The 57,671-nt window shown below is 50.8% G+C and carries 47 protein-coding genes and 1 pseudogene (1 of these 48 running past the window's edge); 34 read left to right on the top strand and 14 right to left on the bottom strand.

Going from position 1 to position 57,671, the window contains the following annotated elements; translation table 11 throughout:
- The 3 genes and pseudogenes from yidC to rhuM all read left to right on the top strand — a co-directional run.
- On the top strand, positions 1-960 hold the 3' portion of the coding sequence (gene yidC / locus QWY20_RS14645; RefSeq protein WP_330129745.1) for a membrane protein insertase YidC. 696 nt of this gene lie to the left of the window's left edge; the window shows 960 of its 1,656 coding nt (coding positions 697-1,656); its start codon lies beyond the left edge, outside the window; its stop codon occupies positions 958-960.
- 69 nt (positions 961-1,029) lie between these two features.
- Positions 1,030-2,394 carry a tRNA uridine-5-carboxymethylaminomethyl(34) synthesis GTPase MnmE gene (gene mnmE, locus QWY20_RS14640; RefSeq protein ID WP_330129744.1) on the top strand — a complete coding sequence of 455 codons (1,365 nt, stop codon included), beginning with the start codon at positions 1,030-1,032 and terminating at the stop codon, positions 2,392-2,394.
- A gap of 82 nt (positions 2,395-2,476) precedes the next feature.
- Positions 2,477-2,937: pseudogene (gene rhuM, locus QWY20_RS14635) on the top strand (RhuM family protein).
- Between the two features lie 118 nt (positions 2,938-3,055).
- Here rhuM and corA read toward each other — a convergent pair.
- Both corA and QWY20_RS14625 read right to left on the bottom strand, forming a co-directional pair.
- A complete protein-coding gene (gene corA / locus QWY20_RS14630; RefSeq protein WP_330129743.1) occupies positions 3,056-4,117 on the bottom strand; it encodes a magnesium/cobalt transporter CorA in 1,062 nt (353 codons plus the stop codon).
- A gap of 95 nt (positions 4,118-4,212) precedes the next feature.
- A complete protein-coding gene (locus QWY20_RS14625; protein ID WP_330129742.1) occupies positions 4,213-5,424 on the bottom strand; it encodes a hypothetical protein in 1,212 nt (403 codons plus the stop codon).
- Positions 5,425-5,552: 128 nt separating this feature from the next.
- On the opposite strand from QWY20_RS14625, the gene QWY20_RS14620 reads away from it, so the two are divergent.
- On the top strand, positions 5,553-6,863 hold the full coding sequence (locus QWY20_RS14620; RefSeq protein ID WP_330129741.1) for a DASH family cryptochrome: 1,311 nt from the start codon (positions 5,553-5,555) through the stop codon (positions 6,861-6,863).
- A gap of 141 nt (positions 6,864-7,004) precedes the next feature.
- On the top strand, positions 7,005-10,184 hold the full coding sequence (locus tag QWY20_RS14615; protein WP_330129740.1) for a DEAD/DEAH box helicase: 3,180 nt from the start codon (positions 7,005-7,007) through the stop codon (positions 10,182-10,184).
- Here QWY20_RS14615 and trxC read toward each other — a convergent pair.
- Complete coding sequence (gene trxC, locus QWY20_RS14610) at positions 10,181-10,606, bottom strand: thioredoxin TrxC (RefSeq protein ID WP_330129739.1); 426 nt, start codon at positions 10,604-10,606, stop codon at positions 10,181-10,183. The genes QWY20_RS14615 and trxC overlap by 4 nt on opposite strands.
- A 106-nt stretch (positions 10,607-10,712) precedes the next feature.
- The gene (locus tag QWY20_RS14605) at positions 10,713-12,476 is read right to left on the bottom strand and encodes a DEAD/DEAH box helicase (protein WP_330129738.1); all 1,764 of its coding nucleotides are present in this window, start codon (positions 12,474-12,476) and stop codon (positions 10,713-10,715) included.
- A 295-nt stretch (positions 12,477-12,771) separates the two neighbouring features.
- On the opposite strand from QWY20_RS14605, the gene mioC reads away from it, so the two are divergent.
- The 19 genes from mioC (at position 12,772) to glmU (ending at position 32,393) form a co-directional block, all read left to right on the top strand.
- Positions 12,772-13,209: an FMN-binding protein MioC gene (gene mioC, locus QWY20_RS14600; RefSeq protein WP_330129737.1), complete on the top strand. Its 438-nt coding sequence runs from the start codon at positions 12,772-12,774 to the stop codon at positions 13,207-13,209.
- Between the two features lie 444 nt (positions 13,210-13,653).
- Positions 13,654-15,543 (top strand): tRNA uridine-5-carboxymethylaminomethyl(34) synthesis enzyme MnmG, encoded by a 1,890-nt coding sequence (mnmG, locus tag QWY20_RS14595; RefSeq protein ID WP_330129736.1) that lies wholly within the window; start codon positions 13,654-13,656, stop codon positions 15,541-15,543.
- Entirely contained in the window at positions 15,543-16,178 is a 636-nt protein-coding gene (rsmG, locus tag QWY20_RS14590) for a 16S rRNA (guanine(527)-N(7))-methyltransferase RsmG (protein ID WP_330129735.1), read from the top strand. Before mnmG ends, rsmG begins: the two co-directional genes overlap by 1 nt.
- Before the next feature lie 23 nt (positions 16,179-16,201).
- Positions 16,202-17,008 (top strand): ParA family protein, encoded by an 807-nt coding sequence (locus tag QWY20_RS14585; protein WP_330129734.1) that lies wholly within the window; start codon positions 16,202-16,204, stop codon positions 17,006-17,008.
- 14 nt (positions 17,009-17,022) lie between these two features.
- Positions 17,023-17,901, top strand: a complete 879-nt coding sequence (locus QWY20_RS14580; protein WP_330129733.1) for a ParB/RepB/Spo0J family partition protein — start codon at positions 17,023-17,025, stop codon at positions 17,899-17,901.
- Positions 17,902-18,027: 126 nt separating this feature from the next.
- A complete protein-coding gene (locus tag QWY20_RS14575) occupies positions 18,028-18,405 on the top strand; it encodes an ATP synthase subunit I (RefSeq protein ID WP_330129732.1) in 378 nt (125 codons plus the stop codon).
- A gap of 15 nt (positions 18,406-18,420) precedes the next feature.
- Positions 18,421-19,263, top strand: coding sequence for a F0F1 ATP synthase subunit A (atpB, locus tag QWY20_RS14570; RefSeq protein ID WP_330129731.1), 843 nt, complete (start codon positions 18,421-18,423; stop codon positions 19,261-19,263).
- 58 nt (positions 19,264-19,321) lie between these two features.
- On the top strand, positions 19,322-19,561 hold the full coding sequence (gene atpE, locus QWY20_RS14565; RefSeq protein ID WP_091342752.1) for a F0F1 ATP synthase subunit C: 240 nt from the start codon (positions 19,322-19,324) through the stop codon (positions 19,559-19,561).
- Between the two features lie 37 nt (positions 19,562-19,598).
- Positions 19,599-20,069, top strand: coding sequence for a F0F1 ATP synthase subunit B (gene atpF, locus QWY20_RS14560; protein WP_330087755.1), 471 nt, complete (start codon positions 19,599-19,601; stop codon positions 20,067-20,069).
- A 12-nt stretch (positions 20,070-20,081) separates the two neighbouring features.
- Positions 20,082-20,615 (top strand): F0F1 ATP synthase subunit delta, encoded by a 534-nt coding sequence (gene atpH / locus QWY20_RS14555; RefSeq protein ID WP_330087754.1) that lies wholly within the window; start codon positions 20,082-20,084, stop codon positions 20,613-20,615.
- 14 nt (positions 20,616-20,629) lie between these two features.
- A complete protein-coding gene (atpA, locus tag QWY20_RS14550) occupies positions 20,630-22,171 on the top strand; it encodes a F0F1 ATP synthase subunit alpha (RefSeq protein WP_330129730.1) in 1,542 nt (513 codons plus the stop codon).
- Positions 22,172-22,227: 56 nt separating this feature from the next.
- On the top strand, positions 22,228-23,091 hold the full coding sequence (gene atpG, locus QWY20_RS14545) for a F0F1 ATP synthase subunit gamma (protein ID WP_330129729.1): 864 nt from the start codon (positions 22,228-22,230) through the stop codon (positions 23,089-23,091).
- 32 nt (positions 23,092-23,123) lie between these two features.
- Complete coding sequence (gene atpD, locus QWY20_RS14540; RefSeq protein WP_330087751.1) at positions 23,124-24,512, top strand: F0F1 ATP synthase subunit beta; 1,389 nt, start codon at positions 23,124-23,126, stop codon at positions 24,510-24,512.
- Between the two features lie 17 nt (positions 24,513-24,529).
- Positions 24,530-24,949, top strand: a complete 420-nt coding sequence (locus QWY20_RS14535) for a F0F1 ATP synthase subunit epsilon (protein WP_330129728.1) — start codon at positions 24,530-24,532, stop codon at positions 24,947-24,949.
- A gap of 177 nt (positions 24,950-25,126) precedes the next feature.
- Positions 25,127-27,247, top strand: coding sequence for a winged helix-turn-helix domain-containing protein (locus tag QWY20_RS14530; RefSeq protein ID WP_330129727.1), 2,121 nt, complete (start codon positions 25,127-25,129; stop codon positions 27,245-27,247).
- A 190-nt stretch (positions 27,248-27,437) separates the two neighbouring features.
- On the top strand, positions 27,438-29,417 hold the full coding sequence (locus QWY20_RS14525; RefSeq protein ID WP_330129726.1) for an alpha/beta hydrolase family protein: 1,980 nt from the start codon (positions 27,438-27,440) through the stop codon (positions 29,415-29,417).
- 311 nt (positions 29,418-29,728) lie between these two features.
- Complete coding sequence (locus QWY20_RS14520; RefSeq protein WP_330129725.1) at positions 29,729-29,959, top strand: hypothetical protein; 231 nt, start codon at positions 29,729-29,731, stop codon at positions 29,957-29,959.
- 175 nt (positions 29,960-30,134) lie between these two features.
- Positions 30,135-30,926 carry a CPBP family intramembrane glutamic endopeptidase gene (locus tag QWY20_RS14515; RefSeq protein ID WP_330129724.1) on the top strand — a complete coding sequence of 264 codons (792 nt, stop codon included), beginning with the start codon at positions 30,135-30,137 and terminating at the stop codon, positions 30,924-30,926.
- Positions 30,927-31,028: 102 nt separating this feature from the next.
- The gene (gene glmU / locus QWY20_RS14510) at positions 31,029-32,393 is read left to right on the top strand and encodes a bifunctional UDP-N-acetylglucosamine diphosphorylase/glucosamine-1-phosphate N-acetyltransferase GlmU (RefSeq protein WP_330129723.1); all 1,365 of its coding nucleotides are present in this window, start codon (positions 31,029-31,031) and stop codon (positions 32,391-32,393) included.
- 67 nt (positions 32,394-32,460) lie between these two features.
- Here the strand turns inward: glmU and QWY20_RS14505 are convergent, their stop codons facing one another.
- The 8 genes from QWY20_RS14505 to QWY20_RS14470 all read right to left on the bottom strand — a co-directional run bounded on the left by QWY20_RS14505 (position 32,461) and on the right by QWY20_RS14470 (position 38,401).
- Positions 32,461-33,615, bottom strand: a complete 1,155-nt coding sequence (locus QWY20_RS14505) for a dicarboxylate/amino acid:cation symporter (protein WP_330129722.1) — start codon at positions 33,613-33,615, stop codon at positions 32,461-32,463.
- 121 nt (positions 33,616-33,736) lie between these two features.
- Positions 33,737-34,189: a hypothetical protein gene (locus tag QWY20_RS14500; RefSeq protein WP_330129721.1), complete on the bottom strand. Its 453-nt coding sequence runs from the start codon at positions 34,187-34,189 to the stop codon at positions 33,737-33,739.
- Entirely contained in the window at positions 34,176-34,562 is a 387-nt protein-coding gene (locus tag QWY20_RS14495) for a GntR family transcriptional regulator (RefSeq protein WP_330129720.1), read from the bottom strand. The genes QWY20_RS14500 and QWY20_RS14495 overlap by 14 nt, the downstream gene beginning before the upstream one ends.
- A 1,256-nt stretch (positions 34,563-35,818) precedes the next feature.
- On the bottom strand, positions 35,819-36,724 hold the full coding sequence (locus QWY20_RS14490) for an ABC transporter ATP-binding protein (protein WP_330129719.1): 906 nt from the start codon (positions 36,722-36,724) through the stop codon (positions 35,819-35,821).
- Positions 36,725-36,824: 100 nt separating this feature from the next.
- Positions 36,825-37,466 (bottom strand): hypothetical protein, encoded by a 642-nt coding sequence (locus QWY20_RS14485; protein ID WP_330129718.1) that lies wholly within the window; start codon positions 37,464-37,466, stop codon positions 36,825-36,827.
- The gene (locus tag QWY20_RS14480; protein ID WP_330129717.1) at positions 37,456-37,698 is read right to left on the bottom strand and encodes a helix-turn-helix domain-containing protein; all 243 of its coding nucleotides are present in this window, start codon (positions 37,696-37,698) and stop codon (positions 37,456-37,458) included. Before QWY20_RS14480 ends, QWY20_RS14485 begins: the two co-directional genes overlap by 11 nt.
- An 8-nt stretch (positions 37,699-37,706) precedes the next feature.
- Positions 37,707-38,180 carry a hypothetical protein gene (locus QWY20_RS14475; RefSeq protein ID WP_330129716.1) on the bottom strand — a complete coding sequence of 158 codons (474 nt, stop codon included), beginning with the start codon at positions 38,178-38,180 and terminating at the stop codon, positions 37,707-37,709.
- A gap of 8 nt (positions 38,181-38,188) precedes the next feature.
- Complete coding sequence (locus QWY20_RS14470) at positions 38,189-38,401, bottom strand: hypothetical protein (protein WP_330129715.1); 213 nt, start codon at positions 38,399-38,401, stop codon at positions 38,189-38,191.
- Between the two features lie 205 nt (positions 38,402-38,606).
- Between QWY20_RS14470 and QWY20_RS14465 the strand changes: the two genes are divergently transcribed.
- Complete coding sequence (locus QWY20_RS14465; protein ID WP_330129714.1) at positions 38,607-39,170, top strand: DUF1439 domain-containing protein; 564 nt, start codon at positions 38,607-38,609, stop codon at positions 39,168-39,170.
- Positions 39,171-39,185: 15 nt separating this feature from the next.
- Here QWY20_RS14465 and QWY20_RS14460 read toward each other — a convergent pair whose 3' ends face one another.
- Positions 39,186-40,871, bottom strand: coding sequence for a sulfite reductase subunit alpha (locus QWY20_RS14460; RefSeq protein ID WP_330129713.1), 1,686 nt, complete (start codon positions 40,869-40,871; stop codon positions 39,186-39,188).
- Between the two features lie 233 nt (positions 40,872-41,104).
- Here QWY20_RS14460 and QWY20_RS14455 point away from each other — a divergent pair, with 233 nt between their 5' ends.
- The 8 genes from QWY20_RS14455 (at position 41,105) to QWY20_RS14420 (ending at position 55,387) form a co-directional block, all read left to right on the top strand.
- Positions 41,105-44,914: an ATP-binding protein gene (locus tag QWY20_RS14455; protein ID WP_330129712.1), complete on the top strand. Its 3,810-nt coding sequence runs from the start codon at positions 41,105-41,107 to the stop codon at positions 44,912-44,914.
- Between the two features lie 53 nt (positions 44,915-44,967).
- Entirely contained in the window at positions 44,968-45,741 is a 774-nt protein-coding gene (locus QWY20_RS14450) for a DeoR/GlpR family DNA-binding transcription regulator (protein WP_330129711.1), read from the top strand.
- 36 nt (positions 45,742-45,777) lie between these two features.
- Complete coding sequence (gene glmS / locus QWY20_RS14445; RefSeq protein WP_330129710.1) at positions 45,778-47,607, top strand: glutamine--fructose-6-phosphate transaminase (isomerizing); 1,830 nt, start codon at positions 45,778-45,780, stop codon at positions 47,605-47,607.
- 115 nt (positions 47,608-47,722) lie between these two features.
- Positions 47,723-48,559, top strand: a complete 837-nt coding sequence (locus QWY20_RS14440) for a heteromeric transposase endonuclease subunit TnsA (protein WP_036512827.1) — start codon at positions 47,723-47,725, stop codon at positions 48,557-48,559.
- Positions 48,543-50,618 (top strand): transposase, encoded by a 2,076-nt coding sequence (locus QWY20_RS14435; protein ID WP_330129709.1) that lies wholly within the window; start codon positions 48,543-48,545, stop codon positions 50,616-50,618. The genes QWY20_RS14440 and QWY20_RS14435 overlap by 17 nt, the downstream gene beginning before the upstream one ends.
- A complete protein-coding gene (locus QWY20_RS14430; protein ID WP_014611869.1) occupies positions 50,615-52,270 on the top strand; it encodes an AAA family ATPase in 1,656 nt (551 codons plus the stop codon). Before QWY20_RS14435 ends, QWY20_RS14430 begins: the two co-directional genes overlap by 4 nt.
- Positions 52,270-53,817, top strand: coding sequence for a TnsD family Tn7-like transposition protein (locus tag QWY20_RS14425; protein WP_014611868.1), 1,548 nt, complete (start codon positions 52,270-52,272; stop codon positions 53,815-53,817). The genes QWY20_RS14430 and QWY20_RS14425 overlap by 1 nt, the downstream gene beginning before the upstream one ends.
- Complete coding sequence (locus QWY20_RS14420) at positions 53,792-55,387, top strand: Tn7-like element transposition protein TnsE (protein ID WP_014611867.1); 1,596 nt, start codon at positions 53,792-53,794, stop codon at positions 55,385-55,387. The genes QWY20_RS14425 and QWY20_RS14420 overlap by 26 nt, the downstream gene beginning before the upstream one ends.
- A gap of 161 nt (positions 55,388-55,548) precedes the next feature.
- On the opposite strand, the gene QWY20_RS14415 is transcribed toward QWY20_RS14420, so the two are convergent.
- On the bottom strand, positions 55,549-56,685 hold the full coding sequence (locus tag QWY20_RS14415; RefSeq protein WP_036512839.1) for a GGDEF domain-containing protein: 1,137 nt from the start codon (positions 56,683-56,685) through the stop codon (positions 55,549-55,551).
- Positions 56,686-56,948: 263 nt separating this feature from the next.
- On the opposite strand from QWY20_RS14415, the gene QWY20_RS14410 reads away from it, so the two are divergent.
- On the top strand, positions 56,949-57,671 hold a 723-nt coding region (locus QWY20_RS14410), incomplete at its 3' end, for a helix-turn-helix transcriptional regulator (protein WP_330129708.1).

Below are 57,671 nucleotides of genomic sequence, written 5' to 3'. Positions count from 1 at the left end.
ACTGACTCCGATCGCTACAAGAAGTACAACTTCAAAGACATGCAAAAGAGCAACCTGTCGATCCCTACCCAGGGCGGCTGGGCTGCCATGCTGGAGCATTACTTTGTGGCTGCTTGGGTGCCTAATCAACAGGTCGATAATCTAATTTACAGCCGTTATCATCAGGGACAAGGCATTATCGGTGCATCTGGTCCAATGTTGCAACTGCAACCCGGAGAGCAAACGGTTATTGCAACCACCTTCTACGCCGGTCCAAAAGTTCAGGACAATCTGGCAGAGCTGGCCAATGGGCTGGATTTAACCGTCGACTATGGTTTCCTGTGGTTTATTTCTCAGCCGCTGTTTTGGTTGCTAACCTTGATTCAGGGCTTTGTCGGCAACTGGGGTGTGGCCATCATCCTGATCACCATCGTTGTTAAAGGGGTGATGTACCCACTGACCAAGATCCAGTACGAGTCGATGGCCAAGATGCGCAACCTCAAACCGAAAATTGAGGATCTGCAGGCCCGTTATAAAGATGACCGTCAGAAGCTTGGCCCGGCCATGATGGAGCTGTATCGCAAAGAAAAAGTTAACCCAATGGGCGGCTGCTTACCTCTGCTGCTGCAAATGCCAATCTTCCTGGCGCTGTACTGGGTCTTTGTCGAAAGTGTCGAGCTGCGCCATGCACCCTTTATGCTGTGGCTGCAGGATCTGTCGGCGCCAGACCCATGGTTTATCCTGCCGGTCTTGTTCGGTGCCAGCATGTTTATGATGCAAAAACTAACGCCAATGACCGTCACCGACCCAATGCAGCGCAAACTGATGATGTGGATGCCGGTTGCTTTCTCGGTGTTCTTTATCTGGTTCCCAAGCGGCCTGGTACTGTACTGGCTGGTCAGTAACCTGATCTCCCTCGCCCAAATGCTCTATATTTACCGGGGCATGGAGAAAAAAGGCCTGCATAGCCGGAAGGCATAAGCCTAGCTCTGCAGAAAAAAGCCTGTGATTCACAGGCTTTTTTTATAATCCCCAGCGAGGACACTCAGCATGTACAGCACCGATACCATAGCCGCTATTGCCACCGCCACCGGACGTGCCGGGGTAGGCATTATCCGTATTTCCGGCCCGGCGACCAGCCAGGTGGCCCAGGCAGTGCTTGGCAAAGTCCCGAGAGCCCGTCATGCCGATTACCTGCCATTTCTGGACAGCGAAGGTTCGGTGCTGGATCAGGGCATCGCATTGTATTTCCCCGGGCCAAACTCCTTTACCGGTGAGGATGTGCTGGAGCTGCAAGGCCATGGTGGCCCGGTACTGCTGGATATGCTGCTACGTCGTGTCATTGCCCTGCCCCAGGTCCGCATTGCACGGCCAGGCGAATTCAGTGAGCGCGCCTTTTTAAACGACAAACTGGATCTGGCGCAGGCCGAGGCCATCGCCGACTTGATTGATGCCAGCTCCGAGCAGGCAGCCCGCTCAGCCATGCACTCCTTACAGGGCGAATTCTCTGCCCGTATTCATGCGCTGGTAGAAAAAGTCATTCATCTGCGGATCTATGTCGAAGCTGCCATTGATTTCCCGGATGAAGAAATCGATTTTCTATCCGATGGCAAAGTGGCCACCGATTTAGCGGACATCATTGATGACTTGGCGATAATACGCCGTGAAGCCAACCAGGGCAGTATTCTGCGTGAAGGCATGCGGGTGGTCATTGCCGGGCGGCCCAATGCCGGTAAATCCAGCCTGCTGAACGCTTTGGCCGGCCGTGAAGCCGCCATTGTCACCGATATTGCCGGCACCACCCGGGATGTGTTGCGTGAACACATTCATATTGATGGCATGCCACTGCATATCATCGATACCGCTGGCCTGCGAGAAGCCAGCGATCAGGTGGAGCAAATTGGCATTGAGCGCGCCTGGCAGGAAATCGAACAAGCCGACCGGGTGCTCTTTATGGTGGATGGCACCACCACAGCAGCGACCGACCCCCATGCCATCTGGCCGGATTTTATCGACCGGCTGCCAGCCAAACTGGGCATCACCGTCATTCGCAACAAAGCTGACCTAACCGGCGAGCCGATGCAAGCCGAGCTGAACCAGGCCGTGCCGGTCTTTCGGTTATCGGCCAAAACCGGTGCCGGTATCGAGGCACTGCGGGAGCATTTAAAGCAATGCATGGGCTTTGAAGGTACTACGGAAGGCAGCTTTTTGGCCCGCCGCCGCCACCTGGATGCACTGCAGCGCGCCCACGAGCACCTGTTAACGGGTCAGGAGCAACTGCACAGTTTTATTGCCGGTGAGATCCTGGCCGAAGAGCTGCGCTTAACCCAGCAACACCTGAATGAAATCACCGGCGAATTCAGCTCCGATGATTTATTGGGGCGAATTTTTTCCAGTTTCTGTATCGGAAAGTAAATTATCCATTACTGTTTGCACAAATCATATTGCAACTATAAATTAAAATGGCGCTTCTCAATAACGCACAAAGGTTGATTGAATGACAGATAAGATCCCGCAAGCTCCGCATGGAGAGTTTGTTCTTTTCACCAGTGCAGACGGTCAAACTCGTGTTGAGTGTCGTTTTGAGTCTGAGACGTTGTGGCTTTCTCAGGCTGCTATGGCAGAGCTTTATGATAAAGATGTTCGTACAATTAACGAGCATTTAATCAATATCTTCAACGAAGGTGAGCTCGTACAAAACGCAACCATCCGGAAATTCCGGATAGTTCGATTGGAAGGTACTCGCCAAAAGACTGGGCCGATAAGCTTGACCAGTTCTTGAGTTTTAATGATCGGGATGTTTTAAGTGGTGCTGGGAAAATTTCCAAAAAAGACGCAGATGACAAGGCGAAATTGGAGTTTAATCGCTTTGAGACGCAGCGCCGCCGTTTAAAAGAAGCCGAAGGTGCACAAGCCAATATTGCCGCCCTAAAAGCAATACTTAAAAAAAGCAAATAGCCATCTCAAAACTCAACAAGCCGTGGTATCGAATGACAAGCTAGATCAGATTGAAAGTATGATCACTCAGCTTGAAAATCCGAAAACCTAAACAGCTAGATACCTATACTTTGTGTACCTACCACCACCCTTTTCTACGGAAATACCACAGCAGGCCGCCGGCGATGGCGGCCATCATCCCCAGGGTGAGGCCATAGCCATATTGCCAGCTGAGCTCTGGCATGATTTCAAAGTTCATGCCGTAAATGCCGGCTATAAACGTCAGAGGAATAAAGATGCTGGCCATCATGGTCAGAACTTTCATCACTTCATTGGTGCGGTTGCTGACGCTGGTCAGGTACAGATCCAGCAAACCGCCCAGTACATCACGCAACGTTTCCATGGTATCGATGATATGCACGCAGTGGTCGTAGACATCACGCAGGAAAATACGGGTTTCTGGCTTAATCAGTGCATACTCATCGCGCAGCAGGCTGCTGAGTAACTCCCGCAGTGGCCAAACCGCTTTGCGCAGCATCAGCATTTCACGTTTAAAGTGGTGAATTTTAGCCAACACAACGGTGGAGGGAGCTGTCATTAGCTCATTTTCCAGTTGCTCTATATGATCACCGCACTGCTCAAGCAGAACAAAATAATGATCCACGACCGAGTCCAGCAACGCATAAGCCAGGTAATCGGCGCCAAACCCCCGCAAACGCCGACCGGCCTGCAGTCGCTGCAATACCCCTTCAAATACATTCCCCGGCCTCTCCTGCAAACTAATCACTGTGTTATCAAACAGAACCAGACTGATTTGTTCGGCGCGGATTTCGCGGTTATCCGGATGAAAATGCAGCATTTTAAAGACAATAAATAGATAGTCAGGATGCGCTTCAACCTTTGGTCTGTGGTCGGTATTGAGCATATCTTCCAGCACCAGCGGATGCAGGTCGAACTGTTTTCCCAGCTGCTCTACTGGCGCAATGCCCGATAAGCCACATAGATTCAACCAACGCACCATACCAACAGGTGGTGACGGGAGTTGCTGAAGATCTGTCAGGGTATCGTCCTGCAACCGATTGCTGTTATATTGCACCAGTTGCCAACAGACATCCTGACTGGATGCGTTACCGGTATACACCAGAGTCCCGGGTGCAGAACCTGCTTTTTTGCCTTTTTTACGAACCAGTCTGCCTGCCATTACACGAATCCTTTTCCAAAATACCAGCTGCATGTTGAGCAACGCTATCTTACAAGCAACCCCGGTTTGGATAACCGGGTATCAGTATGCAGCCATTAAAACGGAATATGCACCTGTACATTGCCACCACCAAACGACAGATTGTGCAGCTCGATGGTTGGGTTTATCCGGATCATAGCACCACTTTGCTGATGCAAATGCAGTTCGACCACCGGCACCAGCTTGGCCAGAATACCGCTAAAGTCGAGTGGCTCGTCATCATCCGGCCGGGCACCCTGGATATCGGCATAGCTTAGCATCAGAGCTGGCTTGAGACGGATCCAGGGACGCCAGTGCCAGGCCATGCCGGCGTAGAGGGTCCATTCATTCCGGTGCTCTAACAGTGCCTGCCCGGTTAGCTGGGTTTGATCGCGCTCACGCAGAGTCAGATAGCGCAGACCACCCCAATAATCCACCGGCTGAGCACGGCTCGATTGCAGCTCCAGACTGGTGTCACTAAATTGCCGCCGTAGCTCAAATGCCAGTGCATCGCCCTGCCACTGTTGCCGCAGACCATAAAGCCCCTGTGTCTGCAGCCCAAGTTGCCAACTGCTGCTCACAGGATACAACCAGCCCAGGCCCGCCGAGTACTGTTTGTCGGTCCATTGCTGCGCCAGATCCGGCTGATGGTATTCCATTTGCCGGTTCAGATTGGTAAAGCCATACAGCTGCTGGCCAGCAGCAAAGATGCTACCGGCTGCCAGATGCACGGTTAAAGGCTTCTGCTGATAAAAGCTGCTGTCGTAGGTTTTGCTGTTGTACATCGCATCCGGCGACACCAGGGTCAAGCGCCACCACTGCCGATCTGTCGGTTGCCAAAAAGCTTCCAGCTGCAGATCGATTTCATCCTTACCACCACGCACATCACCCCAGATCCCTAACTCCACACTGCCATCGGCATTGGTATAGCCACTGCCGAATAAGGTGCGATCAAAGCGACCATCTAAATCTTCATCGCGACGAAAACGCACCCCGACAAACATAGGGACATCGAATTGCACCCGCTTTTGCAGATGCGATTGCACAAAAAACTCGCGGCTCCGGGTACTGCCGGCAGTGCCATACCAGCCGTCTTCAGACCAAATGTCCTGCATCTTCACCACCGGCAGCGGCTGAAAACTGGCTCGGTGCAAAAAGCTTTCTTCCGTCAGCACAAAGGTACGGCCATCCAATCGTTCCAGCCGAAATGGCTCGGGTCCGCCCCAACCATAAGCCAGCACGGAGCTGCTAACAAAAAAGGTCGTGAAAGCCAGCAATGGACGTCGCATGCATGTATCCTTTTGCAAAAATGAAGATCCTTTACAGCCTAGCATAGCAAGCCGCAGCGAAGCGATGGCTGACTGGTCTGATAGCATGATCTGAACGTAATCTGTGCTCAGAGATACAGGAGGCGTGCATGCATCGGCTGGGATTATTTTGGTTTCAACAGGATTTACGACTGAGCGATCAACCGGCGCTGACACAGGCCTGCGCCGAGTGCGAGCAGTTAATTCTGCTGTACTGCGCCGAGCCTGGCTGGTTCAGCCCCGGCCGCTATACCAGCAAACGTATGGGCATGCAGCGCTGGCGCTTTGTATTGGATAGCCTGCAAGAGATCAACCATCAGCTGCAACCCCATAAGCAGCAGTTAGTGCTGCGATTCCAGTCACCGGTTGAAGCCATCAGCCAGCTGATCAGCCAATACAAAATCGATGCCATTTACCAAAGCCGTCAGCCCGGCTATTACGAAGCACGACAATGGCAGCAACTGCAGCAGCGCTTTCCTTATCTTAGCTTTCAAAACCCGGACAGCAATACACTGTTTACCGAACAGCAATTACCCTTTGCGTTGACAGAGCTACCCGCTAGCTTTAGTCAATTTCGTAAGCAGGTTGAGCAGTTGCCTCTGGCTGCAGCCATAGCAGCGCCACAGCACATTCCGCCTGCGCCTACAGGCGTGCAGAGTGAACCATTGCCTGGCTACCCAAGCTGGCTTAGCTCATTATTCTCTGGTGGCGAATACAGTGGTCAACAGCATCTAAAGCGCTACTTTAACAGCACCCTGCCCGGTTTTTATAAGGAAGTGCGCAATGCGCTGGATGGCTTTGATAATTCTACCAAGTTTTCTCCCTGGCTGGCGGCCGGTTGTGTGTCTGCCCGCCAGGTGGTCGCAGCCCTGCATGGCTATGAAGCACGGCATGGCCGCAACGACTCCAGTTACTGGATCTACTTTGAACTGCTGTGGCGCGAGTATTTTCATTGGTACAGCCACCGTCATGGCAAAGCCTTGTTTCTTCGCCAGGGCATTAAACAAAGTGCGCCGCTGACCAGCTTTTACCCGCAACGCTTTCGCGCCTGGTGCGAAGGCACCACCCCTTACCCGCTGGTCAATGCCTGCATGCGCCAACTGAAGCAAACCGGCTACCTTTCCAACCGGGGCCGTCAGCTGGTCGCCAGTTGCTTTGTGCACGAGCTGCAACTGGACTGGCGCTATGGCGCTGCCTGGTTCGAGCAGCAACTGATCGATTACGATGTCGCCATCAACTGGGGCAACTGGCAATATTTGGCCGGGGTTGGTGCCGATCCTCGAGGCCATCGCCAGTTCAATCTGGAAAAACAGCAGCAACAGTACGATCCGGAGGGCAGTTACATCCGACAATGGCAGGGCGATAGCCGTGTACTGGCGCTGGACAGTGTCGATGCTGCCGACTGGCCTGTGCTGGGCTAACCTGTTTTGCTGGCAACAGTGCTTTTCAGTGCAATAGATGATGCAACTCAACTTTGGTGGCAATAACCGCTAAAGCGCTGGGGAAATCAACGCAAAACCGTTACAATAGTCGTTTGCAAAAAATTCGTGGACCCTTGTTTCATGCCCGATCTCCAGACACAGCTGTTTCCACTGTCGGATTACGAACTCAAACTGCGTTATGGTGCCGCCATCTATCAGCGTGCGCAGCCCTATCTGGAGCAAAACAAGGTATTTAGGCTGGACGTAGCCGATGACTTCAGCCGGATTGATGCCCAGGTCTGGGGCAATTCGCTGATCCCCTACCGCCAAACCATCCGACTGCTTCGTCAGGGCCGCGACTGGCAACTGCAAGCACGCTGCAGCTGCCCGGTGGCGGTTAATTGCAAACACACCCTGGCGGTGCTGCTTAAGGTTATTCAGTTGCAACAGCAACAACATCAGCAACAGCAAGACAAAGTCCAGCTCTGGCTCAATAGCTTGCAGCAGTTGGAGCAACAGCCGGTCGAGCTGGAATACAAAGATAGGGTGTTGTTTTTACTGGATCTGACCGAGCAAGGCCTTAGTGTCAGTCCGCGCCGGGCCAGACGACTGAAAAAAGGTGGCTTTGGTCAGGGCAGCCTGCTTAGCGAGCACGATTACCGCCAGGGCTATATCCCCCACTGGGGCTGCAGCGAAGATTTTCGTCTGCTCGGCCTTATCAGCAGCCAGAATCGCTTTGGGCAGATGCTGTTAAAAGAGCGCTGGGGCGCACTGGCGCTGCAAAGCATGCTGCAAAGTGGCCGCTGCTTCTGGCAAAAAGTACAGCAAGAAGTAAAGCCAGGCCCGGGCCGACAACTCAAGCTCAGCTGGCAGCAACAAGATGAACACCATCTGTTGCAGTTAACACTGGAAGGCTTACCAAACTGGCGGTTAATTGATACCACACCACCGATGTACCTGGATGAAAGCCGCTTCGAAATGGGTCCCATCCACACCCGGTTAAGTGGCGAACAGCTGCAGCACCTGCTGAATATTCCCAAGGTACCGGAAGCAGAGCTGGCTCAGCTTTGGCTGGGCATGCAACAGGCGTTGCCAACCGAGCAATTACCACCACCGGCCGATATCCAGATTGAAAGCATTCAGCAAGCGCCTCAAGCAGTGCTGAAGCTTGGTATGCAGCAAAAAGGCCGGCGTAACCTGCCGGTGGCAGAGCTTTGTTTTCGCTATGGCCCGGTAGAACTGGCGGCCATGGCAGTCGATGCGCCCAAACTCCATCACCACTGCCAGGGCCAGCAACATTTCGCCATTGAGCGCCAGCCCGAACAGGAACAGGCTGCGATCGAACAATTACAAGACTCTCAGCTGTACCCTGAACATGCCCACCACGGTGCGGTGCGTTATTTTTCGGTGGTAGACGACAGCCCGGTCGCCTGGCTGGAATGGCTGGAACGCGATAAACCCTGGTTGCAACAGCAGGGTTGGACTATCCAGCAAAGTGCCGACTTTGATCTGGGCATCATTGAAGCCGACACCGAATTTGAGGTGCACAGCGATCACCCGGGTTGGTTCCAGCTGGATATGCATGTGCAACTGGGGGATGAACGGCTGCCGATGCTGCCATTGGTGCAGCAGTGGTTGCAGCAGCACGGTGAACCCGAGCCAGACAGCATCCTCTGGCTGCCCTTGCCGGATGGCCGTACCCTGAAGCTGCCAGCCAATCAACTTCAACCGTTATTCAGTACCCTGCAGGAATTTTTGCAGCAAGGCAGCGATGCCAGCAGTCTGCGCTTGCCTTCATACCGCAGTGCCCTGTTGCAGCAATTGCCCGAGCAGCAGCTGAGTTTTCATCAGGCCAGTGATATCCGGGCACTTAGTCAGAAATTACAAAACTTCCAGGGCATTGAAAGCATCACAGTTCCGGCTGGTTTAGCTGCCGAGCTTCGGCCTTACCAGCAACAGGGCCTGAACTGGCTGGTCTTTTTGCAGCGGTACGGCTTTGGCGGCATTCTGGCCGATGATATGGGGCTGGGTAAAACCCTGCAAACGCTGGCGTTTTTGCTGCAACAAAAACAGCAAAGCCGGCTGCAGGCGCTGGTGATTTGCCCTACCAGTCTGATAGGCAACTGGCAACAGGAAGCCGAACGCTTCACGCCGGAGCTGAATGTACAGGTGATCCATGGCCAGCAACGCGGCAAAGCCTTGCAACAACTGGCCGAAGCGGAGCTTATCATCACCACCTACCCCTTGATGGCACGGGATCTGAAGTACTATCAGCAGCATCAGTTCAGCCACATCGTGTTGGACGAAGCCCAGCAGATTAAAAACAGCCGCAGTCAGACCACGGCAGCTATCCGCAAATTGCAGGGCCATTTCCGCTTGTGTTTATCCGGTACCCCGCTGGAAAACCATCTGGGCGAGCTGAAATCCCTGTTCGACTTTGCCCTACCGGGTTTGCTGGGCAGTGATGCTTTTTTTCGCAAACAATTTCGCCGGCCAATAGAGCGCGAGCAACACCCGCAGCGCGGGCTGGAATTGCAGCAACGGGTGGCGCCGTTTTTACTGCGGCGCACCAAAAGCGAAGTGATGAGCGAATTGCCAGAGAAAATCGAAATCGACCAGTATCTGGCGATGGAAGCCGACCAACGCCAGTTGTACGACAGCATTCGCCTCAGTATGGAAAGCCATATCCGTCAGTTGTTTGCGGAAAAAGGCCTGGCCAAAAGCCAGATTGAGTTCCTGGATGCGCTGCTGAAATTACGTCAGGCCTGCTGCGATGCGCGCCTGGTTAAACTGGCCAGTGCCCAGAAAGTACAAAGCAGTGCCAAACTGGACTGGCTGACGCAAAATGTACCGGAGATGATCGAGGAAGGGCGTAAAATCATTATTTTCAGTCAGTTCACCAGTATGCTGGCGCTGATAGAAGAAGTGATGCAGCAACAGGCCATTCCTTACGCCAAACTGACCGGCCAGACCAAAAAACGTCAGCAGCAAATCGACAGTTTCCAGCAAGGTGATGTACCGCTGTTTTTAATCAGCTTAAAAGCCGGTGGTACCGGTTTGAATTTAACCGCTGCCGATACGGTGATTCACTATGATCCCTGGTGGAACCCGGCCGTGATGCAACAAGCCACCGACAGGGCACACCGCATTGGCCAGGACAAAAAAGTCTTTGTCTACAAACTGATCGCCAAGGATACGGTGGAGCAAAAAATACAGCTGCTGCAACAGCAAAAGCAGGCCCTGGCCGATAGCCTGTTTAGTGGCAGTCAGCAAGGCGTCTGGCAAGGCAGCGCCGACGAATTGCTGCAGTTATTTAGTTAGTGCAAATTTTGCCGTAACCACTGCAGCAGTTGCTGTTTTGGCATGGCCCCACTTTGCTGCGCCAGTACCTTGCCCTGCTGAAACAGCATCAGCGTCGGGATGGAGCGAATAGCAAAGCGACCAGCCAGAGCTTGCTGCTGCTCGGTATTGATCTTTGCCAGCCGTAGTCCAGGTTCCAGCTCGGCAGCCAAACCGGCAAATACCGGGGCAAACTGCACGCAAGGCCCACACCAAGGCGCCCAAAAATCAACCAGCAAAGGCAACTCAGATTTCTCCGCATGCTGCGCAAAGTTAGCGGAGGTTAATTCCACTACCTGGCCGGAAAAAAGCGGTTGCTTGCACTGGCCACAACTGGGCTGAGCATTCAGGCGCTCCTTAGGCAGGCGGTTTAAACGATGGCAATGTGGGCAGGCCAGGATCATAGCAAACTCCGACAAGAGGGTATGGACTGGATCTATGGGGCCAAACGGTATTTTTCAATAAAAAAAACCTGCCACGAAGAGCAGGTTTTCAGACAAAAAAGCGCGATTATGATTGCGAGCGGCGTTTAGGCGCAGCACCAGGGCGTGGACCTGCGCCCGGACGAGGTCCAGGACCACTTCGGCGCTCGCCAGCACCCGAATCGACCGAGATATTCAGCTTTTGCTTGCGCACATACACCTTCTTCAGGTGCTGGAAAATTTCCTGCGGCATGCTGGCTGGCAGCTCAACGGTACTGAACTGATCAAACAATTTAATGTTACCAATGAACTGGCTGTCGATATTGGCTTCATTGGCAATAGCACCAACGATATCGCCAGCACGCACCCCATGCTCTTTACCTACTTCAATGCGGTAGGTGGTGTAGTCGCCTTTCATCTCACGACGCTGACGAGGGCCACGCTCCGCACGATCAGGCCGGTCACCGCGCTCACGTACCGGGCGATCACTGCGTTCCCGATCACGTTTGCTGCTTGGTTCACGCAGCGCCGGGAATTGAGCAGCTACGTTCAACGGTTGATCTTTTTGCGCCATATAAAGCAAAGCAGCAGCCAGCTCATTATCACCACAATCCAGTGTTTCCTGCCACTTGGCAATCAACTCCTGAAAGAAGGTGAGATCCTGGGTTTCAATCGACTGCGCCAACTCCGCCCGGAAGTTATCAATCCGGCGCTGTTCAATCACGGCACCGGTAGGCAGTGTCATCTGCTCAATCGGCTGACGAGTCGCTTGCTCAATGCTGCGCAATAAACGACGCTCGCGCGGCGAGACAAACAAAATCGCCTTGCCTTCACGGCCAGCCCGGCCGGTCCTGCCAATCCGGTGGACATAGGCTTCACTGTCGTATGGAATGTCGTAGTTCACCACCAGACTGATGCGCTCCACATCCAGACCACGGGCAGCAACATCGGTCGCTACAATCACATCCAGCTGACCATCCTTGATTCGACGGATGGTTTGTTCACGGTGAGTCTGGTTCATATCACCATTTAAACTAGCCACTGCGTAGCCACGGGCCCCCAGTTTTACCGCAATTTCTTCAGTAGCACTTTTGGTACGGACAAACACAATACTGGCATCGTAATCTTCGCCTTCCAGCAAACGCGTCAACGCATCCAGCTTCTGATTGTTCTCAAGCAGCACAAAGCGCTGGGTAATACGCTCTACTGTGCTGGTTTTAGTGACAATTTTGATCTCATGCGCATTGCTTAGGTGTTTCTGAGCAATGGCACGGATTTGCGTTGGCATGGTGGCTGAGAACATCGCCACCTGACGGCCCGGTGGGGTTTTATCCATGATGGTTTGTACATCATCGATAAAGCCCATCCGCAGCATTTCATCGGCTTCATCCAGCACAATGGCTTTTAGTTTATCCAGCACCAGGGTGCCACGCTCCAAATGGTCCATAATACGGCCTGGCGTGCCCACCACCACCTGACAACCTCGTTTTAATGAACGCAACTGGTTGCTGTAGCTCTGGCCACCATAAATCGGCAGTACATGAAATTGTGGCAGGTACTTGGCGTAGGACTGAAACGCTTCTGCCACCTGGATCGCCAGTTCACGGGTAGGTGCCAGCACCAGAATTTGCGGCTCACGTTGGCCAGCTTCAAGCCGAGCTAACAGAGGCAAAGCAAAAGCTGCTGTTTTGCCAGTACCTGTCTGCGCTTGGCCAAGCAAATCATTGCCTGCCAAAAGTTTTGGGATCGACTCCGCCTGAATCGGCGATGGCGTTTCATAACCCAGTTCAGCTACAGCTTTTAATACCGCTTCGGGCAGATCCAGTTCAGCAAAAGATGTCACTTCAGACATAAATAATAAAACCTCAATACACAGGCAGGCAGCATGGTTGTGCTATTCTGGTCTTTACCTTGCCTGCCAGGCAGTAAAAACACCAAAAATCCGGCAATGCCCATTGCACCGCCAAATCATCTTCCAATGGCATACCCAATGGATTTCTAAATGCGCGTAGGCGGCAAGACCGTTCATCCCCATGAGCTTAGCAGTACTAAGTGATTGGGGTGGACGATCGCAGCCAACACCCGTGCATTTTGAAAGACGACGGGTATAGTATAGTCAAACATTCAACAAACCAAAGGACAGATCAATGATCAAAATCCTTGTCGGCAGCCAGATGGGTGCAGCGGAATATGTGGCAGAACAGGTTGCGGAAACCATGGCTTTAGGAGGCTTTGAAGCGCAGCTTCAGTTAACTCCTGAATTGGATCAACTCAACGACAGCAACAGCTGGCTGGTGATCACATCCACTTATGGCGCAGGGGATCTGCCTGATAATATTCAACCCTTCGCGGATCGATTAGCACAAGATCGGCCAGATCTTACCACAATTTCCTTTGCTGTGATCACTTTAGGTGATTCCAGCTACGATACTTTTTGCCAGGCGGGCAGAACCATGTCGGCTTTATTGCAGCAACTGGGTGCCAGACTGCTGCTGCCAGCATTGGAAATTGATGTGCAAATGCCGGAATTACCGGAGGATCAAGCTCTGATCTGGCTACCCGAATACCTGGCTAAACTGAGTTAGCACGATCCTTTGATCGTACTTGAACACCACTTACCATCAGCTTACACACAGATTTTAGTTGTAAAACTTATTTTTGTGCATAAATAAGGTATAAACCTAATAACAAACTGTATTTATCCTCTTTATAGAAATCATCGCACACCACCATGTGGATAACTAGCATGGTTATCCATAGGTTAGATCCTACAGGATCCGACCTTGATCACAGGATCCGATCGGATCTAATGCAATGATCTTTCTGATTAAATTTCCCTTACTCACTGAAAACCAGTTGCTTAGTAGTAACAGTAATAAAAGATCTTTAAAAAGATCCTTTAATTAGATCTTTAGTGATCTTAAGGATCTAAGCTAATTTTCAGGTTGGTTCCACGCTATGAAACAGGGTACAATACGTGCCCTTTTTGCTTAGTAGCGAATTCGTAGCGTAATCATTCGAGGCACCAGATGCACTACCAAACCACCTTTGATGTGATCGTGATTGGCGGCGGCCATGCAGGCACTGAAGCTGCCCTTGCTTCAGCACGCATGGGCATGCAGACGCTGTTGCTGACACACAATATTGATACGCTGGGACTGATGTCTTGCAATCCGGCGATCGGGGGTATTGGTAAAGGGCACCTGGTCAAAGAAATTGATGCCTTAGGCGGAGCTATGGCCCAGGCTGCGGATCTGGCCGGGATCCAGTTTCGCACTTTGAATGCATCCAAGGGACCAGCAGTACGTGCCACCCGGGCACAGGCCGATCGTCAGCTGTACAAAGCGGCGATACGACACACCTTGGAAAACCAACCCAATCTGGTTATTTTTCAGCAAGCCTGTGATGATCTGATTGTCGAGCACGATCAGGTCAAAGGCGTAATCACTCAGATGGGGTTACGCTTTATGGCTAAAGCCGTGGTGCTGACCACTGGAACTTTCCTTGGTGGTCAGATCCATATTGGCTTGCAAAATTACAGCGGTGGACGCGCCGGCGATCCTCCGGCAATAGAACTTGCCAAACGCTTACGAGAATTGCCATTTCGGGTGGATCGGTTAAAAACAGGTACCCCGCCACGTATTGATGCCAGAAGCATTGATTTTTCAGTGATGCAGCCACAGCCAGGTGATACGCCTTTGCCGGTGTTTTCTTACATTGGTTCGGTCGAGCAGCATCCAAGGCAGATCCCTTGTTACATTACTTACACCAACCAGCACACCCACGACGTGATCCGCGGTGGTTTGGATCGCTCACCCATGTATTCCGGTGTGATAGAAGGCATTGGCCCCCGTTATTGCCCGTCGATTGAAGATAAGATCATGCGCTTTGCCGATAAGGATCAGCATCAGATCTTTGTTGAGCCAGAAGGCCTGACGACGCATGAAGTCTATCCGAACGGTATTTCTACCAGTTTGCCGTTTGACATACAAATCGAGCTGGTGCGCTCGATCAAAGGCTTCGAAAATGCGCACATTACCCGGCCTGGCTATGCCATTGAATACGATTTCTTTGATCCACGCGATCTGAAACACTCACTGGAAACCAAATTTATCCGTGGTTTGTTCTTCGCTGGCCAAATCAATGGCACTACTGGTTACGAAGAAGCCGGCGCCCAGGGGCTATTGGCAGGTTTAAATGCGGCCTTGCAGGTACAGGGCAAAGACAGCTGGGCACCAGGGCGCGAACAAGCCTACCTGGGCGTGTTGGTGGATGATCTCACCACTTTGGGAACCAAAGAGCCCTACCGCATGTTTACCAGCCGGGCGGAATACCGTTTGATGCTGCGGGAAGACAATGCCGATGCCCGTTTAACCGCCAAAGGCCGTGAACTTGGTCTGGTCGATGATCTGCGCTGGGCCCGGTTCAATGAAAAAATGGAACAGATTGCGCTCGAGCGGCAAAGGCTGCAGCAGCAGTGGATCCATCCGCAGCATCCGGCCCTTGATAAGGTCAATGCCTTGCTTAAAACACCGCTAAGCCGTGAAGCGAGCCTGGAAGAATTGATCCGTCGTCCTGAGGTGAACTATCGCGATCTGGTAGCCATCGAAGGGTTGGCCACAGGCAGCATTGATCCATTAGCTGCTGAGCAGGTCGAGATCCAGATCAAATACCAAGGCTATATTGAACGGCAGCAGGACGAAATTGACAAACAAAAACGCCACGAACAAACCCGTTTACCGGCTCAGTTTGATTACAGCCAAGTGAAAGGGCTGTCCAACGAAGTAGTAGCAAAATTAAATCAGACCCAACCAGAAACGGTCGGTCAGGCAACCCGTATTTCGGGCATTACACCGGCAGCCATCTCGTTGCTGCTGGTGTACTTGAAAAAACAAGGCTTACTAAGGAAAACGGCCTGATGCTGCGAGCTGAACTCGATCGTTTGCTGGCGCAAACCAACCTGAGTGTCAGTGAACTGCAGCGTGAGCAACTGATCGGTTTTTTGCAGTTACTGCACAAATGGAATAAAGCCTACAATTTGACCTCGGTGCGTGAGCCGCTGCAGATGGTCGGACGTCACTTGCTCGATAGCCTGGTGGTAGGGCCATACCTGCAACAGCCTGATTGTCAGTATATTATCGATGTTGGTACCGGTCCCGGCTTACCTGGTGTGCCGCTGGCAATTTTATTTCCAGAAAAACACTTTGTGTTGCTCGATAGCCTCGGCAAACGCATTCGCTTTTTAAATGAAGTGAAACGCCAGCTGGGGCTAAGTAATATTGAGCCACTGCAAAGCCGGGTAGAGGATCATCAACCACAGCAAGGCTACGATGCCGTGCTAAGCCGGGCTTTTGCCAGTTTGAATGATATGCTGCACTGGTGCCGGCATTTGCCCGCTGAAAATGGCCGTTTTCTGGCCATGAAAGGCGCTGCGGTGGAAGAAGAAATTGCAGCTTTAGTGGATTTTGTTAGAGTAACGGCTGTACATACACTGAAACTGCCAGAGCAGGATGCGGAGCGCTATCTGGTGGAACTGAAAAAAATTACCGCCTGATAGCAGGCATACAAGGGGTTGGTGTGGGAAAAGTCATCGCAATTGCTAACCAAAAAGGTGGGGTCGGGAAGACCACCACAGCGGTGAATCTCGCTGCGTCGATGGCAGCAACCAAGCGCAAGGTATTGCTGATCGATTTGGATCCGCAGGGCAATGCCACCATGGGCAGTGGAGTCGATAAATACGAGGTTCCGGCTAGCGCCTACGAATTGCTGGTGGACGAAAAACCACTGGATCAGGTGGTGGTCAAAGAAACCAGCGGTGGCTACCATTTGGTGGCGGCGAACTCCGATGTGACAGCCGCCGAAGTGCGGCTGATGGATGTATTTGCCCGTGAGCTCCGGCTGCGCAATGCCCTGAAACCCTGGCGCAACAGCTATGATTTTGTTTTTATCGATTGCCCGCCTTCGTTGAATATGCTGACGGTCAATGCCATGGCTGCCGCCGATTCTGTGCTGGTGCCAATGCAGTGTGAGTATTATGCGCTCGAAGGCTTAACCGCGTTGATGGACACCATTCGTCAGCTGGCCGCTGTGGTGAACGCTGATTTGAAAATTGAAGGTATTTTGCGCACCATGTATGATCCGCGCAACCGGCTGGCCAACGATGTCTCCGAGCAGTTAAAGCAGCATTTTGCTGACAAGGTGTATCGTACTGTGATCCCACGCAATATCCGGCTGGCTGAAGCGCCAAGTTTTGGCTCACCGGTAATGTATTACGACAAAAGCTCGACTGGCGCTAAAGCCTATCTGGCGCTGGCTGGCGAACTATTGCGCCGGGCCGATAGCAAAACCAGCCAACAGACGAAAAGCACACTGACCGAATCATAAGGAATGACATACCGATGGTGGTAAAAAAACGAGGGCTTGGCCGGGGACTGGACGCATTGTTGACCGCCAGTCAGCCAGCCGAACAAGGCAACCGCAGTAACAGTACCGAACTGCAAAAGCTGGCCATCGAATTCCTGCATCCGGGCAAGTACCAACCGCGTAAAGACATGTCGCAACAGGCACTGGAAGATTTGGCACTGTCCATTCGTGCTCAGGGCGTGATCCAACCCATCGTCGTGCGTAAAGTTGCAAATGACAGTTATGAAATCATCGCCGGGGAACGGCGCTGGCGGGCATCCCAGCTGGCACAACTGAGTGAAGTGCCCTGTATTGTACGCGATGTACCGGATGAGGCAGCGGTTGCCATTGCTCTGATTGAAAATATTCAGCGCGAAGATCTGAACGCGATGGAAGAAGCGGTGGCACTGGAGCGGCTGCTGACCGAATTTGAACTGACCCATCAGCAAGTCGCGGATGCGGTGGGTAAGTCCCGTACCAGCATCACCAATTTATTGCGCCTCAATCAACTGAATGATGACGTTAAAGTGCTGCTTGAGCATGGTGATATCGATATGGGCCATGCCAGGGCATTGCTGGCACTGGATGGTGAGCAACAATCGGATGCCGGCCGCCTGGTCGCCGCCAAACAACTGACCGTGCGTGAAACCGAAAATCTGGTGCGTCGCTTGTTGCAGCCACCGGCAGAAAAACCCGCTGTGCGAAAAGATCCGGATGTGACAGCGCTGGAAACCCGGCTTAGTGAGCATCTGGCGGCGCCGGTGCAAATTGATTACAACCGCAAAGGTAAAGGCAAAATGGTGATTGCCTATTCCAGTCTGGCAGAGCTGGAGCAAATACTCAGTAAAATGCAATGGCAAGGCCAGACAGATTAAGGCGTACGGGCTTTGTGCTTATCCTCGGGACTACGCCGCTTTTGGTTGCAAATTAAGGCAAGATAAGTATACTTACGCAGGTTTTTTACCCCTGAAACCGGCACTGTGGTTAACAATGGAGCCAGGATGCAGCCAACAGCACGTCAGGTACGAGTTTCTGCCTACCAGTTGATTGCTGCTCAGGTGCTGGTTGCAGCTTTGATGTCGCTGCTTTTTTTGCTGTTGCAGGGGGCACAGGCGGGGTATTCCGCCTTGCAGGGTGGCCTGATCGCTGCCTTGCCAAATTTAGTATTTGCACTCTTTGCGTTTCGCTATTTAACGCAAGGCAGTGCCGATCAGGCCCGCACATCATTTATGCGTGGCCATGCGCTAAAAATTTTGCTGACGATTGGATTATTTATCGGGGTGATGCGACAGGATGATGTAGTGGCCTCTGCACTACTCACCAGCTACATCGTCACCCTACTGGCGCAATGGTCGGCCGTTTTTTTCTTTAAACATTGATAATTAGGATGAAACATGGCTGATAGCAACATTTCAGTCCAGGGTTACATTAAGCACCACTTAACCGATCTTACTGTAGGGGAAGGCTTTTGGGCCGTGAACCTGGGTTCGTTGGGCTGGTCCTTGATCCTGGGCTCACTCTTCATCATTTCGTTTGCCTGGGTTGGTCGTAAGGCCACTACTGGGGTGCCTGGTAAATTTCAGTGTCTGGTGGAAATGATCATTGAGTTCGTTGGTAACTCAGTCAAAGAAGCCTTTCATGTCAAAGACAAACTGATAGCGCCTATCGCCCTGACCATCTTTATGTGGATCTTTCTGATGAACCTGATGAAACTGGTTCCGGTAGATTGGTTCCCAGCATTGGCGGGCATGGCTGGAATGGCATTTAACAGCGGTGCTATGCCAGAATATGCTGCCGATTACAGCTTCCTGGAGCGGGTAATGGCGCATCCCTGGAGCTATCTGACCATAGCACCGACCACCGATCTGAACATCACCATGGGCATGGCTCTGGGCGTCTTTATTCTGATCATTGGCTACTCCATTTATTACAAAGGCTTAGGTGGTTTTGCCAAAGAGCTGTCTTTTACCCCGTTCAATCACTGGGCGCTGGTGCCATTCAACCTGGTATTGGAGTTGGTAACCTTACTGGCCAAGCCGTTGTCACTGGGTCTGCGTTTGTTTGGCAACCTGTATGCCGGTGAAGTTATCTTTATTTTGATTGCATTGGTTGGATTGGCGCAGTTGCCGCTGCACTTTGCCTGGGCGGTGTTCCATATCCTGGTTATTTTGTTGCAAGCTTTTATTTTTATGATGCTGACCATTGTTTATTTAAGCATGGCGGCTGAGAAGCACTGATTTTAGTTGTTTTAACCTTTAATTTTTAACCTTAACTTTTGAAAACTGGAGAAACTCAATGAGTATTGAAACTGCAACTTTATTCGCTGTAGCTATTATTCTGTCTACTGCGGCTTTGGCTACTGCAATCGCTTTCGCCCTGATGGGTGGTAAGTTCCTGGAAGCCAGTGCGCGTCAACCAGAAATGGCTCCACAGCTGCAAACCAAAATGTTCATTCTTGCAGGTCTGATCGATGCGATCTCCATGATTGGTGTGGGTGTTGCTCTGTTGCTGTTGTTCGCTAACCCGTTTGCTTAAGAGTCCCCCGATAACCAACTTTTAAAGGAGGCTCGTTGTGGATATTAACGCAACCCTTATAGGTCAGTCGATTGCGATGGCTGTCTTCGTGTGGTTCACACTGAAATTTGTGTGGCCACCGATCAACGCAGCGATTGAAGAGCGCCAGAAAAAAATCGCCGAAGGTCTGGCACATACTGATCGGGCAGAAAAAGATCTGCACATCGCTCAGGATAAAGCCAAAGACATTATTCGCGACGCGAAAGAGCAGGCAGCTGCCATCATCGAGCAAGCACGTAAGCGTGAAGGCAAGATGATCGACGAAGCAACCAGCAAAGCCAACGAAGAGCGGGATCATATCCTGACTCAGGCGCGGGCCGAAGTGGATGCTGAGCGCAGCCGCTTACGCGAAGACTTGCGCAAGCAAGTGGCGGCTCTGGCGGTTGCAGGTGCTGAACGCATTCTGCAGCGCGAAATTGATGACGCTGCGCATAGCGACATTCTGGAAAAACTGGTTCAGGAATTGTAACGGGAGCGAGCCATGTCAAACTTGACGAATATTGCTCGTCCTTACGCAAAAGCCGCTTTTGAGTACGCGCGTGACAACAACGCCCTCAGTGGCTGGCAACAGATGCTGGCTTTTGCTGCTGAAGTAGCAAAAGACCAGCAGATGGCTGCATTTTTGCTAAGCAACAGTACCGCTGAAACACAGGCATCGTTGTTTAATCAGGTGTGTGCTGATCAGCTGGATCAGCCGGCACAGAATCTGGTTCGGATGATGGCTGAAAATCAGCGTTTGCTGGCACTGCCTGAAGTATTTGCCCAGTTTACCGAGCTGAAAGATGAACACGAACGTGAAATCAACGTGGATGTGATCGCGGCAACTGAACTGAATGCCGCTCAGCAGGAAAAACTGGCTGCTGCGTTATCCAAGCGTCTGGCGCGTAATGTGAAATTGAACTGTAGCGTTGATCCGAATGTGGTCGGCGGTATGTTAATGAAAGCGGGTGACATGGTCATCGATGGTTCGATCCGTGGCAAGCTGGATCGCCTGATCACCACGCTGCAGTCCTAATTGGGGAACAGAGTATGCAACTGAATTCCACTGAAATAGCCGAACTGATTAAGCAACGTATTGCTCAGTTCGATGTGGTCAGTGAAGCTCGCAATGAAGGTACCATCGTGCAGGTCACGGACGGTATCATTCGGATCAACGGCCTTGCGGATTGTATGCAGGGTGAGATGATTGAGCTTCCTGGCAGCCGTTATGCGATTGCGCTGAACTTAGAGCGCAACTCGGTCGGTGCCGTCGTCATGGGTCCGTACGCGGACTTAACCGAAGGCACCAAAGTTAAAAGCACTGGCCGTATCTTAGAAGTTCCTGTAGGTGAAGCCCTGCTGGGCCGCGTAGTGAACACTCTGGGTGCTCCTATTGATGGCAAAGGCAGCATCGATGCCGCTCGTTTTGAGCCGGTTGAAAAAATTGCCCCTGGTGTTATCGACCGTCAATCGGTTGATCAGCCACTGCAAACCGGTTACAAATCAGTCGACTCGATGATCCCAATCGGCCGTGGCCAGCGGGAGCTGGTGATCGGTGACCGTCAGACCGGTAAAACCGCACTGGCCATCGATGCCATCATCAACCAGAAAGGCACCGGCGTTAAGTGTATCTATGTGGCGGTTGGTCAAAAAGCGTCCACCATTGCCAACGTAGTGCGTAAGCTGGAAGAGCACGGCGCCCTGGCGCACACCATAGTAGTGGTCGCTTCTGCTTCTGAAGCCGCAGCGCTGCAGTTCCTGGCACCTTATGCCGGCTGTACCATGGGTGAATACTTCCGTGACCGCGGTGAAGATGCACTGATCGTGTACGATGATTTGTCGAAGCAAGCTGTTGCTTACCGTCAAATTTCGTTGCTGTTACGTCGTCCGCCAGGCCGTGAAGCGTACCCGGGTGATGTGTTCTATTTGCACTCCCGTTTGCTGGAGCGTGCATCACGCGTCAACGCCGACTACGTCGAGCGTCTGACCAATGGCGAAGTGAAAGGCAAAACCGGTTCACTGACTGCTCTGCCGATCATCGAAACCCAGGCCGGTGACGTTTCTGCTTTCGTACCAACCAACGTGATTTCGATCACCGATGGTCAGATCTTCCTGGAAACCGATTTGTTCAATGCCGGTATTCGCCCTGCGGTGAATGCGGGTATCTCGGTATCGCGGGTGGGTGGTGCAGCGCAGACCAAAGCCATTAAGAAATTGGGTGGTGGTATCCGTCTGGCGCTGGCTCAGTACACTGAATTGGCTGCCTTTGCTCAGTTTGCTTCTGATCTGGACGACGCGACCCGCGCCCAGCTGGAGCACGGTCAGAAAGTGACCGAGCTGATGAAGCAGCTGCAGTACGCGCCAATGAGCGTAGCGGATATGACGCTGTCGATTTATGCCATTGAAAAAGGCTTTATGAAAGACGTAGCAACCGACAAGATTGGCGACTTTGAAGCTGCCTTGTTGTCGTATGCCAAGTCTGAGCATGCTGGTCTGATGGCGGAAATCAACAAAACCGGTAACTACAACGACGAGATTGAAGCAGGTTTGAAAAACGTGGTTGAGACTTTCAAGTCCACCCAAACCTGGTAATCAGACGTGGGTGGCTGCGGCCACCCTTCGTCGTTGAATGAAACGGAGACAACGTCATGGCCGGTGGTAAAGAGATAAAAAGCAAGATTGGGAGTATTAACAATACTCGCAAGATCACCAGCGCTATGGAAAAGGTTGCGGTTAGCAAAATGCGCCGCGCGCAGGAGCGAGTCGCTGCATCCCGCCCATACGCTGAAGGTATGCGCAAAGTGATCGGTAACATGGCCGGTGGTAACCTGGATTATCGTCACCCTTATATGGTGGAACGTGAAACGGGTACCGTTGGCTACATCATTATCTCAACCGATCGTGGACTTTGTGGTGGCCTGAACAGCAATGAGTTCAAGGCTGTCGTTCAGGAACTAAAAAGTTGGAAAGAAAAGGGAGTGTCTGCTGAGTTTGCCTTAATTGGCAACAAAGCCACTGCTTTTTTCCGTCGTTTTGGTGGCAAAGTACTGGCCCAGCAAGCCGGTTCGGGTGAAAACCCGAAGCTCGCGGATATCATTGGTACCGTGCAGGTCATGCTGAAAGCCTATCTGGAAGGTCGTATTGATCGCCTGTATCTGGTGTACAACCAGTTTGTCAACACCATGAAACAAGAGCCAACGATCGAGCAACTGTTGCCTTTGCCAACCCAGGATGCGCCCAAGCGTAAATACAAGTGGGATTACATTTACGAGCCGAAGCCAGAGCCGATTATCGACATGCTGATGGATCGGTACATTGAGTCGCTGGTGTATCAGGGGCTGGTGGAAAACGCCGCCTGTGAACACGCTGCCCGTATGGTCGCGATGAAAGCGGCCACCGACAATGCTGGCAACCTGATGGATGAGCTGAAGTTGGTGTACAACAAAGCCCGTCAGGCCGCCATCACTCAGGAACTGAGTGAGATTGTATCGGGTGCAGCTGCGGTTGGTTAAGTGAACAGTTTTGAGACATTTGAGGAAACAACATGAGTCAAGGTAAGGTAGTCCAAATTATTGGCGCCGTTGTGGATATCGATTTTCCACAAGATGCGGTACCTGGTATCTATGACGCGTTGAACGTAACTGACGGTGACCTCTCAGGTCTGGTGCTGGAAGTACAGCAGCAGCTGGGTGGTGGCACAGTGCGTACCATCGCTCTGGGCACAACTGATGGTCTGCGCCGTGGCGCTGCCGTTAGCAATACCGGTAAAGCCATTCAGGTTCCGGTGGGTAAAGCCACACTGGGCCGTATTATGAACGTACTGGGTGAGCCAATCGACGAAGCTGGCCCTATCGGTGAAGAAGAGCGTTGGTCCATCCACCGTGAAGCACCAAGCTATGAAGATCAGGCAGCTTCTAACGCCCTGCTGGAAACCGGCATCAAGGTTATCGACCTGGTCTGTCCGTTTGCTAAGGGTGGTAAAGTTGGTCTGTTCGGTGGTGCCGGTGTTGGTAAAACCGTGAACATGATGGAGCTGATCCGTAACATCGCGATCGAGCACAGCGGTTACTCGGTATTTGCCGGTGTGGGTGAGCGTACCCGTGAAGGTAACGACTTCTACCACGAGATGAAAGACTCCAACGTACTGGATAAAGTATCGCTGGTGTATGGTCAGATGAACGAACCACCAGGCAACCGTCTGCGTGTGGCGCTGACCGGTCTGACCATGGCTGAAAAATTCCGTGATGAAGGCCGCGACGTACTGTTCTTCGTGGATAACATCTACCGTTACACCCTGGCCGGTACCGAAGTATCTGCCCTGTTGGGTCGTATGCCATCAGCAGTTGGTTATCAGCCAACACTGGCTGAGGAAATGGGTGTGTTGCAAGAGCGTATCACCTCTACCAAGACCGGTTCCATCACCTCCATTCAGGCCGTTTACGTGCCTGCGGATGACTTGACCGATCCATCGCCAGCGACCACTTTCTCGCACCTGGATGCGACGGTGGTACTGAGCCGGAACATCGCTTCTTTGGGTATCTACCCGGCGATTGATCCGCTGGATTCGACTTCTCGTCAGCTGGATCCACTGGTGATTGGTAAAGAGCACTACGAAGTAGCCCGTGGCGTACAAACTGTACTGCAACGCTACAAAGAGCTGAAAGACATCATCGCCATCCTGGGTATGGACGAGCTGTCGGATGAAGACAAAACCACGGTATTCCGGGCTCGGAAAATCCAGCGTTTCCTGTCTCAGCCGTTCTTCGTGGCGGAAGTATTTACCGGTTCACCAGGTAAGTACGTGTCACTGAAAGATACCATCCGTGGCTTCAAAGGCATCCTGGATGGTGAGTTTGACCATTTGCCAGAGCAGGCTTTCTACATGGTTGGTTCCATCGAAGAAGCCATCGAGAAAGCGAAGAAGCTGAAATAATCAGCTGAGGAGGCAAGATGGCGATGACAGTGCATCTGGACGTAGTCAGTGCAGAAGATAAAATCTTCTCCGGCCTGGTCGAGTATGTCGAAGTGAGCGGTGCGGATGGTGAGCTGGGTATTTTGTCCTTTCACACCCCGCTGCTGACGACAATCAAGCCTGGCATGGTGCGCATCGTCAAGCAATTTGGTGAAGAGCACTTCATCTACGTTGCTGGCGGCGTGCTGGAAGTGCAGCCGGATGGCGTCACCGTTTTGGCCGATGTGGCTAAACGGGCAGAAGATCTGGATGAGCAGGCGATTCTTGAAGCACAGAACCGTGCCAAAGAAGCCATGCAACATGCCAGCGCCGACTTCGACTACGCCGAAGCCGCGGCTCAGTTGGCAGAGGCGATTGCGCAGCTGCAATTGATCCGTAAATTGCGTAAAACCAAATAAGCAGGCCCTGCGCTTTGCCAAAAAAGCCACCTTCGGGTGGCTTTTTTTATTGGCAGCCTGTGGTAAAGGGTAGGATATTAGCTGTGATTGATGTTGCTTTTAAATTGTTACTAGGCTTTGGCTGCTAGATACGTATAATCGTAGCATCAGTTATTCCTGCTGCCATGGATGTACAGCGTGTCATTAACAACAACTCAAATCCAATTGGGTGACTTTGTGCTTGATAAGCGGCATCAGCATCTTCGTTTACGCGAAGAAGTGATCTTGCTTGAGCCAAAAGTATATGACGTGCTGCTTTATTTGATCCAGCATCGGGACCGGTTGATTCCGCTGTCTGAGTTGCACGACCAGGTGTGGTCCGGACGCATTGTATCGGATACAGCGGTCCGTCGAACCATCAGCAAGTTACGGTTGGCACTGGGCGATACGGATGCCCAGGATCCACGCTACATTAAGTCGGTCATGAAGCGCGGTTACCAGTTGATTTGCCCGGTAAAGGATTTATCGACTGAGCCTGAACTGAACGATCGAGCCAGTAGCTCACCCGCTCTGGTTTTCGCAGCTGAAACCTTGTTGCAGGAACCAACCGATCATTCACCATCATCAAGCACAAGCAGGCACCGGCAAAAACTATGGCTGTTGTTGCTGCTACTGCCGATACTAGTGCTGTTGTATTTTTTGTTGTCTTGGCCTGAAAAAGCGCCCGCCGAGCCGGCCAGTTTAACCAAAGAGAATACAGAACGAGTCACGTTTTCACCGGGAAAAAAGCTCGATCTAGCTATCAGCACAGATGGACAATTTTTGGTGTTCAGTGGCACCGATGGCGCCCATGATGCCTGGCGTTTGTATCTTTATAATCGCCAATCCAGTCAAATCACCTTGCTTTCTAATGCGCGAGGCACCAGCATTTCTTCGGTCAGCTTCATTGAGGAAGATCAACGTATCGCCTTTGTCGATTCGCAATTTGGTAACAGCACCATTCATGCCGTTGATCTCACTGGTCATAGCAATGAACCGGCGGAACTGCTGCTGGATGACTTCTTTGCCATTGGAAATTTAGTGTATCACTCACCAAGCAACAGCTTAATTTTTGGCGGTACCAAACGCCAGGGAGACAATGGGCACTATTACCGGCTCGACCTGACCCATGGTGGTTACGAGCAACTTACCTACAGCTCTGCAGCCCATGTGACAGACTTTGCGGCTTCACTTTCTCCGGATCAGCAACATTTGGTATTGATACGCTATCAATTAGGCAACTATCAGCCGAAATTGCAGGTGTATCGATTGGCTGACCGGGAGCTGCTGATGGAGCATGAATTAAACATGATGGTGCGGCAAAGTCATTGGCTGGATGAGCACCATGTCTTATTGCTTACCAACACTGGCAGTCTCGAACGTTTCAGGCTGAGTGACGGTGAAATAAAACCCTGGTTGCAGGATATCGAGCAGCCATTGCATCGGTTTGTAGTACGCCAGCAAATTATCTACGGCATCAGCAGGCGACCGACGGAGCGTCATTTTGTCGAAGCCGACTGGCCGGATCGTCGAAACATGAAGTTGTTCCCATTAGGGCAGGCACTGAGCGCACACTATCGTAAAGACAGTTCAGATGTCTGGCTGGTCCAATCCGATCAGCATGGTTTCAGCTTAATTAGCTATGACCCGGTGCGATTTTCAGAAGATACCATTTTCACCCAGCAAGCATCATTTCAATTGATTGATCAGCATGCCGATGGCAATTTATTGTTGTTGAAATCAGACAATCGTTTATGGCTGCATGAAGTGACTACAAACAGCCGGGTCGCCATAAGCATGCATGGTCAGTTGGTGGAGCGAGGCTATTTTAGCAAAGGAGGAAAAGAGGTTCTTTTTACGGTCAGTAAAGGCGGCAGCTGGATGAGTTACCGCTACCTGTTGGACTCAGGCATGTTAATCCAATTCAATCGCGGCTATCGTGTGATGTATCCCTGGGGAGATAATTTCCTGGCGATTACTGCAGCGGGAGAAGTAACCTTGCTTAACTCAGGCTTGCAGCCCGTTACCGAACTTCCGATGTTGTTGGTCTTTGATGTTCCCTACCAAATTCAGACCTTCCAGCATGGGCTGCTGATTAGCAATATGCAGATGCAACAAACCAAGCTCTGGTTGCTGTCCAATCAGTTATCGATCCAACATTTTCATTTTCCCCGCAATCAATTGCACCCAAATGTGTCGATGAAAGCCGATGGTAGCCAGCTAATTTATTTTGGCACCAGTGCCGGACATGATCAGGTTTTTCGCATTAACCTCAATTAAGTTGCTGATTTTTAATTGCTATTTTTGGTTATAACTTTGGTTATAACTAAAGTCCGCACAGTATCACAGCTTTTCCATCACTGGTTATCGTTATAAAGATGGCCTTGTCCTAGTATAGACCGTGCTGAAGTAGGTAGGATGCATTGCCAAAGTTAAGGCCTGCATCTGTTAACAATTGAATGGAGTAATTATGCGCCTAATCCTATTATTAGTTACCCTAAGCCTGTGCTGGTTATCGCCAGTCAAGGCTCATACCCTGGAGGAGTTTGCTAAATTCCCCCAGTTTTTGGATATTAAAATTTCACCGAAAGGGACTTATTTAGCCGGTACCAGCCGTAATGACACCGGTAATATCATTTTGACTGTGATCAATATTGCCACCAATGAAGTCATTAGTATCAAACAGTTTACCGGGCGTGAGTCCATTGGCAGCTTTAACTGGGCCAATGATGAACGTTTATTACTGACACTGGTGCGTGAGATTGGCTCCCTGGAAAGCCCGCAGGGCACAGGTGAGATTTATGCGGTGAATGCCGATGGCAGCCGGCCGATGATGTTGGTCGGGCCTCGTTCCTCTCGTCGCGAATTATCAATATTTAGTGTTATTAACTATCTGCCGGATGAAGATGATTTTGTCTTGGTTGCTAGTAGCAGTTTAACGGCAGCTCGCGGTTCATACATTTTGGTGCATCGACTGAATATCAACAATGGCCGTACCCGTCAGGTTGCCCGTGCCCCGCTGCGCTCAAACCCAGGTGAAGGCGTACAAATGATTACCGATGGCCGTGGTGTTGCCAGAATGGCAGTAGGTGTTGATCAAAATAATGACAATGAAAGCATTTTGATGTACCGCGCCAATGAGCGTGCAGACTGGCGTGAGCTGCGTCGTTACCCTTATACGTCAGGTGGTTTTATTCCATTGGGCTTTTTGTCTGATAACACTCATGTGGTTGGGTTAAGTGATACCCAAACCGATACCCGTGCCATCAGTATTCTGAACCCGGATGATGGCACTGAAACCATTCTGGCTTATCACCCAAGAGTGGATGTATCACCGATTATCAGTATCCGCAATGGATTTTCAGATGAAGTGATAGGTGCTTCCTATGACTTTATGGATATTGAAGCGGTTTTCTTTGATGATGTGAGGAATAAAGAATTCAGTGCCATCATTCAGGGCTTAATCAATGCTTTGCCCGGGCGGGCTGTCAGTATTACCTCGACAACCAGGGACAACAGTAAGCTGGTTGTTCGGGTTGAATCAGCCAATGCCACTCCGGACTTCTACTTATTTGATAGCAACAGCCGTCAATTGGCTCACTTGCTGAATAGCATGCCGTGGATCGATCAAAGCAAATTGCCACAGGCACAAGCCATTGTTTATAAAAGTCGGGATGGTCTGGATATTCATGCCATTTTAACCTTGCCACCGGGTAAAGAAGCAAAAGACTTGCCTTTGATCATGTTGCCGCATGGTGGTCCTCATGGTCCTCGCGATATGCTTAGCTTCAACCCGCGCTCACCTGCTGTGGTGGATGCAAAAGTATTTGCAAGCCATGGCTACGCTGTGCTGCAACCCAACTTCCGTGGTTCTGGTGGTTTTGGCCGTAGTTTCGAGCAAGCTGGTCACCGCAACTGGGGTACCACCATGATCGATGATATGACCGATGGTGTGTTGCATTTGGTAGAACAGGGAATCGTAAATAAAGGCCGGGTTTGTGCCTATGGTGCTTCTTACGGTGGTTATGCTGCCTTAATGAGCGCAGTGCGTGAGCCGGATTTGTATCAATGCACCGTTGGCTTTGTTGGTTTATACGATTTAAATACCATGTTTGAGGTGGGTGATATCCCTCAGCGTCAATCAGGTATCAATTACCTTGAGCTGGTGTTGGGACGTGATAAAGCCCAACTGGATGCCCAGTCACCACAAATGCACCTGGACAAACTGAAAGCTCCGGTTTTCCTAATCCATGGCGCCGAAGACCGTCGCACTCCGCTAAGCCATGCTACCGGCTTACGTGCCGAGCTGGATAAACGCAATCATCCTTACGAGTGGTTGGTTAAAGAGCGGGAAGGCCATGGTTTCTATAACCCGGAAAATGAAGTAGAACGCTGGCAGAGAATGCTGGCATTCTTCGAGCGGTATATCGGTACATCAGCAGCCAACTAAGCTGGTATGCAATCTTTATCTAAGCCACCTACGGGTGGCTTTTTTATTGCGCCTATTCTGGAGCTTACTATTCGAATTGCTTTGTTTGAGCGTCATCCTAAGGTCTCAAACCGGCAGGAGCTGCAGCAGGATCAGATTCTCCGGCTGCTTCCATCCCGATGGGTTCACTAGCTTGATCCTTTGTTTAGTTACAACTCAGTTATAACTAAAAGTAATACTTTGTCATAACAAAGTACCACCCCAGTTATCGTCTAACTCAAATGTACTGCCTAAGCTGGCGTTGTCTTAATCAACCGCCATTGGAGGCACGTATGAAAACATCATTAACCACTTATATGACCGGCATCTTGATGCTGTCCTCAACCGGCTTGCCAGTTTATTCAGCAGAAGTAGCTGAACAGTCTGATCTGCTTGAACAGTTAAGGCAGCAAATACATCAGGACATTCGTCAGCAGTTTCAAAACCACTTTGAAGAGCTCAAGCAAAGAACTCAACTGCAATTGCAGCAGTCCGTCACGCTGGTATTGCCAGTAATGAATTAATAACCTCATGCAGGTGGCGCCTTATGAAACTATTGACTGATAAACTTTCAACCCTTTTAGGATACAGCTTTTGGTTGTTGCTTTGTTTGGCTGTACATCAGGGGTTGATTTTACTGCTGAGTAGCATGGTTCCATTTGGCTGGTACCTGCCGCATTAATGAAGAAGGAACAAAGTATGACTATGGATAGCATCAACCCATTAGTAACAGAGACTGTCGCTGCATCATCTGCCAAGCCTCCACCGAAACAGCACTCGCGTTTCAGCCGCTCGCTTTGGTGGCTGTTGGCCGTGGTGGTCACATATTTTATCGCCGCATTTTTGTATGCTGTTGGTGTGGGCGTTTATATGGCAGCGACTCAGCCTGATTTGCCACAGGCAGAGGGTGCTGCTCTGTTAAGTGACCATCTACTCAGCCCAAATGGCATAACATCGATGTACCTGGCCACGGCAATACCGGTGTTGCTGGTGTTGCTAAAAGCTGCCAGTTTCCCCCGGCAGCACTGGTCACAAACGCTGGCGTTTACATCAGTGGCCGCAAGATGCTATTTGCCCTGGTTGGCTGCTTTTGCTGGTTATTACTTGTGTGCCTGGCTGGTGAATTGGTTGTGGCCGGTAGAGCCAGGTGCTTTCATCGAGTCGATAGCAGGGGTTCGTCATCTGGGGCTTTTTGTCACCATGGTGCTGGTGGCTCCGGTGGTGGAGGAGCTGGTGTTTCGTGGTTACTTCTTCCAGGCCTGGCGCCACAGCTTTCTTGGCTTATGGGGTACGCTGTTGGCGACCTCGATGCTATTTACGTTGATTCATGCTGGCCAGTACCCGTTGTTAATGATGGCGATGCTGTTTAGTTTTAGTTTGATTCTGGGGCTGGCGCGGGAAAAAACCGGTTCGCTCTATGTGCCGATAGCACTTCATGCATTGAATAACCTGCTGGCATTCATTGTTATCAACTGGTTGGGGTATATCTAAACGGCATCATGGTGGGTAAGCCCGATGTTGTTGTTGCTTCGCCCTACCATCGAACGTTGATTCAGGTAGAATAATGCCATTACGAACAAAGGAAGCATCGTTATGGCATTAAATGTAGTGATTTTGGCGGCCGGTAAAGGCACACGGATGAAATCGGACTTGCCCAAGGTATTGCACCGGGTGGCTGAACGACCGATGGTGCAGCATGTGATTGATACCGCCCGCGCTCTGGGCTCCGACCAGCCGCAGCTGGTGTATGGCTATGGCGCTGAAGCGTTACAAAGCGCCCTTGGGGAGCAGCCGCTGCACTGGGTGCTGCAGGCCGAGCAACTGGGTACCGGTCATGCGGTGGCGCAGGCGGTGCCGAATATCGCCGATGAGGACACTGTGCTGGTGCTGTACGGCGATGTGCCTTTAACCCGGCTGGAAACCTTGCAGCAATTGCTGGCAGTCAAACCTGCCAATGGCCTGGCCATTCTGACCGTCAATCTGACCAACCCAACCGGCTATGGCCGCATTGTGCGTGAAAACGGCAAGGTGGTTGGAATCGTTGAGCAAAAAGACGCTACACCCGAGCAGCTGCAAATCAATGAAGTTAACAGTGGCATTATGGCGCTGCCCGGTAAGCAGTTAAAAGACTGGTTAAGCCGTTTATCGAACAACAATGCCCAGGGCGAATACTACCTCACCGATGTGATTGCGATGGCACACGCCGAAGGCGTTGAAATTGCCACTGCCCAGCCGCAAGATCCGATGGAAGTTGAAGGTGCCAACAATCGGGTGCAATTAGCCGCGTTAGAGCGCGCCTATCAGCAGCGCCAAGCCGAAGCATTAATGCTGGCTGGCGCTAACCTGCGCGATCCGGCGCGTATTGATGTGCGCGGTACGGTTGAAGTAGGGAATGACGTAATGATTGATATCAACGTGATTTTCGAAGGCAAGGTGGTGCTGGGTAAAGGCGTGACCATCGGCGCTAACTGTATTCTAAAAGACTGTACTATCGGTGATAACACCGAAATTAAACCCAACTCGATGATTGAAAAAGCCACTGTCGGCGCTGATTGCTCGGTGGGCCCTTATGCCCGCCTGCGGCCAGACAGCGTGATGCTGGATGATAGCCATGTCGGCAACTTTGTCGAGATGAAAAAAACCACCCTTGGCAAAGGCTCCAAAGCCAATCATCTGACTTACTTAGGCGATGCGGTCATCGGTAATAAAGTCAATGTCGGTGCCGGTACCATTACCTGCAACTACGACGGCGCCAATAAGTTTGTTACCACCATCAAAGATGGCGCCTTTATTGGCTCCAACAGCGCCCTGGTGGCACCGGTCACGGTTGGCGAAAATGCCACCATAGCCGCCGGCTCGGTGCTGACCAAAGACGCCGGTGACCACGAACTGGTTGTCGCCCGCGCCAAACAGCGCCATATCACCGACTGGCAGCGGCCAGTGAAGCAGAAAAAGTAGAAACTCACTTTTAAAAATAATGCCCACAAAAATGTGGGCATTATTTTTCAATGCTCACAAATCAAAGTCAGGCATTATCTAGCCTGGCTTTATCCACCAACACCGCAATAGCCCCATCACCGGTCACATTACAGGCTGTGCCAAAGCTATCCTGTGCCATATACAGCGCTATCATCAGTGCAATGGCGGCGTCACCAAAGCCCAGCATCGAAATCAGCAAGGCAACGGCAGACATCACGGCGCCGCCCGGTACCCCCGGCGCAGCCAGCATCACCAGGCCCAGCATCAGGATAAAGGGCAGCATGGTGATAAACGATGGAATGGCAAGGCCATCCTGCATCACCATCACCGCGACCGCGCAGGCAACGATGGTAATGGTGGAGCCCGCCAAATGGGTAGTGGCGCACAGCGGTACGGTAAAGTTGGCAATGTCGTCTTTGACGCCATTGCTTTTGGTCGCCTCAAGCGATACCGGAATGGTGGCGGCGCTTGACATGGTCCCCAGCGCGGTAAAGTAAGCGGGTAGCATGTTTTTCACCAGGCCAAAAGGCGAGCGGCCTGCCTTGATGGCGGCCAGGGTAAAGAGCGCAAAGATCCACAGCCAGTGCAGCGCAATCGACAGCAGCAATACCACACCAAAGGTTTTCAGGGTAGCAAACACGGTGCCTGCCACCGCCATTTCGGCAAAGACACCGGCAATGTAAAACGGCAACAGTGGGATAATCATCTTGGTCAGCAGCAGCTGGATCACATCCCGGCCCTGATCGGACAGTTGCTTTAGCTGTTGTGCTTGGGTTGCAGCAATGCCAAGGCCAAAAATAAAGGCCAGCGCCAGCGCCGTCATCACGTTAAACACCGGTGGAATGGCCAGCTCGATAAAGGGACTTAGCACAGTGCCATTACCTGAGGTCGCCGCGGCATTGGCCGAGCCTGCCAGCATCGGCACCAGCAAGGCGGCGATAAAAAACGCCAGGCTGCCGGCTAAAATGGTGGAAAGGTAAGCGGTGCCTAAAGTGCGGCCCAGCAGCTTGCCGGAGTTTTGCGGTAAATTGGCAATACCGCTAGTAATAAAAAACAGGATCAGCAGCGGAATGGTAAAAAACAGCAGCTGAGCAAAAAGGCCTTTAAAGGTGATCAGCAGTTGGGTCAGCACCGTGGGGGCATAAAGCCCCAACAGCATGCCAAGCACAATGCCAGCAATCAGTTTTAAAATAAGCAGCATGGTCGTTTCTCGTTGTTATTAACCAGCACAACGCTGGTTGTCCCCTGGTAACGATGTGAGCATACCACAAGCCAGCCGCTCAGGTCTGCACCCGCTGGTTGAGCCAGTACAGGCAACACTGTTAGCGGATAATGGTGGCGTTGGGCAGGTGGGTTAGCAGCCACTGCCGCACCGCAGGCAAGTGTTCAGCAGGAAAGCGCATCGCCGTTTTTTGATAGCGGTTGAATGGAAAATCCAACAATCCTTCGTCGTCATCCAAACGATCCAGCACCACTTTGTTGATTGCTGTCACATCGAGCTGATGCTGTTTGACCGTTAGGGTTGTACCGGTGACAGACAGCTGCGACAAGGGATCGGCAAAAAACTCCCCGGCCTGATGTGCTTTGGATGCACGGCCCAACAGCAGCACATTTACCAGGCCACAGAGCGCAATTAGTGTGAACAGGGTGTCTTGGGTATAAAGGTAATTACTGTAGATTAACAGAGTAACCAGCGCGAAAGAGAGCTTCAATCCATGTTTGCGTAGGATTTGAGTCAGCTTGGTGAAGAAAGTGGTGTGTTCAGGGCTCATCATGCGTCTGGTCGAGTAATTCAGTTAACGTAAATAATACACTTTGCTTGGATAGTTGCAACTGGTGGGCGGCGGTGGCAAGCGCTTCCAGCTGAGGCATGATTTGTTGCAACCGGGCCTGCTCGCTGTGCTTGCTTTGCTTTTGAGCCGCCACCGTCATCGGTTTGCCGCGCTGGCGTTCTAAAATACCTTCAGCCTCCAACAAGCTGTACGCTTTTGAGATTGTCATCGGGTTAACAGCGTAGTGGGCGGCCAACTCGCGCACTGATGGCAATGCATCACCCGCACGCAGTTGTCCTCCAGCCACCATGCGTTTAATTTGCTCGGTCAGCTGGCGGTATATGGGTTCGCCACTGTTGGGGTTGATGCTAAACATGGCGCCTCCTCTGTGAGGCTGTTCTTGGGCTATAGTTTCGCGTGTGCCAGCGCTTGATGGCAAAGTGACGTAGCACCAAAGCCGCAATCAGTAAGGACAACGCACTGTAGATTTGGGTATTTTGCGGGGACAAGAACACCTTATAAGACGCTGACAGATACAAAATAAAGGTAACCGAAAAACCAACCATGGAGCTGCGGGGAAAGTACAACACAAGGTAGGTGATGAGTAGCAGCTTACTTAGCAGGAGCACACTGCTGACCAGAAAGTATGGATTGTGGGGTTGCCAAAGGTATAACAACACAAGCAATGGCAGGCTGAAAATAAGCAGCTGCATAACAAAGTGGCGTTCATAATAGTACCACAGCTGCTGCCTGGTGAATGGTAAATACAGCCAGGCAGCTTTGGTTCTGGCTATTACCGAGTCAACCATGATAAGCCAGTACAGTAAAGGGATAATAAATACCGAGTCATTCAGAAACTTCCAGTCGAGCTGTGGAAACCACTGCCAGTCTGAATGAAGCCAATAATACACACTGCTTTGTAGCAGGGGGATCACTGCACAGGCAATAGAAAAAACAAGCAGTCGAATAACAGGCTGTGCATTGTAATGAAATAAAAAGCAGGCTCCCAAAGAGGGCTGACACTTAGGAATAGCTCGCCAGGAAAATCGCCAGGTCGCTGCTGGTTGTGGCTGACGTGTTTTGCCCCTGCTACTGACAGATTTAAGCACATACACTGTTGCAGCCAAGCTCAGCGTGAAGACGATTACCATAGGGACAGGCTGTGCTGCTGGTGCTAGCAGGGCTGCTTGTAAAAAAAACTGTGGATGAATCATCACGGCCCATATCGGAAAAACTATCAGCCCTGTGGCATGGCTGTTTCCTGGCAAAAAAACTGCATGCAGTATCAAATGACCGCAGAATAAAGTAAAGAGTGCTTCTGAATAAGCCAAGGCTGTGTATTGAACAACAGCGAGAGTGCCGAGCAGGGTTATCAGCGTTATTAGCAGAAAGGGGATCAGAGCTGACGATGTCTGACTGAACAATAGTCGACGATAGCTGCCAGTCAGGAAGGTAGCAATTGATGGCAGCAATCGTAGATAGTAATAAAAAACTAAAGTCAGATGGGCAGCGACTGCACTGGCCGTGCTGACAAAGCCCAATAACAAGAAAAAAGCGATCATAGTCCACCAGACGATGCTCAAGTCGCGCAGTGTGAGCAGTCGAAACAGCTGGGCAAATACACTCGGTATGTTAAAGTTCGTCATCACAGCTTTGTTCCTGATTCTCATGCAATTCGAGAAAAAGATCTTCCAGGTTCAAATACTCCACTCGAATTTTGGCCTGCAATTGTTGCTCGAATCGCGTTTGTTCAGCACTTTGCCAATGTTTCACTGTGACTGTCGCTTTATTGCCTTGCACCTGCTGCCGCAGCTGGTGAGGGAGCGGCAGTTGATCTGGTAGTGGCTGGGCAGCATCAATATGCAGCTTTACCACCGACTCTTTCAGGGTATCGAGCTCGTCTTGCCATACCAGCTGTTGATCTTTTAACAGCCACACTTTATTGGCTACGCGCTCCATGTCGGTCACGATATGGGAAGAAAAGAGTATGACACTTTGCTGATCAGCAGCGATAGTGACCAGCTCGGTTAAAAACTGACGTCGGGCGATAGGATCGAGGCTGGCTACTGGTTCGTCCAAGATCAGCAGCTTAGGTTTATGGCAAAGTGCCAGTATGATCGACAGTTTTTGGCGCTGCCCAACAGACAATGTACTAATCCGCTTTGTCATGGGGATATCCCAGCTTTGACAAAGTCGCTCACACAAGGGCTGATCCCAGCTGGGTTGGAAGTCTCTGAATAACTCCAGGTGCTCACTGGGCGATAACTGCTCCAACAGTTCATCCTGTTGCGGTACGAAGCCAATTCGCTGCTTTTCATTTGCCCCTATCTCGGTGCTCAGGGTGCCAAACAGCCGTACTTCACCCTGTTCTGGCACTGCGAAGCCGAGGATGGTTTCGAGCAAGGTGGTTTTGCCTGCACCGTTTTTACCCAGCAGGGCAATCACATCGCCTTGCGCTGCGCTGGCGGTTATGTCCTTCAGTACCTGACGGCCTTGGTAGGCACGTCCTAACGCAGTTATTTCCAAAATAGCTGGCATAGGGCACTCCATGCAATCAATCTGTATTAATACACTAATACAGATTGATTGCAGGCGCAAGTAAAGCATGGCCCTCTGGAATACAACACGGGGTATAGCCTTATGCCAGTTTATCCAATAGCGTGTGCATAGCAGCAACGAAGCTACCGATGCTGTAACCGACGATGCCGCCAATAGCAAATCCCATCATCAATCCTGGGCCCAAAAAGCGCAGCACCCCAGACCAGAGTCGTTGTTGGATTGCGTCCTGCCCCTTGTGTATTGGCAGATGAAACAACAACCAGGCTACGGCCACTGTCAGCAAGGTTATCAACATCAGTTGTACCGGTAGCTTTAGCAATTCAGTAGACATCAGCTTCATACCACCTAGCACCGATAAAAATGCCACCAAAACAACCATCGAAGGCAATTGAAACTCCTGCAGCCAGGCTTTATTGTCTGGTTGTTGCAGTACATCATTGGTTGCTACCTCCTCATACATCCTTGAGGTATGGCTCGCTAATACGTTGCCGCCTCGGATAAAATTCACTTGCAGCACGCCTTTTAGGTTTACTTGGGTGCGGATCCGAATGTGTTTTTCTGCATTTAACTGCACCAGGTACTCACTTTTGAGCCCCCAGTTCAGGCGGTTGATTTTTTCTTCACCATCCACCAGCACGATTTCACGGCCGGTTAAACCATGATAAATAATTTCGATACTGTGTTGGTCGATGGTTTCCTTGACCGTGTAGTTAAGATCCATGGGTAGTATCCTCATTGTCGTCGTCATTGCCAGGCAGAAACGCTAGAATATCGCCAGGCTGACAATCCAAAGCTTTGCAGATTTCATTCAGCGTACTAAACCGAATGGCTTTCGCCCGGCCGCTACGTAACACACTTAAATTCTGCGGGGTGATGCCGATTTTTTCTGCCAGCTCGTTGGATTTCATTTTCCGCACCGCCAGCATCACATCCAGGTTAATTTGAATGGCCATTGCGCCCCTTAAATGGTTAGGTTTTGCTCGTCTTCAAGCTGTTGACCTGCCTTGAACAACATACTGACAAATGGAATGATGATGCCAAGGCCCAGCAAAGGCAGGTTGATGTGGGCCAGCAATGTCAGCAGGCGAATATCTAAACCCCAGGCCAACTTTAGGCTACAGACCAGTAAAGCGGGGAAAAAGGCGACCAGCCAACAGTAGCTGGCCAGTTGCATCCAGAGGGGGCGGTGGGCCGCTGCATAGGGGCTGCTTAGTTGGTAGCTTTGAAACAAACGTTGCGCAATCAATATCAATGCCAACAACCCTACCAGGTTGGCAAACCAGAGCCCATGCTGGATGGCTCTCTCTGTCAATTCTGGTTCCAGTAAGGTGTGGGATAAAAAGACACACAGCTGAGCAAGGGTTAATACAACCAATCCCCAGGCAATAAAACCGACTTTTTTATTCATGTTCGAGGCATAGTGCTGAATGATCATGGGGTACCTCAGTGGTTGTTCAGAAAGTGATCAAGCTGTTTCAGTACCGGGCGCAGTAAATGCCAGCCATAGTAAATAACACAAAGGGCGATGATCAGCAGGCCATTCAAGCGCCAGCTGCCATTGGCGAGCCAGTTGCCGAGCTCATAGCCGAGCATCAGACCGCCGAACATCAAAAACAGGATAGCGGCCAGAGTTTGTTGTTTCAGTGAATTGGACATAAGCGACTCCATGCGTGTTGTTTATACCTGCATTAAAGCCGAAATTTATTTGGAGGGCAATAATTAGTTATCGAAAAACAATCATTAATTATTGCAAAATGTTTCAAGTCTCATTGTCATCAGTGCAAAGGGGAAAAATCAGCTTACAAGCAGGCGCTGAGTGATTACACTATTGACAGACAAAGGTTTTGCAAAGGAAAGATGCATGAAATCACTGAACTCCTGGTTTATTGGATGCTTGGCTTTGCTGTTGGCGGGCTGCGCGCAGGTTAGTGACTTAGCCAGCTACAGTGTGACCGAGCAGCAATTGCAGCAGTTGATGTTGCGTCAGCTGGATCAGCTCACGCAGCAAACCCGGTTGGCAGGCATGCCGGTAGCGCTGGCGGTGGAGGATATGCAGGTGCGTATCGGGCCTGATAACAGTGATGTTGTGCGGCTTGGTACCAAAGCCAGTGCGGTGTTCTCGGCTTTTGGCCTGCATTACCCGGCCAGTTTGCAGCTGCAGATAGAGGCTTCCCCTTACTATGATGGTGAGCAAAATGCGGTATTTTTACGCAATTTGCGTTTGTTGGACTCCAGCATTGATGCGGCCGGTTACCGGGGTAATTTGGCGCCGCTCAGCACCGAAGTCTTGCAGCTGGTCAATGCCTGGTTGCAGGATCAGCCGGTGTACCGGTTGGATGAAAACGACCCGACCCAGCGGCTGCTGATGCAGATGCCGCTGAATATGGCGGTGCAGCAGGGCCGTATTCGTTTTAGCCCTTTGTAAGCTTCTTAAACACCACTAATACAGATCGCGCCGGTACCGGCCCTGTTGCTGCAAGGCCTGCAGCTGAGTTGCACCCAGCTCAGTCTGCAGCAGCTGATCAACAGCTTCCCCCATGCCCTGCAGGCTGCCACAAAGGTAAATTGCAGCGCCTTGCTCCAACCAGGCTGTTAGCAAGTCAATGCGCTCAACCAGTCGTTGCTGCACATAACGTACCGGAGCGCCATCGCGGGAAAACACCCGGTCCAGTTCGGGTAAAAAACCAAGTTGCTGCCATAACTGTAGATCTTTGGTAAAGAAGTTATCGACTCCCTGCTGGCGCTCGCCAAACAGCAGCCAATTCTGGTTGTGCCCCCGCCTCACCCGCTCTGCCAGCAAGCTGCGGATCCCTGCGATGCCGGTGCCATTGCAGATAAAGATCATAGGCCTGTCATCATCGGGCAAATGAAAACTTGGATGAGATCGAATACGGCATTGGATCGGTTGGCCTTCCAGCACATAACTGGTGAGCCAGCCTGAGCCCAGCCCAAGGCCCTGAGCTGTTTTGACCTGCCGTACCAGCAAGGTTAACTGATCTTCATCGGCAATGCTGGCGATGGAGTAACTCCGCAGAGGCAAGAGCGGTTGTTGCTGCAACCATTGCTCCAGGTTTTCAGTGGCGGAAGGGCCTTGCTGTGGTAACACGATTTGTGCCAAAGCCCGGCACAGTGGTATCTGTTGTTGATGAAAACGAACCGTCTGGCAACCGAACACCTGGTGCTCGGTGAGCCATAACGCCACGGTGCAGCGGCTGTGCTCTGGCTGGACTTCCAGCAAATCACCGGCTTGCCAGCGCATGCCGGCTTGCCGTGGCAGCTTCACCACAAAGCAGGGGTTGCCCTGGCTGCCCGGATTAACGCAGTAGCGACTTTGCAGTGGTACTTTGAGCCAGGGTTGCTCGTCTGTTGGCTCCGCTTGTCCTGCGCCGAGCTTTTGCAACAGCTGCTGCCATTGCTGCCATGGACTGTTGTCTCGCTGGCCCTGGTCCCAGGGTACCAGGGGGTGGATGGCTGAGGCGCGCTGTTGCATAAGCCAATCATGCAGCCAGTGGCCAAAGGCGCAAAAATGTTGGTAGCTGCGATCGCCCAGGGCCAGCACGGCAAACTTCAGTCTGGAAAGGTCCGGTTGCTGCTGCAAAGCCCAGCGCAGAAAATGCTGGCCATTGTCTGGTGCTTCGCCTTCACCATAGGTACTGACAATAAAGAGTGCCTGCTCAAAATGCTGTAGGGGCGTCTCAGCTAACGCATTGAGTGGCAGCATCTGTACTTTTTTCCCCGCCATTTGCAGTTGTTTGGTGCTGCGGTGGGCCAGTTGCTCAGCCGTGCCGGACTGGCTGGCATAACCAACCAGCCATTCTGGTTGCTGCTGATGCTGTTTGTCAGAGAACCGTCTTTGATACCAAAGCTCTGTGGAGCGCCAGCCAAGCAGCAACAGCTGGGTGCTGAGACACCAGAGCAACATAAACTGCAGGTTAAATGGATGGGGACTGAGCCATAACAACGCCAGCAAGGCGATAAAAGCCAGCAAACTGACCCGCTCAAACCAGGCTGCAGACACTAAGCATCCGGATGCTCTGGCTTGGGTGCCGGCCAGGATCCAGCCAAGGAAGAAAATAGCGGCAATGTAGAGAGTTTCTTGCAAAAAAGGCAGTGATAGTGAAAGCATAATCCCACCCTGGGAAGAAAAAAAGGGGCAGCTTTCGCTGCCCCAAAATGCAGGACAAGTTAACAACGACCAGGAAAAAAACGCTGTGAAGCGTACGCCAGTTTCCCGACAAGAGAGAGCATAGCGGATATCAAATCTAAATGCAAATGGTTATCATTAATAAATGTTCGTCCCGTTTGAATTTGTTAATTGCAGCTGCAATACTCTAGGCATCCCAGTCCGAGAGATGTGTTATGCCCTGGTGTCGTATCAAAGCACTTTTGTGTAAGCTTGCTCTGTGGCTGATGCTGTGCACCGGGTCCGTTGCCTGGTCTGCTCCTCAGGTCTATAGCCGTTTTATCCATTTGAATGATCATTTTACTATTTCGCCATTAGCGACCCGCATGGTGCAGGATCAGCATGGTATTCTCTGGCTGGGCACCCAACATGGTCTTTATCGCTTTGATGGGGGAGATTTAACGCGTTTTCAGGCGGATGCCGCGGATAGCAATAGCCTGTCTGCCGACTGGGTCACCAGTTTGCTGGTTGACGGTACCGATAGCCTGTGGATTGGTACCCGTTATGGTGGTTTGAGCCGGCTTGATTTAACCACCGAGCGCTTTGAGCAACTCCGCTTTGCCAACGATGCAGATGACGCCACACAGAACGAAATTGCCGTGCTGTATCAGGATGCAACCAACACCATCTGGATCGGCACCAATGGCGCCGGGGTATTTTATTGGGATCCGCATCGGCAGCGTATTGTCTCGTTGGAATTACCTGCCGAGATTGATGGTGTTTCTACCGCTTTTATCAATGATATCTGGCGGGATGACCGCCAGCAACTGTGGTTGGCAATTGGCGATGCACCACTTCGAACCAAGGGCAGCGCAACAGGAGGCCTGATTCGTTGGGACTTGGCGCAGCAACAAGGTCAGGGCTGGCACCCGGGGAATTCTGGCTTAAGCCATGACTCCGCAACCAGCCTGGCAGTTCATCCTGAGCATGGCTTACTCTTTACTTTGTATGGCGGGGGCTTGTGGCGAATGAGTTTGCAGACGTTGCAACCAGAGCCGATGCCGATGCCGGAAAATATGCGGCGGATCCAGGCAACAGCAATAGGCCTGGACCCAACAGGCAATATCTGGCTGGCCAGCGATGGTCAGGGGCTATGGCTGTATCTGACAGCCAGCCAGCAGTGGCAGCAATTTCAATACCACCCTGAGTTCGCTGGCGGTTTACGTAATTCGGCCATTACAGCTTTGTATTTTGATGCGCAGGATGCTTTGTGGCTGCTCAGCCAATCTGGTTTTAGTCTGCTAGGGCCTGTGGCGCAGCAGGTGCGTACCTTGCCCTTTGGCAATCGAGATCCAAACTTGCTTGGCGCCGCCAATGTATTTGGCATCGAAGCTGTCAGTGAGCAGGAGGTTTGGATCGCCAATCGTGAAGCGGGGGTGGCGCTGTTTAACCCGCTATCTGGTCAGTTGCAGCGTTTTGCGCTGCCTGATGATCCGCTTGGGCCCCGGCTAGCCCGGGCTGTCTTTAAAGAGCAAGAGTGGATCTGGGTCGGTACCGACCGCGGACTCTACCGCCTGTATCCTGAGACTGCCGACTGGCAGTATCAGCCTTTACCGGAAATTGGTGGGGCACCCACCATCTCTATTTTTTACCCGGATGCGCAGGGGCGATTGTGGTTGGGTAGCCGGGGTTCGGGATTGTACTTGCTGGATCAGCAGCGCCAGTTTATGCGTCATTATCACACCGGCTCCGAACGGTATCCACTGCCCTTTGATACCATTACCAGCATGGTCGTGGATGTGCAGGGGTATTTTTGGTTAGGTTCATTAGACCGGGGATTGGTTCGCGGTGATCTGGAGCTCACCGAGTGGCAGCACTTCCGGCAGTTTGATGGCAGTGACCATGGCTTGGTTTTTAATGGTATTCAGCTGATTTACCCGCAAAATGGTCATGTCTGGGTTCGGGCTGGCAATCTGAATCATCGCTGGCTGGATCGCAGTGAGCCACCTTTTTTTAAAGCCTATCCAACGGATGATACGGTCGATGCGGCCCTGATTGCAGCTGATGAGTTTCGGCTGTTGTATCGTGCACACTGGTTGCCGGCTAGTCGCTCTTTGCTGGAGTTAAATGGACGGCATGGCATGCAGGAGACCACCTGGATTGGTGCCTGGGAACTGTATGATGGCATGATTTACCGGGGGGGCAGCAGCGGCATGGATTATTTCCGGCTGCAGGAGTTACCGAAGGAACAACCTATACCAGCAGTACAGCTTACCCGATTCAGCTTGTTTAATCAGACGGTACCGCCAGGCAGTAGTCCGCTATTGCCACAGGCACTCCCTTATCTGGATCGCCTGGTGCTGAAGTACAAAGAAGATATGTTCAGTATCCGCTTTGCCGTACCATCTTTGTTGCATCAGCAGCAATTGCAGTACCGTTATCGGCTGCAGGGCTTTGACCGGGATTGGATAATGACCAGCGCCAACGAGCGCAGTGCGACCTATACGCGCTTGCCACCGGGTTTGTATCAGTTTGAAGTGGCCGCCAGATTGGGGAATGGCGAATGGCAGGATCCTGTCTTACTGGATATTCAGGTGTTACCGCCCTGGTGGATGACCTGGTGGTTCCGGGGGCTGGTGATTGCCACGGTGCTTTTTGCCTTTTGGTTGTGGCTGCATTTAAAAATTCGGGCTGAGCGGGCCATGCGCCGTGAATTGCAACAGCAGGTCACGGCACGTACTTTGGAATTAAAAGAAAAACACGATGCTCTGATGGCATCGAATCAGGATCTGATGCTGTTGCAGCAAATTGGCCGTGAAATTACCGCCTCGCTGGAGCTGGATCAGGTATTGTCCCGTTGTTATCAGATGCTAAGCGCTCTGATTGATGTGCAAGTGATGGTGATTGGCTTGCACCGGCCGCAATTGCAGCAAATTGAGTTTGTGTTTTGGCAGGAAAATAACCAGCAGTTACCTTCTTTTAGCATTGCCGATCAGGCGCCGGATATACTGGCCGCGATTTGCTTTAGTCAGCAGCGGGAAATACGGATTAGCCAGTGGGATGAACTGAAGCCTTATTTAGGGGATATCCCGAAACCGCTGTGTGGTGAGCCGATGGAATCCGTTCTCTATATTCCTTTGATGCTGAACCAGCAGGTGGTCGGTGTCTTTTCAATTCAAAGCCCTAACCCGAATGCTTACAGCCCATCGCAGCTGGACTTGCTGCGTACCCTGGCCAGCACCATTGCCATTGCCGTGGTCAATGCCGATACCTTTACCCGCCTGCAGCAAACCCAGCAGCAACTGGTAACGCAGGAGAAAATGGCCTCTTTGGGGGGCTTAGTGGCTGGGGTGGCGCATGAGATAAACACCCCGCTTGGCATCTGTGTTACCGCCACCAGTCATTTAAAAGCGGAGTTTGAGCTACTGCAGCGGGCTTTTGCCGAGAAAAAGCTGCAGCAGTCGCAGTTCAATCGTTTCTTGCAGCATATGCAGGATGGCCTGAAAATTCTGGAAGTGAATACCGAGCGGGCCGCCGCCCTGGTGCAAAGCTTTAAGCAGGTATCGGTTGATCAATCGGCCGAGGGCAGTCGGGAAATTGAGCTGGCCAGCTATCTGCAGGATGTCTTGTTGTCGTTGCAACCGCAGCTGAGAACTCTGGCCTGCCAGTTTGAACTGGACTGCCCGGATAGTATCCACTGGCATACCGATGCCGGAGCGGTGGCACAGATTATCACCAACCTGGTGATGAACAGCATCCGGCATGCCTTTTCCGGCATCGAGCAGCCACAGATTTCGTTGAGCGTCAGGCAACAGGGCCGACAACTGGTGTTGCACTATCGGGATAATGGTCTTGGGATGGATGCGGTCAGTCTGCAGCGGCTGTTTGAGCCGTTTTACACCACCAAGCGCTCGCTGGGAGGCACCGGCTTAGGCGCGCACATCGTCTATAATCTGGTGACGGCGCGGCTAAAAGGTCAGATCAAAGTCAGCAGCGAACCGGGCCAGGGCTTGCACTACCAGATTACCCTGCCAATGGATGCTTGATAAAATCTTTCTTTTCGTTAAAATATCTTTCAAACCGAAACTTGTGGTGCTGAATGAATAAACGCAATACCCAACAACGCCGTCATTTGATCATGGCCGAGCTGCAGCAGCATGGTGAGGTTTCGGTGGAGCAGCTGGCCGAGCGCTTTCAGACGTCGGAAGTCACCATTCGTAAAGATCTTACGGTGCTGGAAGAAGCCGGCCTTTTGCTGCGCCGCTACGGCGGCGCTGTGTTGGTACCGCAGGACTTTGTTACCGACTCCAGCCTGGAGCAGGTTTCAAAACGAAAGATAGCCATAGCCAAAGCTGCAGCCAGTTTGATCAAAGATCATTACCGCATCATCATCGACAGCGGTCGCACCACAGCGGCGTTATTGCCGGAGCTGGCGCACAAGCAGGGCCTGGTGGTGATGACCAACTCACTGGCGGTGGCCAATGCGCTGCGTGAGCTGGAAAACGAGCCTACTTTGCTGATGACCGGTGGCAGCTGGGACTCGCAGTCCGAGTCCTTTCAGGGCCAGCTGGCCGAGCAGGTACTGCGCGCCTACGATTTTGACCAGCTGTTTATCGGTGCTGATGGGTTGGATTTAGCTCGTGGCACTACCACCTACAACGAGCTGTACAGCTTAAGCCGGGTGATGGCCGAGGTGGCGCGGGAAGTCATTGTGATGGTGGAGTCCGATAAACTGGGCCGGAAAATTCATAACCTGGAGCTGCCCTGGCAGGCGATCAAAGTGCTGGTAACCGATACCGGCTTATCCAAAGCCGATGCGGCCATGATTGAACAACAGGGTGTCAGCGTGATCCGCGCTGAGGCCGACAGTTAACCTTTTTAGCGTAACAGAAGAGTAGAGGGAGTTTGTATGTGTGGCATTGTAGGCGCTGTGGCGCAAAGGGATGTGGCAGAGATTTTACTGGAAGGTTTGCGCCGGCTGGAATACCGCGGCTACGACTCGGCCGGTTTGGCGGTACTGAACCCGGACAGCGGCTTGCAGCGCTGCCGTCGGCTGGGCAAAGTGAAAGAGCTGGTCGATGCGGTAGCGGCTGAGCCACTCAGTGGCGGTACCGGCATCGCCCATACCCGCTGGGCCACCCATGGCGAGCCGAGTGAACGCAATGCCCACCCGCATGTCTCCAGCCGCATTACCGTGGTGCACAATGGCATTATCGAGAACCACGAACCACTGCGCCAGCAACTGCAGCAACAGGGTTATGTCTTTAACTCCGATACCGATACCGAAGTGATTGCCCATTTGGTCGAGCAGGAACTGCAGCAGACTGACTCCTTGCTCACTGCTGTACAAAAAGCCGTGGCTCAGTTGCATGGTGCTTATGGCACTGTGCTGATGGACAGCGCCGATGCCAGCCGTTTGGTGGTGGCCCGCTCCGGCAGCCCGCTGGTGATTGGCGTCGGCATTGGCGAGCACTTTATTGCCTCCGATCAGCTGGCGCTGTTGCCGGTGACCCGTCGATTTATCTTTTTGGAAGAAGGCGATGTGGCCGAAATCACCCGCCACAGCGTGCAGATTTTTGACAAAGACGGCCAGCCGGTCGAGCGCGAGCTGCACGAGTCCAACGTCAGCTACGATGCCGGCGACAAAGGCCCATACCGCCACTTTATGCTGAAAGAAATCTACGAGCAGCCGCATGCGGTCAGCAATACGCTGGAAGGCCGCTTAAGCGCCGACACGGTGCTGGACGAAACCTTCGGCAATGGTGCCAGCGAGCTGTTTAAGCAGGTACAGCATGTGCAAATCGTCGCCTGTGGCACCAGCTACCACTCCGGCATGGTGGCCCGCTACTGGCTGGAAGCCATGGCTGGTGTGTCCTGCAATGTGGAAATTGCCTCCGAGTTTCGTTACCGCAAATCCTTTGTGCAGCCGAACAGCCTGCTGGTGACCATTTCCCAGTCTGGTGAAACCGCCGATACGCTGGCCGCACTGCGTCTTGCCAAAGAGCTGGGCTACCTCGGCAGTTTAACCATCTGCAACGTGGCGGGTTCCTCCCTGGTGCGTGAATCGGATCTGGCCTTTATGACCCGGGCCGGTGCCGAAATCGGCGTGGCTTCCACCAAAGCCTTTACCACGCAATTGGTCGGCCTGGCCATGCTCAGCCTGGCCATTGGCAAACACCATGGCATGGATGCGGCCACCCAGCAGCAGCTGGTGCAGGCGCTGAACCAACTGCCGGCGGTGCTGGAACAAAGCTTAACCCTAGCCGGACAGATTGAAGCTTTGGCCGAAGAATTTGCCGACAAGCACCACGCGCTGTTCCTGGGCCGCGGCGATCAGTACCCGATTGCGATGGAAGGGGCGCTGAAACTAAAAGAAATTTCTTACATCCACGCCGAAGCTTACGCTGCCGGTGAGCTCAAGCACGGCCCACTGGCGCTGATCGACGCCGATATGCCAATCATCGTGGTAGCGCCGAACAACGAGCTGCTGGAAAAACTAAAATCCAACGTCGAGGAAGTGCGCGCCCGCGGCGGTATCCTGTATGTGTTCGCCGACGCTGACGCCCGCTTCCAGTCCGACGACACCATGCGGGTGATCAACGTCCCCCACAGCCACCCCTGGCTGGCCCCGGTGCTTTACACCATCCCGCTGCAGCTGCTGAGCTACTACGTTGCCATTATTAAAGGCACCGATGTGGATCAGCCTCGTAATCTAGCTAAGAGTGTTACAGTGGAGTAATATAGTGTTGGGTAAGATGTTTACCTGTGGGATTTAAATAAAGTAGGTTACTTTTAAATATAGTTGGTAACTTGCAAATAAAGCTGGTAACTTAGCTCCGTATACTTTATGTGTAATGTCGGAGGTACGGAGCTTGACCAGCTTTTCCCTTGACTCTCGTTCACTTAAATGGGTTAAACAAGGTCGCGGAAAGGGGTCAGGAAAAGATTACCAACCCTGGTTGACCGTCAGAGACCTGCCTTCTGCTGGACGATCTCACCGCATCTGGGGATTCCAGACTCAGCGAACCCACCATCTGTTGTCAGACCTAGAGCTGGCGGCGTTCTTTCTGTTTGATTGGAATCCATCTGTCACTGATATCCGGGAGCAATACCCTCTCCGATTAGAAGATACCATTGAGCTTGCAGCGCAAGCGCGTATCCGTCATCCCGAAGTACGAGGACAAATTCAAGTCATGTCCACGGATTTTCTAGTGGACACTAATAAGCCTGAGCTTCCCAGAATGGCTATTCAGGTAAAGACCTCTTCAGATCTTTCTAATTCTAGAACCATCGAAAAACTGGAGCTTGAACGGCGTTATTGGGCGTTAAAGGAAGTTCCATGGTATTTGCTGACAGAAAAACAAATTCCCAAGACCGTCACCAAAAATATTGCCTGGCTGTATCCAGCGCAATTGGTTCTGGATGGAATCGAAGATACTCTGAATATGGCTTCCCTTTACTTGGGTTTCTTTATAAATCATCCGACTTTACTGATTTCTCAAGTTTCGATGATGCTCGATCAAGCCTATTCACTCTCTCCAGGCGAATCCCTGCAAAAGATACGTTCGCTGTTAGCCTTGAGGGTTTTCTTATTCGATATCAGAAAGCCTTGGTCAACGCTGGCTGTAGGGGAATTACAAGCATCTTCAGACATTGATTCATTGAGGAATTATTATGTTGCGAATCAATGATGTTGTGGCATTCGAAGAGGCTCGGTATCGAATTCTTGATGTCTCAGACATTCGATATACATGGATTAATGTTGATTCCGACAAAGCTTTCCCTGAACGGGTTTCCGTGGCAGAAGTGGAAGACTTCATTCTTTCTGAGACGTTAAAAAAAATTGATGACCCCTATTCCCATCTTGCCGCTCAGCTCCCGGAACACGGCTCAGTAGCACAGCAAATTCGGGACAAGCGAATGGCCGTTATTGAGCCTTTACTACACCAACCGGATATCTATTATCGCAGTGGTCGAGGCGCACTGGTTCAGCAGGTTGTGAATGAATCTGGAACAGCTAAAAAAACACTATATGCTTATCTTCGCCAATATTGGCAGCGAGGTTGCATACCGAACGCGCTTTTGCCGGACTACGATAAATCAGGCGGGCGAGGAAAGAAACGCACAGCTTCAGGAAAAAAATTAGGGCGTCCAAGAAGTATAGCACCGGGTACTGGCGCCATTGTAGATACTGGCGTTGAACGCATGTTTCGCATTGTGCTTGATCGCCACTATCTGACGGAGAAGAATCATTCTTTACCCTATGCTCATCGACGCTTCGAAGACATGTTTGAAACGGCTCATCCCGATGTACCGAAAGAGAACTTCCCGACAGTTGCTCAACTACGCTATTTCTACGAGCGGGAATATGTCCGGCCTGAACGTATCCGGCTGAGAGCCAATAAAATTGAATATCAAAAGGACATCAGACCGTTACAAGGAACAGCCACAACTGGGGTTCACGGTCCTGGTGCACGGTACGAGATCGACGCGACTATTGCCGATATCTATCTGCTTTCCGCTGACAGACAAAAAATTATTGGCCGACCAACTTTGTACGTGGTTGTCGATGTCTATAGCAGATTGATTGCTGGTTTCTATGTGGGATTTGAAAACCCCTCCTATGTGACGGCTATGTTGGCACTGGTCAACGCCATGATCGATAAATCTCAGATATGCCAGTCTTTCGGTTATGACATCGAGCCAGAGGATTGGCCGTCGATTGGACTGCCGGACGCCATTTTGGCTGATCGTGGTGAGTTGCTGGGCCATCAAATTGAATATCTGGAGCAGGCCTTTGGTGTTCGGATTGAAAATACACCACCTTATCGTGGGGATGCGAAGGGTATCGTTGAGCGGCATTTTCGTACTATTCAAGCAGACTTCAAGCCGTTTGCACCAGGAGTGGTTGCTGGAACCACCATCAAAAAGCGCGGCGGGAAAGATTATCGGTTGGATGCAACACTTACATTGGACGAATTCACTAAAATAATTATCGGCTCTATCCTGCATCGCAACCAGAGTTCGGTATTGGTCAAGTATGACCGCGATCCGGATATGCCGGATATACTCGCACCTGTACCAATTAATATCTGGCAATGGGGTATTCAAAATCGTAGCGGACGGCTACGTAACACATCGGAGTCGGCGCTGAAGCTGGCATTGTTGCCTCGTCAAAAAGTAACGCTTTCCGATTACGGTATTCAATGCTTCGGTGCCTTTTATACCTGTAGGGAGCTGCTGGCGTCTGGCTGGCTCCATAGAACCGGGCAACAGCGACCTGGCCCCTTTATGGCGGCGTATGACCCCGCGGTAACCGACATCATTTATGTCTTCCCAGATGCAACAAAATCAGATTATTGGGAGTGCTCGCTAACAGACCGCTCAAGGGAATTTAGGGGCCGGTCGATGTGGGAGTTATGGGACAGCCAGCAGCAACAACGAAAATCAACAGCAGCAGCTAAATTGAAAGAGAGGGAAAGCAAAAGATCGCTGGAAAATGTGATTCAGGAAACCATCCAAAACGCGGAAAAGTTACGTCCTTCCTACTTTGGTGAATCAAAAACAGGAACTTTGGCTGGCATCAATCAAAACCGACTGGAAGCCCGTGATCAGGAACGCCAGAAACGTCGAGCGGATAACAAGGCTACTGAGCCGAAATCCAAAGCAGATGTCAGGTATTTGACTGATCAGCCCGAAGATGGGGCTTTCCCAGATTTTCTGGATGACCTGTTTGGAGATGATGAATGACGTTACCCAAAGGCATGGTGCAGGCAATTTATAATGATACCGGGATCAGACAGTACCAAGGAAACCCGCTCATTGAAGCTTTGCCGCCGATTCTGGACCGGCGTCAGCTAAAGGACGGGTTATCGGGTCAAATTACGTTTCGCCCAACCGACGTTTATCTTGATGGCCAGACCCGTATTCATGTCATATCTCAATTACTTGATAATTTTTTCCAGCCGCTATCCCGTCACATTGAACTGGAGTCAAAATTATCAGTCATGCTTCGACAAGGGTATGTTGGCAGAAATCTGGCGACAGGCGAACTGAATGCCCATATCCAGAATGGTTATGAGCGTGTCATGCAGGGGGATTTGGCTGTTTTCCGGTTCGAGCATGTGGAATCCACCGCTAAGAGTCTGGCTTTCATCGGTTGTTCTGGTTCAGGCAAGACAAGCTCATTGAACCGTATTCTGGCAACCTATCCCCAGTTGATATATCACGAAGCTTACAACTTCACACAGATCGTTTTCCTTAAAATTGACTGCCCGCATGACGGTTCGTTGAAAAGCCTGTGTCATAACTTCTTTCGGGAAATTGACGCGGTACTCGCCACGAATTACGTACGTCGCTACGTGGAAAAACGACATAGCGTAGAAACCTTGATTGCGGTAATGGCACACATTGCCAACACCCACGCAATTGGACTGTTAGTGATTGATGAAATCCAGCATCTGAGTGTTAAGAATTCAGGTGGTGCCGAGCGCATGCTCAATTTCTTTGTCACACTGGTTAATGAAATTTCGGTCCCGGTTGTCATGGTGGGGACACCAAAGGCCAGATCTGTCTTTGAACTGGATCTGCGGTCCGCTCGTCGTGGTGCAGGTTTTGGTTCAATACTATGGGAGCCTTTAAGCAAACCATCAGGCGAGCAGGAGGTATCCCGTACCGAGTGGGGAGCCTTCACTGGCCGTTTGTGGAAGTATCAATGGCTGACTAAAGCATCCCCTGAAGTGACCGATGAGATTAGATATACTTGGTACGAGCTTTCACAAGGCATTATGGATGTCGTCATCAAGTTGTTTGTTTTGTCACAGATCCGGGCTGTTGTCACCGGCATTGAGCGCATTACCCCCGCCTTGATGCGAAAGGTCTACCAGGATGAGCTAAAACCTATCCACCCCATGATTGATGCGTTACGGTCGGGTGATATGACAAAAATTGCGCGTTACTCAGATCTGACTATCCCCGACGTGGATAGAAAAATACTGGAACTGAGCCACCTGCTGCGTTCCAGCCAGGAACGCATTGATACCGTAGTCAAGTATGGGGGTAATGAACAAGCTGTTCGTTTGCATAATATGCTGGTTGATATGGGGTATGTCTCTGAGCTGCTTGAACCTCTGATCAACAGAGCTTTTGAGGATCATCCAGGCCTTGTGATGAAGGATCTTATGCCGCTGATCCTCTCTTGGTATCAGAGTGCAGAGATAGAAAAGCCAGCGTCATCCACCCCCAAACTTAAGGCGATGAAGAAAGCTGACTGGCATACCTTGGATTCAGAAGACTTGCGCTTTCTATTCTCTCAGTCCGCCAATGAGGAAACCTTCCAGGAATCACTTGGCTGCAACGGCTTGCTTTTTGATGCCCAAGACTGGGTTAATTCCTTTGGGTGATGGCCGTGTTGAACTTTCCTATACCTTACACAGAGGAGTTGATGTATAGCGCCGTGGCAAGAGCGGGTGTCCGGCAAGGGCTGACCAGCCCAAAGCAACTGTTGGATGAGGTCTTCGAATCTCGCAGTATTATCGCAACGATAGACTTACCTAACCATATTGCAACGCTCTCTCGCTGGCTTCCAGAGGAGTTCACACCCGAAAGATTGATCTACAACCATACTTTATTTCCGCTTTACGCACCTTTTGTTCCTGAGGCTCGACGGCTTCAGTGCATGAATTGGTTGTACCAGGGTACTCAGGGTGCCGCTCATCTGGCATTAGGAGTTTCCGCCTCTCGCATTAAATCCCCGCGTTTTGTCAGGTACTGCCCCGGTTGCATAGCCGCTCAACGTGAACAATTTGGTGAGTATTTTTGGCGACGAGAATGGCAGGTTGCCGGAGTGGAATCGTGCCCCGAACACGGTGTGTTGATGGATACGCGGATTGCTCGCCCCCTGATTGAACGTCATCGCTTTATCGCTGCTGCACCTGAACACTGTCATGTGACTAAACAGCAAAAGGGAATGGAAGTATCTGATTGGATAACCACTCAGGTGCGACGGTTGTTAGTTCGGCCGGCGCAAGCGTCCCCCAGTTTTGAGCAATGGACAGAGTATTATCGCAGCCTTGCTTATCGACTGGGTTTTTATCGGGGAAAAGCCCAAGTTGACCACTCGGTGATAAAAAATAAGGTATTAAAGGTGTGGCCTGCCGCTTGGTTAATCCGAAACCGTCTGATGCCTCCCAGTTCCGATATTGATGACTCAGACTGGCTGAAAGCAATCTTCCGCAAGCATCGAAAAAGTTTCAATTATCTTCAGCATATTGTTGTTCATCAGGCATTGCTGGATAAGCAATGGCAGATAGACGATGTGCTTGATGAAGTTAGGCGGAAACCAACACGTAAAACGCCACAACAAGTTAAGGTTGTGATGCAACAGTCGAGCAGTCAAACGCCAGATCAGGAAGCTTGGCTCGAATTGTTGTCATCTCGTCAACCCCTTCAAGCCAGAAAAAAATCACCAGACTTGTATGCCAGGCTCTATCGGAATCATCGCGACTGGCTGTTGGACGTTAACCATCGCTATGCACAAGACAAGGCAAACCATAACGTACCACGTATTGATTGGGACAAACGGGATCGGGAATATCTGCAAGCACTTCGACAACTGGTTACGTTTTTGAATGCAAATAAACAAGGGCCCAGGCGCTCAAGAACCTACTACCTTAAGTTGCTTGGCAATCTCTCAACCCTTGAGAAAAACCTCCATCAAATGCCATGTACATCGGCATTTTTGGTGGCTAATTCGGAAAGCGTTCCCCAGTACCAGATCCGACGCTTGCAAAATGCCTATGACGATTTACGGGTTCTCTTTGACTCGCCGCCAAGGTGGCGATTGTTGCGAAACGCCGGATTGAGTGAAGAACGAATGATGGAGCCTGCCAGGCAGTATTTGGAAAATTTAGTGGATACGGAACATGAAGTTCAAAGGTGTAGAAAATAACAGTGTTATCCGGGAGATTGGCTCTTTATTTCGCCGCCATGATGGCCCTGATTGGCACATTAATGTCAAACTGGCACCAGGCCAAAAGAAACAATATTTTGGTGTCTCTCAAATTCCGGTCTTAGCAAGACGCAGGGTGGTCAATGCAAGCGAACAACCACGCCCTGCCGGATTCCAGTCCCGTATTGTGATAGAAAATACTCGTCATTGGCGTACTGAACCTATCGAAGCCTGTCCAATTCCGGTGGTAAATCGGCAGGATGATGGACAGCAATGGTGCTTTAATTTTGAATTTGGTGGAACGCAGTATTATCTTCCTCAGCTCGAATTAGCGCGAGTGCTGTTCTTCCACCACGCCTATATAACGCGTTTAGCTTTGATCCCCAACGGACTCTCTCAGGAGTTTGATGTCCAGCGCTCAGATAAGTTGAGCAAGGCGCTCGTCAATATTCTGCCAACCTGCACTCTGCCGCTGTACGTCAGAGGTGACTATGCATTAAGACGGTTGTTAGCCTGGATATTGCTGGATGAGGAAGCTAAGCTGTCTTTTGAAAGTGTTGCCCGCTACCAACTTCAAAACGGTTATGACACAGACAAGTACCGTCTGTGGCGTTTTCAATTTGAACCACCACCGCTCGCAGGTGTTGAGCTGACACTTCGTGGTCATTACGATCAGGAACGAAAAGCATTTTTTGTGTATGAGATTTATGGTGTTTCTAATCTAACCGGTGATTGTCCCGCCTATGTCGATTTTGTCGATCCCCGATTCGCTGAGAGGCGAGCAGGCCAGGGGTATGCTGTTCGACCGGGCCCGCAATCCGGCCCAGAATTGGAAATTGATGACGAACAAGAGCCAGATACTGATCAAACAGAAATCCGGATTGAAACGCCAGCCGTCGCATTTGAGTTTGCTAATCCCATTCGGACAACTCGCATAGGTAAGGGAAAAGGACAGACTGGCTGTTTGGGCCAGGAGGGCGACTCGTCAGACTCTCCAGAAAATACTGGCTTTGAAGTAAGTACGGATGAGGCCAGTACTCACGGTACATTACCTTCAGCAGATTATGATGGCATGGAAGACAAGAGCGACGACGCACATCTCTATGCGGATAAATTTGAAGCCTTTAACGCTATGGTGCTGCAATTGGTTGGCATGTCGGGTTACCGCCACATCCACAGGGAAATCCGAAAGCTTCCCACTATTGATGGTTACTCCAAACACTTGCTTGCAGATGGTAACCCACGTTGTCTGGCTTTTCATCGAATTGAAAAGGATGGTCAAGAGTACGCATTGATAGAAGTGGATACTTCCGATAATAAGAACAGACTATCGACACTCCTGTTGAAGCCGCATGTCCAATTTGATTGGGAACGCACTCTTCGAGAGTTGGAAATCAGGTTATTAAAAAAATCACTGGCATGGCCTACAACGCTAATCAAAAAGCTCTTTAGTGATAGATATAAGCGTGTGCCTCATCCAAAATCATCATCTGAAAATAAAGGATTCCTTGAAAATGAGTCAATTAAACATTGGGCTGAGCGAGTTTATAAGGAGATTAGATTATCGTAACATAACCGTTTTAACAATATAGCAGTCGAGAAACTTATTATCCTGGACTATGATAGCTACTCAAGGCAAAGCTCTTTACTTGAGCTGAGCGAAATCACATCCGTTGTTCTGTTTGGCTTGGCATTTAATTGAATAAAAAAGGAAATTTTTTAAAACACATTTTATTGCGACAATACTGTTTGATTCCGCCCATTGTTCTTTGCCTCGTAAAGTGCGCTGTCTGCTTGTCGGATAAACATTTCCATAACTATTTCGGTTGTATTGGCACTGCTTTTATTTAATGGCAAGGCTGATATCCCCAAGCTTATAGTCCATTTAACAATTTCTCCCGCATCACCAGCCACGGATATATCCTCAACGTGCTTTCGAATCCGCTCTGCAAGATTTTCTGCATCAGTTATATTGGTATCAGGTAAAATAATCGCGAACTCTTCCCCACCAAGTCTAGCAACGAGGTCAGTTGCTCTTGACTGTTTTACACATAAATCTGCAAGCGCGCAGATAACGCGATCTCCGGTAGGGTGACCAAAAGTATCATTGATGCTTTTAAAATGGTCTATATCGAGTAAGATTAGAGAGCACTCAACTCCCGAGCGAGCACTTCGAGTTGTCGCTGATTTAAGTAGGTTATCGAAGTGACGCCGGTTTGCAACACCTGTTAGCGGATCTGTTTGGGAGGACTTCTCTAAAGCGAGTTGAAGGTTGTAACGATGATAATAACTCCATGAAAAAACGAGCATAATGAATAAAGTTGAAACGCTCGATTGCACTGAAATCTGAAAATAAGCGTTTTGTATCAACTCATCCAGTACGCCATGGTTTTCGGTTAGAAAAACATAGGAAAGAGCAACAGTAAGAAAAAAAATCTGAATGTAGATTGAGAAGCCGATGAGAACAAAAAAGATAAAAAAGGGATAGAGTGCCACATTACTCACTGTTGTCACTAAGTCTTCGCCAGTATGCTCTATTATTCTTATACCGAGATACGCAGAAAAAACCAGCGTCACTAAAATTATTGCCGTAACTAATTTCAAACTACTTGATTTTAAAATGATCCAAGCAGGTATAACTAATAAAATAAAGTAAAGTCTCAGCTGCAATAACTCACTCTTTATTTCAGGATGCGATTTGTAATCAAAAACACCCTCGGCAAGCCCCAAAGGAATGAGTATCAGTAAAATCGCTACTGTATATAACCGATGGTCGTTAAATTTCTTATTTAAATAATCACTGCTAAGTTCGAGCCTGCTCAACTGAACTATTGCGGTCAAAGCATTCTCGTTTTTATAAAACATCATTTATATCCAAACTTCAGTGAAAATTCTTGAGAACGCTTTAAAAGCGTTTTTCGTTGTGATGAAAAAATTTACTGGCCTGCGGTAAGAGTATAGCTGAGATATCCTGAATAAGAGTGTGTCCAAGTTTATTAGGGGTAGTGTTCAAGAGACTATAAAATCTTCTTTGTCATTGGTAATAACTCGTTTTCGACTGGCTATAGATGCTAACGTATTGGTAATTTGAACAGTTTTCGTGATTGGCAATAATGAAATATGTGACTGACGTGAGACTTGATGCCTTAGTAGCTGAAACAATTGCTGCTATTAACACCGCACGTTTTACGCCCGCCCTAATGCGTCTCCTGAATGCGATATGTCACTATGACAATGCCGTTGTCCTCGGATATGGTGCCGGTAAGCATCCGGTATACTTGTATGACTCACTCGAAACCAGCCGTCATTTGTTGTTCCAGGATTATTTGATGAATAAATTTCAACAGGATCCTTTTTATAATCAGCTTCTGATCAGGCAAGAGGGTGTATTTAACCTGGCTAAACTCATACAAAAGAATGTTCATCATGAATACTTGCGGCAGTTCTATGTACAGACTGGCTGGAAGGATGAATTGTGTATAACTATAAATTTAGATCATGAGCGCAATATCCTGATATTTCTGGGTATTACGGAAGCAGGTGAAAATTTCACAACGACGCATATCGAGCATTTAACGTCAAAATTCTCTGTAATTAAAGCGTTATGTCAACAGCATTGGCGGCATGCTACATTTAGTTTATCTCAGTCGCTACATGAAATTTCCATAAGCCGCATGACTATGAGACGTTACATTGACGAGTCACTAGAGGTATTCGCACAGACATTACTTACCAAACGTGAGCAGCAAGTTGCAAGCCTCTTGGTTCAAGGAGCAGACAGCAGTGAAATCGCGAAGCAGCTCGGCCTGTCTATCGGAACAATAAAAAACTATCGCAAGAGGATTTACACCCAA

This window comes from Alkalimonas cellulosilytica, assembly GCF_036325985.1.
Lineage (GTDB): Bacteria > Pseudomonadota > Gammaproteobacteria > Enterobacterales > Alteromonadaceae > Alkalimonas > Alkalimonas cellulosilytica.
The sequence above is the reverse complement of the archived record's forward strand: the minus strand, read 5'-3'. Positions and strand labels throughout refer to the sequence as shown.

Bases quoted from the DNA above. Each gene is read 5' to 3' on its own strand.
- mnmE (WP_330129744.1), top strand. From the start codon at position 1,030: ATGTACAGCACCGATACCATAGCCGCTATTGCCACCGCCACCGGACGT.
- corA (WP_330129743.1), bottom strand. From the start codon at position 4,117: ATGGCAGGCAGACTGGTTCGTAAAAAAGGCAAAAAAGCAGGTTCTGCA.
- QWY20_RS14625 (WP_330129742.1), bottom strand. From the start codon at position 5,424: ATGCGACGTCCATTGCTGGCTTTCACGACCTTTTTTGTTAGCAGCTCC.
- QWY20_RS14620 (WP_330129741.1), top strand. From the start codon at position 5,553: ATGCATCGGCTGGGATTATTTTGGTTTCAACAGGATTTACGACTGAGC.
- QWY20_RS14615 (WP_330129740.1), top strand. From the start codon at position 7,005: ATGCCCGATCTCCAGACACAGCTGTTTCCACTGTCGGATTACGAACTC.
- trxC (WP_330129739.1), bottom strand. From the start codon at position 10,606: ATGATCCTGGCCTGCCCACATTGCCATCGTTTAAACCGCCTGCCTAAG.
- QWY20_RS14605 (WP_330129738.1), bottom strand. From the start codon at position 12,476: ATGTCTGAAGTGACATCTTTTGCTGAACTGGATCTGCCCGAAGCGGTA.
- mioC (WP_330129737.1), top strand. From the start codon at position 12,772: ATGATCAAAATCCTTGTCGGCAGCCAGATGGGTGCAGCGGAATATGTG.
- mnmG (WP_330129736.1), top strand. From the start codon at position 13,654: ATGCACTACCAAACCACCTTTGATGTGATCGTGATTGGCGGCGGCCAT.
- rsmG (WP_330129735.1), top strand. From the start codon at position 15,543: ATGCTGCGAGCTGAACTCGATCGTTTGCTGGCGCAAACCAACCTGAGT.
- QWY20_RS14580 (WP_330129733.1), top strand. From the start codon at position 17,023: ATGGTGGTAAAAAAACGAGGGCTTGGCCGGGGACTGGACGCATTGTTG.
- QWY20_RS14575 (WP_330129732.1), top strand. From the start codon at position 18,028: ATGCAGCCAACAGCACGTCAGGTACGAGTTTCTGCCTACCAGTTGATT.
- atpB (WP_330129731.1), top strand. From the start codon at position 18,421: ATGGCTGATAGCAACATTTCAGTCCAGGGTTACATTAAGCACCACTTA.
- atpE (WP_091342752.1), top strand. From the start codon at position 19,322: ATGAGTATTGAAACTGCAACTTTATTCGCTGTAGCTATTATTCTGTCT.
- atpH (WP_330087754.1), top strand. From the start codon at position 20,082: ATGTCAAACTTGACGAATATTGCTCGTCCTTACGCAAAAGCCGCTTTT.
- atpA (WP_330129730.1), top strand. From the start codon at position 20,630: ATGCAACTGAATTCCACTGAAATAGCCGAACTGATTAAGCAACGTATT.
- atpG (WP_330129729.1), top strand. From the start codon at position 22,228: ATGGCCGGTGGTAAAGAGATAAAAAGCAAGATTGGGAGTATTAACAAT.
- atpD (WP_330087751.1), top strand. From the start codon at position 23,124: ATGAGTCAAGGTAAGGTAGTCCAAATTATTGGCGCCGTTGTGGATATC.
- QWY20_RS14535 (WP_330129728.1), top strand. From the start codon at position 24,530: ATGGCGATGACAGTGCATCTGGACGTAGTCAGTGCAGAAGATAAAATC.
- QWY20_RS14525 (WP_330129726.1), top strand. From the start codon at position 27,438: ATGCGCCTAATCCTATTATTAGTTACCCTAAGCCTGTGCTGGTTATCG.
- QWY20_RS14520 (WP_330129725.1), top strand. From the start codon at position 29,729: ATGAAAACATCATTAACCACTTATATGACCGGCATCTTGATGCTGTCC.
- QWY20_RS14515 (WP_330129724.1), top strand. From the start codon at position 30,135: ATGACTATGGATAGCATCAACCCATTAGTAACAGAGACTGTCGCTGCA.
- glmU (WP_330129723.1), top strand. From the start codon at position 31,029: ATGGCATTAAATGTAGTGATTTTGGCGGCCGGTAAAGGCACACGGATG.
- QWY20_RS14505 (WP_330129722.1), bottom strand. From the start codon at position 33,615: ATGCTGCTTATTTTAAAACTGATTGCTGGCATTGTGCTTGGCATGCTG.
- QWY20_RS14500 (WP_330129721.1), bottom strand. From the start codon at position 34,189: ATGATGAGCCCTGAACACACCACTTTCTTCACCAAGCTGACTCAAATC.
- QWY20_RS14495 (WP_330129720.1), bottom strand. From the start codon at position 34,562: ATGTTTAGCATCAACCCCAACAGTGGCGAACCCATATACCGCCAGCTG.
- QWY20_RS14490 (WP_330129719.1), bottom strand. From the start codon at position 36,724: ATGCCAGCTATTTTGGAAATAACTGCGTTAGGACGTGCCTACCAAGGC.
- QWY20_RS14485 (WP_330129718.1), bottom strand. From the start codon at position 37,466: ATGGATCTTAACTACACGGTCAAGGAAACCATCGACCAACACAGTATC.
- QWY20_RS14480 (WP_330129717.1), bottom strand. From the start codon at position 37,698: ATGGCCATTCAAATTAACCTGGATGTGATGCTGGCGGTGCGGAAAATG.
- QWY20_RS14475 (WP_330129716.1), bottom strand. From the start codon at position 38,180: ATGATCATTCAGCACTATGCCTCGAACATGAATAAAAAAGTCGGTTTT.
- QWY20_RS14470 (WP_330129715.1), bottom strand. From the start codon at position 38,401: ATGTCCAATTCACTGAAACAACAAACTCTGGCCGCTATCCTGTTTTTG.
- QWY20_RS14465 (WP_330129714.1), top strand. From the start codon at position 38,607: ATGAAATCACTGAACTCCTGGTTTATTGGATGCTTGGCTTTGCTGTTG.
- QWY20_RS14460 (WP_330129713.1), bottom strand. From the start codon at position 40,871: ATGCTTTCACTATCACTGCCTTTTTTGCAAGAAACTCTCTACATTGCC.
- QWY20_RS14455 (WP_330129712.1), top strand. From the start codon at position 41,105: ATGCCCTGGTGTCGTATCAAAGCACTTTTGTGTAAGCTTGCTCTGTGG.
- QWY20_RS14450 (WP_330129711.1), top strand. From the start codon at position 44,968: ATGAATAAACGCAATACCCAACAACGCCGTCATTTGATCATGGCCGAG.
- glmS (WP_330129710.1), top strand. From the start codon at position 45,778: ATGTGTGGCATTGTAGGCGCTGTGGCGCAAAGGGATGTGGCAGAGATT.
- QWY20_RS14440 (WP_036512827.1), top strand. From the start codon at position 47,723: ATGTCGGAGGTACGGAGCTTGACCAGCTTTTCCCTTGACTCTCGTTCA.
- QWY20_RS14435 (WP_330129709.1), top strand. From the start codon at position 48,543: ATGTTGCGAATCAATGATGTTGTGGCATTCGAAGAGGCTCGGTATCGA.
- QWY20_RS14430 (WP_014611869.1), top strand. From the start codon at position 50,615: ATGACGTTACCCAAAGGCATGGTGCAGGCAATTTATAATGATACCGGG.
- QWY20_RS14425 (WP_014611868.1), top strand. From the start codon at position 52,270: ATGGCCGTGTTGAACTTTCCTATACCTTACACAGAGGAGTTGATGTAT.
- QWY20_RS14420 (WP_014611867.1), top strand. From the start codon at position 53,792: ATGAAGTTCAAAGGTGTAGAAAATAACAGTGTTATCCGGGAGATTGGC.
- QWY20_RS14415 (WP_036512839.1), bottom strand. From the start codon at position 56,685: ATGATGTTTTATAAAAACGAGAATGCTTTGACCGCAATAGTTCAGTTG.